Raw genomic sequence first — 57,516 nt, forward strand, 5'->3', positions numbered from 1 at the left:
GCCGGCTCTAGCACCGTGGGCGCTCAGGCGTCCTACAGGTAGCCGGCGAGGCCCTCGGACAGCACCGCGAAGGCGTGCTCCGCGTCTTCCAGCGCCGCCGGGAAGCGGGCGTCGGCGCTCTGGCCGCCGGTCAGCGCCTCGTGGTTGTCCATCGACAGCAGCCAGTGGATGCCCACGACCTGGGTGGCGGCCAGGCGCGCGGTCAGCGCGGGGACCCCCGCGGTCTCGCGCAGCGCCTCGGCGAGCGCGCTTTGCGCGGCCTCCTGGAAGCCGATCGCGCGGGTGCGCAGCGCGGGCGTCTGCCTGACCATCCGGGTGAGCGCCAGGATCTGCGGGATGTCGTTGAGCCCGGTGACCGGGTCGCGGTCGCGCAGCCCGGCCAGGAAGTGGCCGCGCAGGGCCGCCAGCGGACCGACGTCCGGGGGGCGGGCGCGGACGACCCGGGCCGGCTCGGCCTCGTGGTCGGCGAAGCGGTGGACGACCAGGTCCTCCTTGGCGGGGAAGTACGCGAAGACGGTCCGCTTCGAGACCTCGGCGGCCTCGGCCACCTCCGCGACCGACACCTGGTCGAAGCCGCGTTCCAGGAAGAGCGCGATGGCCGCGTCCGAGATGGCGGCGTGGGTCCGCGCCCTCTTGCGTTCACGCAGGCCTGCCATGGCGCCACCGTAACAGAATCCCGCACTCGGACTTTTCTCGCACTCAGTGTAGTTTTGCATCCAGTGCAGGATTGTGCAGGATCGCTACGGAGGAGTGGACGATGACCGACGTGATCGTGGCGGGCGCGGGACCCACCGGGCTGACGCTGGCGTGCGAGCTGGCCCTGGCCGGGGTGGAGACCGTGGTGGTCGAGCGCCTGCCGGCGCCGCTGCGGCAGACCAAGGGCGGGGCGCTCCAGCCGCGCACCCAGGAGCTGTTCGCGGCGCGCGGCCTGCTGGAGCCGCTGCGGGACCGGGCGATACCGGCCGAGCCGGGCGGCGGGCACTTCGCGATGCTGCCCGTGCCGCTCGACTGCACGGTGTGGGACACCGCCCACCCGCACACCCTCGCGGTCCCGCAGTGGGAGGTCGAGGAGGTGCTCGCCGAGCGGGCCGTCTCGCTGGGGGCCGAGGTGCGGCGCGGCGCCCCGGTGACGGCGGTGGAGCAGTCCCCCGCCGGTGTGGCCGCGACGGCCGGCGGCCGCCGGATCGCGGCCCGCTACCTGGCGGCCTGCGACGGCGGCCACAGCACGGTGCGCAAACTGCTCGGCGTGGCCTTCCCCGGCCGGGCCGGTACGTTCACCGCGGCGCTCGCCGACGTGCGGCTCTCGTCGGTGTCCGACCTGGTGCCGAAGGCCGTCGGGCACATCAGCACGCTCACCCGCGAGGCCCAGGGCCACTGGGCGATGCTGGCGCCGCTGGGCGGCGACCGCTACCGCTACACCGGCGGGGTGGCGGACGGCGACCAGCCCGACAGGGACCGGCCGGTGGACTTCGAGGAGGTCGCGCGGGCGCTGCGCGCCGTCTACGGCGAGCGGACCGTCCTGGCCGCCATGGACAACGCCTCACGCTTCGGCGACGCCACCCGCCAGGTCGAGGCCTACCGCGCCGGCAGCGTCTTCTTCGCCGGCGACGCCGCCCACATCCACCCGCCCTTCGGCGGCCAGGGCCTGAATCTGGGCGTCCAGGACGCCTTCGCCCTCGGCTGGAAGATGGCCGCGGTGCTCCAGGGCCGGGCCGGCGAATCCCTCCTCGACAGCTACCACGCCGAGCGCCACCCGGCGGGCGCGTGGACCCTGCGCATCACCCAGGCCCAGCGCGCCCTGGCCCACCCCCACCCCGGCCAGGACACCCTCGAACTGCGCGAGGTCCTCACCGACCTCCTGCGCCTCCCCGAGGCCAACAGATACGTGTCAGGACTGATGTCCGGCCTCTCCCAGCCCTGGCCGCTCCCCGACGCAGCGGCTTCCTGACGCCGGGGCTTCCTGACGCCGGGGCTTGCTGACGCGCGGGGACTTCCCGGTGGCTACGCCGTCAGGCCGGCGATCAGCTCGTCCGCGGCCGTGTAGGGGTCGGTCGCGCCGTCGGTGACGCGGGCCGCCAGGGCGGACAGGTGCTGGTCGCCGTGGAGGGTGCCGATACGGGCGCGGAGCGCGGTCAGGGCGATGGTCTCGATCTCGTGGGCGGCGCGGGTGCGGCGGCGGGCGGTGAGCACGTCGTGCTCCTCCATCCAGGCGCGGTGCTTGTCGAGGGCCTCGACCACCTCGTCGATGCCCTCGCCGCGGGCGGCGACGGTCTTGACGATCGGGGGGCGCCAGTCGCCGGCGCCGCGGGCCTCGCCCAGGCCGAGCATGTGGTTCAGCTCGCGGGCGGTGGCGTCGGCGCCGTCGCGGTCGGCCTTGTTGACGACGTAGACGTCGCCGATCTCCAGGATGCCGGCCTTGGCGGCCTGGATGCCGTCGCCCATGCCGGGGGCGAGCAGCACGACCGAGGTGTCGGCCTGGGCTGCGATCTCGACCTCGGACTGGCCGACGCCGACCGTCTCGACCAGGATCACGTCGCAGCCGGCCGCGTCGAGCACCCGGATGGCCTGCGGGGCGGCCCAGGCGAGGCCGCCGAGGTGGCCGCGGGTGGCCATCGAGCGGATGTAGACGCCCGGGTCGGAGGCGTGCTCCGACATGCGCACCCGGTCGCCGAGCAGGGCGCCGCCGGAGAAGGGCGAGGACGGGTCGACCGCCAGCACCCCGACCCTGCGGCCCGCCTTGCGGTAGGCGCCGACCAGGGCCGAGGTGGAGGTGGACTTGCCGACGCCGGGCGATCCGGTGAGGCCGACCACGTAGGCGCCGCCGGACAGCGGTGCGAGCGCGGCCATGACCTCGCGCAGCTGCGGGGACGCCCCCTCGACCAGTGAGATCAGCCGGGCCACGGCCCGGGGACGGCCCTCCCGGGCCTGCTCGACCAGTGAGTGGACGTCCACCATCGCCGAATGCCCTCCGTCTTTCGATCCGTGTCTTCTGATCCGTGTCTTCCGGTCAGCCCGTCACCGGCCGGCCGGCACGTGCAGGATCAGCGCGTCGCCCTGCCCGCCGCCCCCGCACAGGGCGGCGGCACCGGTGCCGCCGCCGCGGCGGCGCAGCTCCAGGGCCAGGTGCAGAACGATACGTGCTCCCGACATGCCGATGGGGTGGCCGAGCGCGATCGCGCCACCGTTCACGTTCACCCTTTCAGGTGTCACCCCGAGGTCCTTCATGGACTGCACGGCGACCGCCGCGAAGGCCTCGTTGATCTCGATGAGGTCGAGGTCGGCCACCGTGAGGCCGTCCTTGCCCAAGGCGTGGGCGATGGCGTTCGAGGGCTGGGACTGGAGCGAGTTGTCGGGGCCCGCCACATTGCCGTGGGCGCCGATCTCGGCGATCCACTCAAGGCCCAGCTCCTCGGCCTTGGCGCGGCTCATGACGACCACGGCGGCGGCGCCGTCGGAGATCTGCGAGGAGGTGCCCGCGGTGATGGTGCCGTCGGCGGCGAAGGCGGGGCGCAGCCGGCCCAGGGATTCCGCGGTGGTCTCCGGGCGGATGCCCTCGTCCTTGCTGAGGACCACCGGGTCGCCCTTGCGCTGCGGGATCTCGACCGGGGTGATCTCGGCGTCGAAAAGGCCGTTCTTCTGGGCGGCGGCGGCCCGCTGGTGGGACAGGGCAGCGAAGACGTCCTGCGGGGCGCGCTCGATGCCGAGCCGGGTGTTGTGCTTCTCGGTGGACTCGCCCATCGCGATGTTCTCGAAGGCGTCGGTGAGGCCGTCGTGGGCCATCGAGTCGAGCATCTCCATCGCGCCGTACTTGAAGCCGGCCCGGGAGCCGGGCAGCAGGTGCGGGGCGTTGGTCATGGACTCCTGGCCGCCGGCCACCACGATGTCGAACTCGCCGGCGCGGATCAGCTGGTCGGCCAGCGCGATGGCGTCGAGTCCCGACAGGCACACCTTGTTCACGGTGAGGGCGGGCACCGACATCGGGATGCCGGCCTTGACGGCGGCCTGGCGGGCGGGGATCTGGCCGGCGCCGGCCTGCAGCACCTGGCCCATGATCACGTACTGCACCTGGTCGCCGGAGACGCCGGCCCGCTCCAGCGCCGCCTTGATCGCGAAGCCGCCGAGGTCTGCGCCGGAGAAGCCGCGCAGGCCGCCGAGCAGTCTGCCCATCGGGGTGCGGGCACCCGCGACGATCACCGATCGAGTCTTGTTTCCCATGGAGCGGCCCCTTCGGCTGAAGAGAGGAGGTTAACGAGGGTTAGCGTCAATGTACTGGCGGGTAAGGCCTGCGTCATCCGGCGGAACGTGTGATGGCGCGCACGTTGCGTAATCATGGGACCGTACGGTGGACTGGTTCCATGCTGACTCGTATCGACCACATCGGGATCGCCTGCTTCGACCTCGACGCGACCGTCGAGTTCTACCGTGCCACGTATGGCTTCGAGGTGTTCCACAGCGAGGTGAACGACGAGCAGGGCGTGCGCGAGGCCATGCTCAAGATCAACGGCACCTCGGACGGCGGCTCCTCCTACCTCCAACTGCTGGAGCCGACCAGGGAGGACTCCGCGGTCGGCAAGTGGCTGGCGAAGAACGGCGAGGGCGTGCACCACATCGCCTTCGGCACCGCGGACGTGGACGCGGACTCCGAGGCCATCAGGGGCAAGGGCGTCAGGGTGCTCTACGACGAGCCGCGGCGCGGCTCCATGGAGTCCAGGATCACTTTCCTGCACCCCAAGGACTGCCACGGGGTGCTCACCGAACTGGTGACCGCGGCCGGTCAGCACGGCGGTGCCGCGGCGGACGGCGGACCGGCGGCCGGATCCGGTCTCGTCCAGGACCCTCAGGACCACTGACCCAACCCCCGTCCTGCCCGGTAGAGTGACCGGGCCGACCGGGGTGGGCTCTGGGTACGCTCCCGCTCCGCGCCGTTGATCTGACACCATTCTTCCTATGGCCCTGGATTCAAACAGGGGCACGGAGAATCTCACCCGGTTGGCGGGTGAGTACGCCAGGAGACCGATGGGACCGCGGAGTGCGGGGCAACGACAGCTACCGGGCTGACGACCAGCTCTCTCAGCTCGAAGCCGAGATGGACCGGCTTCGTACCGAGCGGGGCAAAGCGGTCGATCACGCCGACGACCTCGGATACCAGGTCGAGGTGCTGCGCGCCAAGCTGCACGAGGCGCGACGCATGCTGGCGTCCCGTCCTGCCTACGACAACATCGGGCACCAGGCCGACCAGCTGCTGCGCAATGCCCAGATCCAGGCCGACCAGCTGCGCGCGGACGCCGAGCGCGAGCTGCGCGAGGCCAGAGCGCAGACCCAGCGGCTGCTCCAGGAGCAGGCGGAGCACCAGTCGCGCTTCGAGGCCGAGTGGCACGCCGAGGCCATCGCCAGGCGCCGCCAGCTGGACGAGGAGCTGGCCGACCGCAGGGCCAACGTCGAGACGCACGTCAACGAGAACGTGGCATGGGCCGAGCAACTGCGGGCCCGCAGCGAGTCGCAGGCCCGCCGGCTGCTCGACGAGACCAGGGCGGAGTCCGAGGCGGCGCTGGCCGCCGCCCGCGCCGAGGCGACCCGGGTCGCCGAGCAGACCAGGGAGCGGCTCACCGCCGACGCCCAGGCGGCCCGCGGCGAGGCGGAGCAGCTGCTGCGCAGGGCGCGCACCGACGCCGAGCGGCTGCTGACCGCCGCGTCCGCGCAGGCCCAGGAGGCGACCAGCGAGGCCGAGCAGCTGCGCACCACGACCCGCAGCGAGTCCGACGACGCCAGGATCAGGGCCACCGAGCTGTCCCGGCTGGCCGAGGAGCGGCTGCGCGAGGCCGACGAGGCGCTGCGTACAGCCACCGCGGAAGCCGAGCGGCTGCGCGAGGAGGCCGGCGCGGGCGCCGCGAAGCGGCTGGCGGCCGCCGAGACGGAGAACGAGCAGCGCACCCGTACGGCCAGGGCCGAGATCGCCCGGATGGTCAACGAGGCGACGCGGGAGGCGGAGGCCGCCAAGACGGAGGCCGAGCAGACCGTCGCCGACGCCCGCGCCGAGGCCGAGCGGATCCGCAGCGAGGCCCAGGAGGCGGCCAGGGCCGCCGCCGCGGAGGACGCCGCCGCCCAGCTGGCGCAGGCCGCCCGCTCGGCCGAGGAGATCCTGACCAAGGCCTCCGAGGACGCCCGCTCCACCACCAAGGGCGCCGGCGAGGAGGCCGAGCGGATCCGCAGCGAGGCCCAGGCCGAGGCGGACCGGCTGCGCAGCGAGGCGGAGGCCTCGGCGCAGGAGCTGCGCGGCGCCGCCCAGGACGACACCGAGGAATACCGGGCCAGGACGGTCGAGCTGCAGGAGGAGGCCAGGCGGCTGCGCGGCGAGGCCGAGCAGCTGCGGGCCGACGCGGTCGCCGAGGGCGAGCGGATCCGCGGCGAGGCCCGCCGCGAGGCGGTGCAGCAGATCGAGGAGGCCGCGAGCAGGGCCGAGGAACTGCTGGCCAAGGCCAAGGCCGACGGCGACGAGCAGCGGCAGAGCGCGTCCGCCGAGGCCGAGCGGATGCGTACCGAATCCGTGGAGCGGGCCTCCGCACTGGGCGCGAAGGCCGAGGAGGCGCTGCGCGGCGCCCGCGCGGAGGCCGACGAGCTGCGGGCCGAGGCCGAGCGGCAGGGCGCTGCGGTCACCGAGGCCGCAGAGCGGGCCGCGGCCGAGCAGCGGGCCGAGGCCGGCACGATCGTGGCGCGGATGCGCGAGGAGACCGAGGCCGACCTCGCCCGGCTGCGCGAGGAGGCGGAGGCCCGGGTCGGCGCCGCCGAGCAGGGCCTGCGGGACGCGACCGCGGAGGCGGACCGGATCCGCGCGGAGGCGGCGGCCGAGGCCGAGCAGCTGCGCCAGGAGACCGCGGAGCGGGTCCGTACGCTCCAGGAGCAGGCCGAGGCGGAGGCCGTACGGCTGCGGGACGAGGCGGCGGCGGACGCGGCCCAGTCCCGCGCTGAGGGCGAGAACGTCGCGCTGCGCGTGCAGGCCGAGGCGGCGGCGGAGGCCGAGCAGCGCAGGACCGAGGCGCAGGAGACCGCCGACCGGGTGCGGGCCGAGGCGTCCGCGGCGGCGGAGCGGCTCGGGGTGGAGGCCGCGGAAGCGCTGGCCGCCGCCCAGGAGGAGGCGGCCAGGCGGCGCAGGGAGGCCGAGGAGCTGCTGGCGGCCGCACGCGGCGAGGCCGAGCAGGAGCGGGCCAGGGCCCGCGAGGAGAGCGAGGAGCTGCTCGCGGCGGCCCGCAAGCGGGTCGAGGACGCGGCGGCTGAGGCCGACCGGCTGGCGGCCGAGGCCGAGCAGCGGGCCGGCGAGCTGGTGTCGACGGCCGAGGCGACCGCGCAGCAGGTGCGGGAGGCGGTCGCGCATCTGCACCAGGAGGCGGAGCAGGAGATCGCCGGGCTGCGCTCTGCGGCCGAGCACGCGGCCGAAAGGGTGCGCTCCGAGGCGCAGGGCGAGGCGGACCGGCTGCGCGCGGACGCCAATTCCGAGCGGGAGCGGGCCGGCCAGGACGTGTCGCGCATGCGCTCCGAGGCCCAGTCGGAGTCGGAGGCGGCCAGGTCGCTCGCCGACCGTACGGTGACCGAGGCCATCGAGGAGGCGGACCGGCTGCGCGCCGAGGCCCGCGACGACGCCAACCGGATGCGCACGGACGCCGCGAACCAGGCAGACCAGCTGGTCGGCAGGGCCCGCGAGGAGGCCGACCGGCTCGGCACCTTGTCCAGGGAGGCGCTGGCGGGCGCGGAGCGGGAGGCCGAGGAGTCGCGCACCGGCTCGCAGCGGATCCTGGACGAGGCCAGGGAGGCGGCCAACAAGCGCCGCAGCGAGGCCGCCGAGCAGGCCGACGAGCTGGTCGGCAAGGCGCAGGCCGAGGCCAGGCGGGTCGCCGAGGCCGCCGAGGACCAGGCGGACACGATGGTCGCCGCGGCCCGCGCGGAGGCGGAGCGGCTGGTCAACGAGGCCACCGCGGAGGGCAACGGCATGGTCGAGCGGGCGCGTACGGACGCCGACACGCTGCTCGGCGAGGCCCGCAGGGACGCCACCACGATCAGGGAGCGCACCGACGAGCTGCGCCGCCGGGTGGAGTCCGAGGTGGAGGAGCTGCACGACCGCTCCCGCAAGGAGGCCGCCGAGGCGATGCGGGTGGTCGGCGAAAGGGTCGACAAGCTGGTCGCCGCGGCGACCGAACAACTGCGCGAGGCGGAGCAGAAGGCCGCCGAGATCAAGTCCACCGCCACCTCGGAGGCGAGTAAGGTCCGTATCGCCGCGGTGAAGAAGGTCGAGGGCCTGCTCAAGGAAGCCGAGCAGAACAAGTCCGAGGCCGAGCGGGAAGCGGAGCGGGTCAAGGGGGAGGCCCGTGCCGAGGCCGAGCGGATCGTGACCGAGGGCCGGCGGGAGCTGGACACCCTGGTCCGCAGGCGCGAGGACATCAACGCGGAGATCGGCCGGGTCCAGGACGTGCTGGAGGCGCTGGAGTCGTTCGAAGCACCCGGTGGCGCGGCGAAAAGCACGAAGAGTACGGTCTCCGCGGGAGCGGCCGCCGGTTCCGCCCGAACGGGTGGCAAGCGCAACGACGATGCGCCACTCGATTGAGCGGACATTCTCCATGCCGAATGCGCAATGGCTCGGTGACACGCCGCTGAGCCCCCTAGGATTCCCTCTATCACCTCACCGGTCTGAATCATCGACAGGAACCCCATGAGCGACACTTCCTCCCCCTTCGGCTTCGAGTTGGTGCGTCGCGGATACGACCGCGGACAGGTGGACGACCGCATCACCAAGCTCGTCGCCGACCGTGACAGTGCCCTGACGCGCATCACCGCGCTGGAGAAGCGCATCGAGGAACTGCACCTCGAAACCCAGAACGCCGCGGCTCAGGTGAACGACTCCGAGCCGTCCTACGCCGGTCTCGGCGCCCGGGTGGAGAAGATCCTCCGCCTGGCCGAGGAAGAGGCCAAGGACCTGCGTGAGGAGGCCCGTCGCGCCGCCGAGCAGCACCGCGAGCTGGCCGATTCCGCGGCCGCGCAGGTGCGCAACGACGCGGAGGCCTTCGCGGCCGACCGCAAGTCCAAGGCCGAGGACGAGGGCGCCCGGATCGTCGACAAGGCGAAGGGCGACGCCACCCAGCTGCGCAGCGACGCCCAGAAGGACGCCCTGGCCAAGCGCGAGGAAGCCGACGCGCTGTTCGAGGAGACCCGCGCCAAGGCCGCCCAGGCCGCCGCGGACTTCGAGACCAACCTGGCCAAGCGCCGCGAGCAGTCCGAGCGCGACCTGGCGTCGCGTCAGGCGAAGGCGGAGAAGCGCCTGGCGGAGATCGAGCACCGCGCCGAGCAGCTGCGCCTTGAGGCGGAGAAGCTGCGCACGGACGCCGAGCGCCGGGCCCGCCAGACGGTGGAGACCGCGCAGCGCCAGTCCGAGGACATCGTCGCGGACGCGAACGCGAAGGCCGACCGGATCCGCAGCGAGTCCGAGCGCGAGCTGGCGGCGCTGACCAACCGCCGCGACAGCATCAACGCGCAGCTGACCAACGTCCGCGAGATGCTGGCCACGCTGACCGGCGCGGCCGTCGCCGCCGCGGGCTCCCCGGACGACGAGCCGATCTCGCGCGGCGTCCCGGCCCAGCAGTCCCGCTGACCCCACAGGTCGGCGCGGGCTGGTTTGTTCCACCGGTATTCGCGGAACCCCCGTACTCTCGCGTGCGGGGGTTCCGCCGTGTCTTGCTAGCCTCGCCCCCATGATTGAGTTGCAGGGGCTCACCAAGCGGTACGGGGACAAGACCGCAGTCGACCATCTGACCTTCACCGTGCGCCCCGGCGTGGTGACCGGATTCCTCGGGCCGAACGGCGCGGGCAAGTCCACCACGATGCGGATGCTGCTCGGCCTGGACTCGCCGACCAGCGGCGACGTCCGTATCGACGGCAGGCACTACGCGCAGCTCAGCGAGCCGCTCAAGCACATCGGGGCGCTGCTCGACGCCAAGTCGATCCACGGCGGCCGCACCGCGTACAACCACCTGCTGTGCATCGCGCAGTCCAACCGCATCCCCACCCGGCGGGTGGGCGAGGTGCTGGAGACGGTGGGTCTGTCCGCGGTGGCGCGCAAGCGCTCCAAGGGGTTCTCGCTGGGCATGGGCCAGCGGCTGGGCATCGCCGCGGCGCTGCTGGGCGACCCGGAGATCCTGATGTTCGACGAGCCGGTCAACGGCCTCGACCCGGAGGGCATCCACTGGATCCGGAACCTCATGAAGGGACTGGCCGCGCAGGGCCGCACGGTCTTCGTGTCCAGCCACCTGATGAGCGAGATGGCGCTGACCGCGGAGCACCTGATCGTGATCGGCCGCGGGCGGCTGCTGGCGGACACCTCGATGGCGGACTTCATCGAGAAGAACTCCCGGTCGTACGTGCGGCTGCGCACCCCGCAGCCGGAACGGCTCAAGGATGTGCTGACCGCGGCCGGGCACATCGTGGTGACCACCGGCGACGGTGCCTTCGAGATCACCGGCACGGACGCCGCGGCGCTCGGTGAACTGGCCGCGCAGCACCGGCTGGTGCTGCACGAACTGAGCCCGCAGCGGGCGTCGTTGGAGGAAGCGTTCATGCAGCTGACCGCCGAGTCGGTCGAATACCACGCGCACGGCGCGGTGACGCCCGGCGCCTCGGTGCCGGTGCCGGTCGCGCCGGGGCGGCAGCAGTGGCAGCACGGGGCACCGGCGCCCACGGCGCCGCCGCCGCAGCAGCCGCCCGGCGCCCAGCCGCCCGGCCGGCCGCCGCAGGGCGGCGGGCAGCAGTGGGGCTCGCAGTGGCGCAACCCCGGCTCCGGAAAGGGGCGTTGACATGGCTGCGCCCTCCGCGATCCTGCAGTCCGAGTGGACCAAGATCAGGTCGGTCCGCTCCACCATCTGGACGCTGGCCCTGGCCTTCATCGTGACCGTCGCCCTCGGCGCGATCATCTGCCTGGTGATCGACAACACCTGGGGTGACCTGTCGTCGGACGACCAGGCCACCTTCGACCCGACCAACACCAGCTTCGTCGGGATGCAGCTCGGGCAGCTCGCGCTGATCGTCTTCGGTGTGCTGGTCATCGCCAGCGAGTACAGCACCGGCATGATCCGCACCTCGCTGGCCGCGGTGCCGCAGCGCGGCTCCTTCTACGCCAGCAAGGTCGCGGTGGCCGGCGCGCTGGCGCTGGTGGTCGGCATGGCGACCAGCTTCATCGTGTTCTTCGTCGGGCAGGCGCTGCTCGGCTCGCACAAGGCGCACATCGGCGACCCGGGAGTGCTGCGCGCGGTCGTCGGCGCAGGGCTGTACATGACGCTGCTGGTGCTGCTGTGCGTGGGCGCGGCGGCGATGCTGCGCAGCCCGATGCTGGGCCTGGGCATCCTGATGCCGTTCTTCTTCCTGGTCTCGCCGATCCTGTCGGCGATCCCGAAGGTGAAGACGGTCGCGCGCTACTTCCCCGACCGGGCGGGCCAGAAGATCATCCAGGTGGTGCCGGACACCGGCGGCGACTCGCCCTACGGGCCGTGGGGCGGCATCGGCATCATGGCGGTGTGGGTCGTGGTGGTCCTGCTCGGCGGCTACCTGGTGCTCAGGCAGCGCGACGCCTGAGGCCCGCCCGCCGCTCGGCGCTCAGTACCTCGGCGCGTTACGGGACCGCCGCACCTTGCTGGTGCGGCGGTCCTTCGCGTTCCAGCAGGCCCGGTGCCAGTGCCGCCGGTCGTCCAGGCCGTCGTACTCACGCCATGCCACCACATGGCCGACGCCCGGCGGGATCTCCTGGTCGCAGCCGGGGCAGCGGTAGTGCTTGGCCGACGCGGCGCCGGCGATCGGCCGCACCACCCACTCCTCGCCCTGCCACTCCTCGGTGCCGGCACCGCCGACCCCGGACTCCTGGCTGCTTTTTGCGGGGCGCTGGGCGCCGTGCGGGTGGTTACGTCGCGGCGACACGGAACACCTCGCGCTCTGCTGGCTTCGCGGACGGCATCCAGGGTACGCGCCGGGACACCGGGTACCCGAACGGGCGCTTCCGCCACACCTCTGCCGAAAATCATGAAAACGCCGCGGAAAGCCGTGCCCTTGGCACGTGCCAGGCGTTAGTCACTCCAAGGAGGGAGTGGGCGATGCGCGTTGGGACGTTCGTACTCGCGGCTCAGTTCCCCGGTCAGGGCCAGGCGGAGCCGCTGCACCGGGCGATATCGACCGCGGAGGCGGCGGAGGCCGCCGGGCTGGACGCGGTATGGCTGGCCGAGCACCACTTCGTGCCGTACGGGGTGTGCCCGTCGGCGGTCACACTGGCCGCGCTGCTGCTCGGGCGGACCCGGCGGATCGGCGTCGGCACCGCGGTCAGCGTGCTGCCGACCACGCACCCGGTGGCCCTCGGCGAGCAGGCGGCACTGCTGCACCTGGTCTCCGGCGGCCGCTTCACCCTCGGGGTGGGCCGCGGCGGGCCCTGGATGGACCTGGAGGTCTTCGGGGCCGGCAAGGACGCGTACGAGCACGGTTTCCCCGAGTCGCTGGATCTGCTGCTGCGCTGGCTGCGGGAGCCCTCGGTGGGCGCCCAGGGGCCGCGCTACGCCTTCCGCGACGTGCCGGTGGTGCCGCGGGCCGACGAGCTGGAGCCGGCCGGTGCGGGGCCCGCGGTCGTGGTGGCGTGCACCTCCCCCGGCACCGTGCGGCTGGCCGCGGAGCGCGGGCTGCCGATGCTGCTCGGCATGCACTGCGGCGACCAGGACAAGGCCGCGATGGTCGCCCTGTGGCGGCGCACCGCACTGGCCGCGGGCCACCGCGCCGACGCGGTCGCGGCCGCCGCGCACGTCTCGGCGGGGGTGGCCCAGGTCGCCGACACCCGCGCGGACGCGGTCGAGACGCTGCGCAAGGCGATGCCCGGCTGGCTGCAGCAGGGCCTGGCCGCACACCGTACGGTCGACGGCCGGGCGCGCACGAAGCGCGACCCGTACGCGTACACCGACCTGCTGTGCGACCTGCACCCGGTCGGCCCGCCGCGGCTGTGCGCCGACCGGCTCGCGGCGACCGCGGAGGCCACCGGTATCACCCGCTTCGCGCTGCTGGTCGAGGGCTCGGGCGACCTCGCGGCGACCCTGCACAATGTGGCACGTCTCGGCGGTGACGTGCTCCCGGAACTGGCCTGATCACATGTGCACGGCCCGTCGCGGAAGCACGCCCTGTTGTGCAGGCCGCCGGTGATCGACTACGGCTCCCGCGCGTGCGGCACGGGCCGGCCGGTCAGCAGTCCCGGAATTCCGGCGACTGGTTGAGCACCTGCGACCTGACCGAGGTGAACTTGTCGTAGCTCTCGCCGACCGCCGGGTCGAGCGGGAAGACCGCCACCCGGTGGCAGTTCTGGAAAGCCAGCCGCACCCCGAAGTGCCGCTGCATCGCCCCGCGTATGGCGTCGCTCGCCAGCGCGCGGAGCAGCTGGCCGCGTTCCTTCTCACTCGGCGGCGGCACCTGGTTGTCCGCGAAGTTCCCCCCATCGACCTTGAGTTGTGCCACCAATGAGCTGATCATCTCCCACGCGTAAGGGAGGGACGTCCTGACGCAGTCGACGAATTCCTGCTCGTCGACCTCGCCTCGCTCGGCCTGTTCGAGGAGGGCCGGAGAGACGTCGAGCGACATGGGTACTCCTCTCGGTGACCCCGTGGGCGCACGGGGTCGTACGGACGGGACCCGGCGGCCGCTGCGTCCCCCGCACCTCGGCCACCGGTTTTCAACCGTAGGGTTGGAAGGCCGCCCGCACCAGCAGGTGGCACGCACAACCGGCCATTCTTCGACGGCGGGCCGTAGCCGGCCGAACTCGTACCGTCCTCGGGCCCCGGGGCCGAATCGCGGAGGGCGGCGCCCGTCGAGTAGCGTGGCCCACCATGCGCCTCGTGATCGCCCGCTGCTCCGTCGACTACGCGGGCCGGCTGTCCGCCCACCTCCCGTCCGCCACCCGGCTGCTGCTGATCAAGGCCGACGGCAGCCTGTCGGTGCACGCCGACGACCGTGCCTACAAGCCGCTGAACTGGATGTCGCCCCCCTGCACCCTCAAGGAGGGCGAGGACGGCGTCTGGACGGTCGTCAACAAGGCCGGCGAGCAGCTGATCATCACCCTGGAGGAGGTCCTGCACGACTCCTCCCACGAACTCGGCGTCGACCCGGGCCTGATCAAGGACGGCGTCGAGGCGCACCTCCAGGAACTGCTCGCGGACCACATGGAGGTGCTCGGCGAGGGCTGGACCCTGATCCGCCGCGAATACCCCACCGCGATCGGCCCGGTGGACATCCTCTGCCGCGACGCCGCGGGCGCCACGGTCGCCGTCGAGCTGAAGCGCCGCGGCGACATCGACGGTGTGGAGCAGCTCACCCGCTACCTCGAACTCCTCAACCGCGACCCCCATCTGGCGCCGGTCAAGGGCATCTTCGCGGCCCAGGAGATCAAGCCCCAGGCCCGCGTCCTCGCCACCGACCGCGGCATCGGCTGCGTCGTGCTCGACTACGACGCGATGCGCGGCATCGAGGACGACAAGCTCCGGCTGTTCTGAGCCCGGCTCCACCTTCCACGTTCCCCTCTCAGGGGCCCTCTGCGCCGACGCGCGTCCAGCCGTGTTGACCCGGCGTCAGCCACTCTGGCGTGTCCTCGTGGCGTCTGCAAGATCCGGGAAGATTTTCGAAACTTTCGTTTCTCCGGGCTCGGGATATGGATCTTAGATCGCACTCCCGACGGCACTCGATGCCATCGCCCGATCGGGAACTGCCGCTGACCAGGCATCATGCTTCTTCGTGCGCGCCGCCGCCGAACGACGCTTTCGTAATTCTCGCCGAAAGTGTTGACAGTCCGTCGGACCGGTTCAACACTGTCGCCGTCGATAGCGTCCATCGCCTTCACCAGGAGGAAGCACGCACATGACCAATCCCCCCACCCAGCCGAAGAGCCGCAGCGGCGGGCGCTTCCAGATGCTCAGCCGCTTCCGGCTGCTCATCAGCAGCTTCATCACCCTCGCGCTGGTAGGCACGGCAGCCCTGATACTGCCGGGCACCGCGAGCGCCGACACGACCGTCACGTCGAACAGCACCGGCACCAACAACGGGTACTTCTACTCGTTCTGGAGCCAGAACAGCGGCCAGGCCTCCATGACCATGGGCTCCGGCGGCCAGTACAGCACCCAGTGGAACAACGTGACCAACTTCGTGGCCGGCAAGGGCTGGAACCCGGGCAACACCGCGCCCGTGACCTACTCGGGCTCCTGGAACTGCAACGGCAACTGCTACCTGTCGCTGTACGGCTGGACCACCAACCCGCTCATCGAGTACTACATCGTCGACAACTACGGGAACTACAACCCCAGTTCCGGCTCCTCCCGGCTGGGCTCGGTCTCCAGCGACGGCAGCACGTACGACCTGTACCGGACGCAGCGCGTCAACCAGCCGTCCATCCAGGGCACGGCGACGTTCTACCAGTACTGGGCCGTCCGCCAGGCCAAGCGCACCGGCGGCACCATCACCGTGTCCAACTTCTTCAACGCGTGGGCACAGGCGGGCCTGAACCTCGGCACCCCGAACTACCAGATCCTGGCCACCGAGGGCTACGGATCCTCCGGCAGCTCCAACATCACCGTCGGCAGCAGCAGCGGCGGGAGCAACGGCGGCACCACCAACGGCGGTACCACCAACGGCGGTACCACGGGCAGCACCACCAACGGCGGCACCACCGGTGGCGGCGGCGGGAGTTGCACCGCGAACGTGACCGCGGGCGACAGTTGGAGCGACCGGTACAACCTCAACGTCTCGGTCTCCGGCGCCAGCAACTGGACCGTGACCGTGAACCTGCCCTCCCCCGAGGTCGTCATGTCGACCTGGAACATCAGCGCCAACTATCCCAGCCAGTACCAGCTCGTCGCCCATTCCAACGGCAGCGGCAACAACTGGGGTCTGACGATACAGAAGAACGGGCGTACGACCTGGCCGTCCTTCTCCTGCCAGGCGAGCTGATCCCGGGTACGATCCCGCACCACCGGCGCGGCGGTCCCGACCGCCGCGCCGCTTCCCCGCCGACCACGGTGCCGACCGACTACGGCGCCGTGGTCGGCGCTCCGCTGTCGGTGGAGGTCGGCGAGGACGCCGACTGGTCGATGCCGGAGGGCAGCGCCGGCACGGACTGGGACTGGCCGCTGGTCGGGTCGGTGGTCGTCGGATCCGACGTCGGCGTCGTGGTCGTCGGATCCGGCGTCGGCGACGTAGGAGGCGGTGCAGTGGTCGAGCCACCGGTGCTGCCGCTGCTTGTTCCGCCGATCGTGCTGCCGGACGTACCGCCCGACGTGCCGCCACCGCCGGTGGAACCGCCGCCGCCACCGGACGACGAGCCGCCGCCGGTGGAGTGGTGCGGCGGGCCGGACGGCGGCGGCGTCGAGGACGTACCCCCCGACGTGCCCCCTGTCGTTCCGCCCGTCGTCGTGGACGGCGCCCTCGTCGACACGGTCGCGGAGGGCGATGTCGTCGCGGACGACGGTGTCGACGTCGGGGCGGTGGTCGCGGGGGCCGTCGTGCCGGAGTCGTCCGGGGCTTCCTCCTGGGCCGACTCCAGCGGCTTGACCTGGTTGTTCTGGTCGGACTTGTCGCCGCCGGCGGTCGCGCCCAGGGTGACGATCGTGCCGAGGACCGCGGCCAGCAGGACGCCGGTGCCCACCGCGACCATGTTGCGCCGGTTGCCGGCCACGGCGAGCCGCTTCGGGCCCGGCGAGGGCGCCGCGTGGGACGGGGCCCGGTGGTGGATGACGGCCGGCGGCGGCGTCACGACGGTGGGCTGCCCGGTGTCGGTGAGGGCGGCCGGGAGGAGTTCGAGCGGGGCCGCGGGCTCCACGTCGTCGACCAGCGCCAGCGTACGGCGGCCGACGACGGTGCCCTGCCGGTCGGCGAGGGCGCCGCGCAGCGCGATCGAGGCCTCGAGTTCGGCCCTGGCCCGGTCCATCGTGCCGTTGCAGAGGGCCAGCACACCCAACTCGTGGTGGAAGTAGGCCTCTTCCGCGACCTCGCCGGACAGCCGCGCGGCTTCCTGGCCGATCCGCAGCGCGCGCTCCCAGGCGCCCCAGTGCAGGGCGGCGGCGAAGACGGGGGCCACCGTGCGGGCCAGCAGGACCGCGGCGGTCGGGTTGCCGTTGTCGCGGCAGGCGGACATCGCGGCGATGATCGCCTCGGACTCGGCGGCGGCGCGGGCCGCGGTGACCGAGGGGTGGCCGGTCCACCAGGCGTAGTGCAGGGCGGCGGTGTGCGCCTGGACCTCGCTCAGCTCGCCCTCGGCGGTGAGGGCGGCGGCGAGCTGCTGGGTGACGCCGGCGGCGAGCCGGTAGTGGGCGGCGACCGGGACGGCCAGGCCCACCGCGGTCATCTCGCCGAGGGCCGCGTCTCCGTGGGTGTCGCCGACGAGTGCGGGCAGGTGCGAGGGGTGCGGGCATTCGCCGTCGAGGGCCACGGCGAAGGCGAGGGCTTCGCGGGCGGCCTCGCTGAGCCGGGAGGCGAGCAGGTCGGCCGGGGCGGCGCTCTCCGCGAGCGACGGCAGCGGCACGTCGGCGGTGGGCACCCGGGGGGCGGGCGGTGCGACCGGCGGTATCTCCAGCGGCGCCGCGGGGTCGGGCACCGCGGGGTCGTCGAAGCCGGTCAGGTCGGGTATCAGGTCGCCGGGCAGCGAGGGGGCGGCGGGCAGGGCCGGGGTGCCGTTCTCCCACACCGAGTCGTCCCAGTCGGGCTCGGGCGGGAAGCGCAGCACATCGCGCTGCCGCAGCAGGGCGCCGGCCTGGACGAAGCGCAGCGGCAGGCCCTCGGACTCGAACCACAGGTCGGCCGCCCAGGCGGTCTCGTCCTCTTCGAGTACCCGCCCGGCGGCCAGCGTGAGCAGGTCGACGCAGGCGACCCGGCTGAGGCCGGCGAGGAAGACCTCCTCGACCAGGGACTCGGCGGGGGGCGCGGCGACCTCGGGGGTCGCGGCCAGCAGGAAGGCGCATTCGGGGGCCGCGGCGAGCAGCTCCTCCAGGGCGGCGCCGCCGAATTCGAGGTCGTCCACCACGACGACGGCGCCGGTCTCGCGCAACAGTCCGGGCAGTTCGGCCCGGCTGGGCCGGTAGTCGTCGCCGGTGTAGACGGTGCTGTAGAGGGCGTGCAGGACGTCGCCGACGGTGCGGCGGTAGCCGGACAGCCACAGCACACCGTCGGGTGCGACGTCGGCGCAGGCGTTGGCGACGGATTCCAGCAGCGCGGTACGCCCGGCGCCGGACGGCCCCGTGACGCGTACCGACCGGCCGCGGGCCAGCAGCCGGATCAGCCGCTCGCGCTCCTCGTCGCGCTCCAGCAGCGGCAGTTCGGGGGCGGGCGGTCCCGGCGGCGGGGAGGGGCGGCGGGCCGCGAGGTGGGCGGTGCGCTCCTCGCGGGTGCGCGGCACCGGGGTCCTGCGTTCCTCGGGCGGGCACACGGCGACCTCGGTGCCGTCGACCGGGTTGACGGTCAGCACGTAGTCGGGGGTGACGATCCGCCGCACCCGGGCGCTGCCGCCGCTGGGGGTGGCGGTGCCCGCGGTCAGCTCCAGCGGTTCACGGGCCGGGCGTATCGCCTTGGGCAGCGGGGCCGCCGCGTCGAAGAGCGACGGCTCGACCGGGCGCAGGCCGTCGAAGGCGGTGGGGTCGGCCGGCGGGTCCGCGAACGGCGGCTCGTACGGCACCAGCGCGCCCCGGTCGGCGCCGCCGCCGGCCCCGCCGCTCCTCACGCCGAAGGCGTCGAAGGGCTCGTCCTGCCCTGGCCGCTCGCCGGGTTCGCCGTTGTGCTGGTCCATGTCCTACGCCCTCATGTGCGTCACGTCAGGGGCGCGGCCGGGCCGCCGCCCGTGCCGGGCCGGCCCGATTCCCCTGGTCCGGCGTACGGGGTAGCACGCCTGCGGGCAATCCGAGTCCAAACTCTAAGGGCTCGCGGCGTTTCTATGAAGCGCAGGGGTGCCGGGCAGCCCTTACGTCACCTTTCGGCCTCGATCGCGAGGATCCGGTGCAACCTGGTCGCCACGAGCAGCCGCTGCATCTGCGGCGGTACGTTGCGCAGCACCAGCCGGCGGTTGGCCCGGCCGGCCCTGCGGTGGGCGCCCATGATGACTCCGAGGCCGGTCGCGTCCCACGAGTCCAGCTCGGTCAGGTCGAGTACGAGATCGCCGCGGCCGGAGTCGACCGCGGTGTGCAGGGCCGAACGGGCGTCCGCCGCGCTGCGGACGTCGAGGCGGCCCCCGACGACCAGCTCGGCATGGTCGCCCCTGATATGCATAGTCGCTCCCGAAGCTCCCGAAGAATTGCGGCACCCGTCCGTATGTCTTCACACAACTGACGGTCCGTCGCAAAGAGAAGTTGCCGTCTGAGAGCGAACCGAGACCGAATTCACTCCTGTGAGTGACGTTGCTTAGTACGGGTAGAACCCCTGGCCGCTCTTACGGCCCAGGTCCCCCGCGTCCACCATGCGCCGCATGATCTCCGGCGGGGCGAATTTCTCGTCCTGCGATTCCGCGTAGATATTGCCGGTGGCGTGCAGCAGGATGTCCACGCCGGTGAGGTCGGTGGTGGCCAGCGGGCCCATCGCGTGGCCGAATCCCAGCTTGCAGGCGGTGTCGATGTCCTCGGCGGAGGCGACGCCCGACTCGTACAGCTTGACGGCCTCCACGACGAGGGCGGAGATCAGCCGGGTGGTGACGAAACCGGCCACGTCGCGGTTGACGACGACACAGGTCTTGCCGACGCTCTCGGCGAACTCCCGTGCGCGGGCCAGCGTGTCGTCGCTGGTCTTGTAGCCGCGGACCAGCTCGCACAGCTGCATCATCGGCACCGGCGAGAAGAAGTGCGTGCCGACGACCCTCTCCGGGTGCTCGGTGGCGGCGGCGATCTTGGTGATCGGGATCGCGGAGGTGTTGGACGCCAGCACCGTGCCGGGGGCGGTGATCCGGTCCAGAGTGCGGAAGATGTCCTGCTTGACCTCGATCTTCTCGAAGACCGCCTCGACCACCAGGTCGGCGTCCGCCACGGCCTCCAGGTCCGTGGTGGTGCTGATCCTGGCCAACGCCGCCGCCGCGTCCGCCGCTTCGATCTTGCCCTTGGCGACGAAGCGGTCGTAGGAGGCCTTGATGCCGTCCGTGCCGCGCGCCAGCGCCTCGTCGGTGACGTCCCGCAGGACCACCTCGTAGCCGGCCTGGGCCGCCACCTGCGCGATGCCCGAGCCCATCAGTCCGGCTCCTACGACGGCGAGCTTCTTCGCCACGGCACACACCTCTCCGTTGGGGTATCTGGCCGGACCCTAGCGCCGGTTCGGGGCCCGGCGCAGCATGATGTCGGGCGCGTCACCGTGTGTCCTTGGTCGCAACGGGCCGCCCGCGCAGGCCCTACGCTCGGCCCCATGGTCAATCTCACCCGCATCTACACCCGCACCGGCGACGACGGCACGACCGCGCTCGGCGACATGAGCCGCACGTCCAAGACCGACTCCCGGATCACCGCGTACGCCGACGCCAACGAGGCGAACGCGGTCATCGGCACCGCCCTGGCGCTCGGCGGACTGGCCGAGGATGTGACGGCCGTTCTGATCCGCGTGCAGAACGACCTCTTCGACGTCGGCGCCGATCTGGCCACGCCCGTGGTGCCCGACCCGAAGTATCCGCCGCTGCGGGTCGAGCAGTCCTACGTGGACCGCCTGGAGGCCGACTGCGACACCTTCCTGGCCGAGCTGGACAAGCTCCGCAGCTTCATCCTGCCCGGCGGCACGGCGGGCGCGGCGCTGCTGCACCAGGCCTGCACGGTCGTACGCCGCGCGGAGCGGTCCACGTGGGCGGCGCTCGCCGAGCACGGCGAGGTGATGAACGCGCTCACCGCGACGTATCTGAACCGGCTCTCGGACCTGCTGTTCATCCTGGCCAGGACCGCGAACAAGGAACGCGGGGACGTGCTGTGGGTGCCGGGCGAGAACCGCTGACGCGCGCGGACCGGCGGGACCCGCTCAGGCCACGTTGACCCGCTGGCCGGGCGGGGCCGCCTCCAGCCAGGCGAGGAAACCGGTCAGCGCGTCGTCGCTCATCGCCAGCTCAAGGCGCTGGCCGCGGTGCTCGCAGGTCAGCACGACCGCGTCGGACAGCAGCGCCAGCTCCTCAGAGCCGCGCGGCTCCCTGCGGCCCTCGACCTCGATCGAGGGGCGCTCCAGCACCCGGCGCGGCCGGAAGGCGTAGGAGAAGACCCGGAACCACTCGACGCGGTCGCCGTTGTAGCGGGCCACCCCGTAGACCCAGCCCTTGCCGGTGGGCTCGGCGTCCTCGGGCAGTGCCACCCGCAGGCTGCAGTCGAAGGTGCCGCCCGAGCGCTGGATCAGCCGGCGGCGCAGGCCGAGGACGAACAGCGCGAGCAGGATCGCGCCCACGACCGCGCCGACCGCCTCAACCGAGAGGATCACGTCCACCGCTCTCCTCTCCTGGGGCTCATCGCCGCCCGCGCCACGCGCCCTGTGTGTGCTGCCCTTGCTGTGCCGGAGCCGCGGACCGCCCCTGAGGGCAGCCCGCGGCACCGTTGTCCTGCTCCAGCGGAGGCGCCGTCATGGACGGCGCTCCGCCGGTGGTGGTTCAGTGCGCGCCCGCCGCGGCGGCGAGCCGGACCTCCGCGCGGCGCTCGGCCGCCGCGTCGGCCTCGGACTTCGAGCGCTCCAGCGCCCGCTCGGCCCGTGCGACGTCGATCTCCTCGGCCAGCTCGGCGATCTCGGCGAGAATCGAGAGCTTGTTGTCCGCGAAGGAGAGGAAGCCGCCGTGCACGGCGACGACCACGGTGCCGCCCTCGCTGGTGCGGACCGTCACCGGGCCCGACTGCAGCACACCGAGCACCGGCTCGTGCGACGGCATGATGCCGATGTCACCGGACATGGTGCGGGCGATGACCATGGCGGCCTCCCCGGACCAGATGCTGCGGTCCGCGGCCACCACCTCGACGTGAATTTCGGCCAAGACGGCTCCTCGGGTCGGCACCCACCGGGTGAGGGAGGTGCGTAAGACAAAGAATAGGGGCTGCGTGAGGGGGGCAGAGACCGCCTGCCCCCCTCACGCGACGGCCACGGGTCAGTTGACGCCGAGCTTGGCGGCGTTCGCCTTGAGGTCGTCCAGGCCACCGCACATGAAGAAGGCCTGCTCCGGGAAGTGGTCGTAGTCGCCGTCCGCGATGGCGTTGAAGGCCGCCACCGACTCGTCCAGCGACACGTCGGAACCGTCCACACCGGTGAACTGCTTCGCCGCGTGGGTGTTCTGCGACAGGAAGCGCTCGATGCGGCGGGCGCGGAAGACGGTGAGCTTGTCCTCTTCGCCCAGCTCGTCGATGCCGAGGATGGAGATGATGTCCTGGAGGTCCTTGTACTTCTGCAGGATGCCCTTGACGCGCATGGCGCAGTCGTAGTGGTCCTGCGCGATGTAGCGCGGGTCCAGGATGCGGGACGTGGAGTCCAGCGGGTCCACCGCGGGGTAGATGCCCTTCTCCGAGATCGGCCGCGAGAGCACGGTCGTCGCGTCGAGGTGGGCGAAGGTGGTGGCCGGCGCCGGGTCGGTCAGGTCGTCCGCGGGGACGTAGATCGCCTGCATCGAGGTGATCGAGTGACCGCGGGTCGAGGTGATCCGCTCCTGCAGCTGGCCCATCTCGTCGGCCAGGTTCGGCTGGTAGCCCACCGCGGAGGGCATACGGCCGAGCAGCGTGGAGACCTCGGAGCCCGCCTGGGTGAACCGGAAGATGTTGTCGATGAAGAACAGCACGTCCTGGTTCTGCACATCGCGGAAGTACTCCGCCATGGTCAGGCCGGCCAGCGCGACCCGCAGCCGGGTGCCCGGCGGCTCGTCCATCTGGCCGAAGACCAGCGCGGTCTGCGGGAGGACACCGGACTCGGCCATCTCCGCGATGAGGTCGTTGCCCTCACGGGTGCGCTCGCCGACGCCGGCGAAGACGGAAACGCCCTCGTGCAGCTTGGCCACACGCATGATCATTTCCTGGATGAGGACGGTCTTGCCGACGCCCGCGCCGCCGAACAGGCCGATCTTGCCGCCCTTGACGTACGGGGTCAGCAGGTCGACGACCTTCAGGCCGGTCTCGAACATCTCGGTCTTGGACTCGAGCTGGTCGAAGGCCGGGGCCTTGCGGTGGATCGGCCAGCGCTCGGTGACCTCGGACTCGGCCTCCGGCTCGTTCAGGATCGCGCCGAGGGTGTTGAAGACGCGGCCCTTGGTGACGTCGCCGACGGGCACGGTGATGCCGTCGCCGGTGTTGGTGACCGGGGACTGGCGGACCAGGCCGTCGGTGGGCTGCATCGAGATGGCGCGGACCAGGCCGTCGCCGAGGTGCTGCGCGACCTCCAGGGTCAGCGTCTTGGTGGCGCCGGCCTGGGTCGGGTCGGCGACGTCGACCTTGAGCGCGTTGTAGATCTCCGGCATGGCGTCGACGGGGAACTCCACGTCGACGACCGGGCCGATGACCCGCGCCACCCGGCCGGTGGCGGTGGTTTCAACAGTGGTGGTCATAGTGGTCAGTCACTCCCCGCGTTCGCGTCGGCCAGGGCGCTGGCACCGCCGACGATCTCGCTGATTTCCTGGGTGATGTCGGCCTGTCGGGCCGCGTTGGCAAGCCGCGTGAGCGACTTGATCAGATCTTCCGCGTTGTCGGTCGCCGACTTCATCGCCCGGCGGCGGGCCGCGTGCTCGGAGGCGGCGGCCTGCAGCATGGCGTTGTAGATGCGGCTCTCGACGTACCGCGGCAGCAGCGCGTCCAGCACGCCCTCCGCGGACGGCTCGAACTCGTACAGCGGCTTGGCCTGGGGCTGCTTGGAGTCCCCTTCGCCTTCCGCCGACTTGTCCGAGATCGCCAGCGGCAGCAGCCGCCGGTCGACCGGGCTCTGCGTCATCATCGACACGAACTCGGTGAAGACGATGTGCAGCTCGTCCACCCCGCCCTCGGCCGACTCCGCGAGCACCGACTCGATCAGCGGTGTGGCCACCGCCTTGGCGTCGGAATACTTCGGGCTGTCCGAGAAGCCGGTCCAGGACTGCGCGACCGTGCGCTCGCGGAAGCCGTAGTAGGCCAGGCCCTTGCGGCCGACGATGTAGCTGTCGACCTCCTTGCCCTCCGCGCGCAGCCGCTCGGTGAGCCGGTCGGCCGCCTTGATCGCGTTGGACGAGTAGCCGCCGGCCAGGCCGCGGTCGCTCGTGATGAGCAGGACCGCGGCGCGGGTCGGGTTCTCGGCCTCGGTGGTCAGCGGGTGCTTGGTGTTGGATCCGGTCGCCACCGCCGTGACCGCACGGGTCAGTTCGTCGGCGTACGGGGACGAGGCCGCCACCTGGCGCTGCGCCTTGACGATGCGCGAGGCGGCGATCATCTCCATCGCCTTGGTGATCTTCTTCGTGGCGGAGACGGTCTTGATCCGGCGCTTGTAAACCCGAATCTGTGCGCCCATGCGATCAGCCCTCGACCAGCAGCGCGCCCGAGGACGTCTCGAACTGCTTCTTGAAGGCCGCGACCGCGGAGGTGAGGGCGTCGATCGTGCCCTCCTCCAGCTTGCCGGTCTCGACGATGCCGGTGAGCAGCGCCTTGTTCTCGCGGTGCAGGTAGTCGAGCAGCTCGCGCTCGAAGCGGCGGACGTCCTCGACGGGTACGTCGTCCAGCTGGCCGGTGGTGCCGGCCCAGATGGAGACGACCTGGTCCTCGATCGCGAACGGCGCGTACTGGCCCTGCTTGAGCAGTTCGACCATGCGCTGGCCGCGCTCCAGCTGCGCCTTGGAGGCCGCGTCCAGGTCGGAGCCGAAGGCCGCGAAGGCCTCCAGCTCGCGGAACTGGGCGAGGTCCACGCGCAGCCGGCCGGCGACGCTCTTCATGGCCTTGATCTGCGCGGAGCCGCCGACCCGGGAGACCGAGATACCGACGTTCAGCGCGGGGCGCTGGCCGGCGTTGAAGAGGTCGGACTCCAAGAAGCACTGGCCGTCGGTGATGGAGATGACGTTGGTCGGGATGAACGCCGAGACGTCGTTGGCCTTGGTCTCCACGATCGGCAGGCCGGTCATGGAGCCGGCGCCGAGGTCGTCGGAGAGCTTGGCGCAGCGCTCCAGCAGGCGGGAGTGCAGGTAGAAGACGTCGCCGGGGTAGGCCTCGCGGCCCGGCGGGCGGCGCAGCAGCAGCGAGACGGCGCGGTAGGCGTCGGCCTGCTTGCTCAGGTCGTCGAAGACGATCAGGACGTGCTTGCCCTGGTACATCCAGTGCTGGCCGATGGCCGAGCCGGTGTAGGGGGCCAGGTACTTGAAGCCGGCCGGGTCGGACGCCGGGGCGGCGACGATGGTCGTGTACTCCAGCGCGCCGGCCTCCTCCAGCGCGGCGCGCACGCCGGCGATGGTGGAGCCCTTCTGGCCGATGGCGACGTAGATGCAGCGGACCTGCTTCTTCGGGTCGCCGCTGCGCCAGTTGTCGCGCTGGTTGATGATCGTGTCGATCGCCAGTGCGGACTTGCCGGTCTGGCGGTCGCCGATGATCAGCTGGCGCTGGCCGCGGCCGATCGGGGTCATCGCGTCGACGGCCTTCAGGCCGGTCTGCATCGGCTCGTGCACCGACTTGCGCTGCATGACCGTGGGGGCCTGCAGTTCCAGCGCGCGGCGGGCGTCGGTCTCGATCTCGCCGAGGCCGTCGATCGGGGTGCCGAGCGGGTCGACGACCCGGCCCAGGTAGCCCTCGCCGACCGCCACCGAGAGCACCTCACCGGTGCGGTGCACCGGCTGGCCCTCTTCGATGCCGTTGAACTCGCCCAGGACGATCGCGCCGATCTCGCGCTCTTCCAGGTTCAGCGCGAGACCGAGGGTGCCGTCCTCGAACCGCAGCAGTTCGTTCGCCATCGCCGAGGGCAGGCCCTCGACCTTCGCGATGCCGTCTCCGGCAACGCTGACCGTCCCGACCTCCTCGCGCGAGGCCGCGTCCGGCTGGTACGACTGGACAAACGTCTCCAGCGCGTCCCGGATCTCCTCCGGCCGGATCGTGAGCTCCGCCATCTGGGTTCCCTGCTCTCCTTGTTGGGCCCGAAGTCTTCTTTGGGGGCGTCGGCCCAACGCGGGCCGTCAGTGCTTGTCTTTGGTGCTGCTGTGTGCCGTCGGCGGAGCCGTCAGCCGGCCATCCTGCGGGACGCCTCGTCGAGGCGGTCCGCGATCGAGCCGTTGATGACCTCGTCACCGATCCGCACCCGGACCCCGCCGAGGACCGACGGGTCCACGTCCAGGTTCAGATGCACCGGCCGGCCGTAGATCCTGGCCAGGGCGTCCCCGAGCCGACGCTTCTGCGCCTCGCTCAGCGGAGTCGCCGAGACCACCTCTGCGACCGTCCGGCCGCGGCGGGCCGCGGCCAGCTTGGACAGGGATTCGATCCCGCCCTCAAGGCTACGTCCTCGCGGCGCGGTGACCAGCCGGGTGACCAGCCGTTCCGTGACCGGTTTGGCGCGGCCGCCGAGCAGCGTGTGCAGCAGCGCGGTCTTGCCTGCGCCGTCCCCGGCCCGGCCGCTCAGCGCGGCCCGCAGGTCGCTGCTGCCGGCGGCGATCCGGCCGAAGCGGAACAGCTCGTCCTCGACCTCGTCGAGCGTGCCGTCCTGCTGCGCGGCGGTGAGGTCGGCGGTGTCCGCCAGCTGCTCCAGCGCGTCCACCAGGTCGCGGGACCGCGACCAGCGGGCCCGTACCATCCCGCTGACCAGGTCGATGCTGTCCGCACCGAGCTGGCCGCCCAGCAGCCGCTGTGCGAGCGCGGCCTTGGCCTCACCGGACTGCGCCGGGTCGGTCAGGGCGCGGCGCAGCGCCGACTCGCCGTGCAGCAGCGCGGTCACCGCGGCCAGCTCGTCGGCCAGCACGGTCGCGTTCACCGACGCGTTGTCGGTCAGCGCGTCCAGCCGTTCCCTGGCGGCGGCCAGAGCGTCGCGGCTCGCGCCGTTCATCGGGCCGCCCCGGCGCCCGCCCCGTTGCCGGCGCCGGCGTCCGCGGAGCCGTCGAGGCTGTCGAGGAAGCGGTCGATGGTGCGGCTCTGCCGGGCGCTGTCCTCAAGGGACTCGCCGACCAGCTTGCCCGCGAGGTCGGTGGCGATCCTGCCGACCTCCTGGCGCAGCGTGACGGTGACCTGCCGGCGGTCCGCCTCGATCTGGGCGTGGCCCGCGGCGACGATGGCGTCCCGCTGGCGCTGGCCCTCCTCGCGCATCTCCGCGATGATCACGGCACCCTGCTCACGGGCCTGCTCGGTGATCCGGGCCGCCTCGTGGCGGGCCTCGGCGAGCTGTGCCTTGTACTCGTCAAGCGTGCGGTTGGCTTCGGTCTGCGCCTTCTCCGCGCGCTCCAGGCCACCCTCGATCGCGTCGTGGCGCTCCGCGAGGGTCTTCTGGATGTTCGGCAGGAGCTTCTTACCGAGGATGCCGAAGACGATGAAGAAGCAGAGCAGGCCGATAACCAGTTCCGCGGTGTCGGGGATGAGCGGGTTCTGCGCCCCCTCCTCCGCAAGGAAGGCCATCATGTCTGAACCTTTCGTCGAGTGGCTACTGGTCGGGGGTCCAGGTCACTTCTGGAAGATGAAGGGGACGACCAGGCCGAGGAGCGCGAGGACCTCGCAGAGCGCGAAGCCGAGGAACATGTTGGTGCGGATGATCGGCATGGCCTCGGGCTGGCGGGCCATGGCCTCGATCGAGTGGCCGAAGACCAGACCGATGCCCACGCCGGGGCCGATGGCGGCGAGGCCGTAGGCGACCGCGCCAAGGCGGCCGGCGGTGGTGGCGGCGGCGAGGTTGACGAACTCGGCAGACATTTCCCTGTCTTCCTTTGTGATGCGGTCCGTTGGGGGGCTTCCCAGCGGAAGTCTGGTGGTGGGGTGGTGCGTGGGTTCAGGTCGTCGCCGCCGGCCCGGGGGCCGGCGGTCAGTGACCCTCTTCGAGCGCGCCGCTGATGTAGATCGAGGCGAGCAGCGTGAAGATGTACGCCTGCAGGAACTGGATCAGCAGCTCGAAGGCGGTCATGAAGATGGCCAGCGCGAACGATCCGCCGGACACCGCCGCGAAGAGGGAGGGCGTCAGCAGATACCAGGTCGCGACGCTGAACATCACGATGAGCATGTGGCCGGCGAACATGTTCGCCCAGAGCCGCACCGCGAGGGTGAAGGGCCGGGTGATCACGTTCTGGATGAACTCCAGCAGCACGATCAGCGGCACCAGCGGCTTGGGGAGGCCGTCGATCCACACCAGGTTCTTGACGCCGCCGCGGAAGCCGTGCGTCTTGAACGTCAGGTACATGTACGTGATGAACACCAGCGCGGCCAGGCCGACCGGGAACGCGAACCGCGACATCGGCGGGAACTGCGCGACCGGGATGATCGACATGATGTTCATGAACCACACGAAGAAGAAGATCGACGCGAGGAAGGGGACGTACTTGTCGCCCTTCTTGCCGATCACCTCGCGGGCGATGCTGCGGGCCACGAACGTGTAGCCGATCTCACCGATCAGCTGCATCTTGCCGGGGACCAGCTTGGGCTTGTTGAACGCCGCCCAGAAGAAGCCCACCACCAGCACCATGCAGATGATCGCCAGCAGCATCGGCTTGGTGAAGTCGAAGCTGCCGATGCTGAAGATCGGCTTGAAGTCGAACGAGTTGAGGCCCGGAGCGGGGAATGCGCAGTCGTGCTGGATGTGGCATCCAGCCTCAGCGAGCAGCGTGTGGGCACTCACCCGTGACTCCTTCGTCGTGACGCATAAGAAACGGCAACCTTGTGTGTCAGCGCGGCTGGTGAGGCCGCTGGTCGGCACGGCGGACGAGACGTGGCGAAGTCACCACGGTCCGCTGGGAGCCCGCATCGAAGACCGGGCACCCGGACTCCGTGCCGCGTCCGCGGCCCTGGATCCGAATACACCGATGGGCGCGGGGGCAGCACCTTCCTCAAGCGTGAGGGGCCTCCACGTCCAGATGCGTTTCCGGACGATAGCAGATGGAATTGCAGCCTCTTTACCCGCCCCTTGGCATCCCGCATCATTCGGCCGGGGGTACGGAGGGGACCGGGTCGACGTACAGCATCCGCGAGGTGAGGCTCTGCTTGACCTGGCCGCCGACCCACGACAGCGCGGTCGCCAGCAGGGTCAGGCCGAAGGCGCGGCCGCTGAAGAGTGTGGTGTCCTTGAAGACGACGACGAAGACGCCGATCATGAGGATCTGCACGGCGTAGACCAGCATCCCGGCGGCCATGGCGATCTGCGGCCGGTCCTCGGTCATGGTCATCAGGACCCAGGAGCCGAAGGCGAAGAACACCGCGACCACCGCGACCGCCACCAGTCCGCCGACGAGGCCTTTTTCGCCTGCGAGTACGGCGCTGAGGACGGTGGCGACAACTCCTACGGGTGCGGCGACAAGCGCGGCCCCCTTGAGGATGCGGGCGTCGTTCTGCTGCATGGTCGGCTCCTCCGGCGGGAGTTGGGGCAAGCGGATGTCGTCGGAGACGAGCGTAGTCAGGGACGGAGGGTGTGCCTCACGCCGGTAGACCGCTCTTCCGGTCTATCGGCGCCTTCCCTGCTTTCGTGAACGGTATCACAAAGTATTTGATGCGGTCTTTACCATGGACGTGTGCTGCCTGTCACAGGACTATGCTCACGACACGCCGTCCGTTTTTCCTCGGATGTCCCGGGAGTTCGCGGCTCAGTTGCGGGTGTCGACCGGGCTGCGGCGGTCCGATCGCCGCTCCGACCTGCGATCGGGCAGTTGCGAACGGTCACCGATCGCCGTCGAGCCGTTCAGCGCCGGGCGGTCGGGCGAGCGCATCTCCCGCTCCGCCGCGGCCGCTCCCGCGGCCAGCCGCCGGCGGCGGCGCCGGTAGCGCGGCGGGACCACGGACTCCGCCCAGTCGGGGGCGGCCGGCTTGAAGCGCGGCAGCAGCAGGACGACCAGGCCGACCGCGCTGAGCGCGACGATCACCAGCACGATCCACAGGCTGGAGGAGTTGACCGAGAAGGCCACCGCGGCGAAGGCGAACAGCGCGCACCAGAAGTACATGATCAGCACCGCGCGGCTGTGCGAGTGCCCGATCTCCAGCAGCCGGTGGTGCAGGTGGCCGCGGTCGGCGGCGAAGGGCGACTGGCCCTTCCAGGTCCTGCGGACGACCGCGAGGACCAGGTCGGCGGCCGGGATGGCGATCATCGTCAGCGGCAGCAGCAGCGGCATGTAGACGGGCACCATGAAGTGCACGGTCTGCCGGGTCGATCCGGTGAAGGAGGTGATCGCGTCGGGGTCGACCTGCCCGGTGATGGAGATCGCGCAGGAGGAGAGCACCAGGCCGATCAGCATCGAGCCCGAGTCGCCCATGAAGATCCGCGCCGGGTGGATGTTGTGCGGCAGGAAGCCCAGGCACATCCCGATCAGGATCGCGCTGAAGAGCGTCGCGGGCGCGGCCGCCTCGACGCCGTAGCCGTACCACATGCGGTAGGCGTACATGAAGAAGGCGACCGACGCGATGCACACCATGCCGGCCGCGAGGCCGTCCAGGCCGTCCACGAAGTTCACCGCGTTGATGGTGATCACCACCAGGGCGACGGTGAGCAGCGTCGACTGGACCGGGGTCAGCGCGACCGGGCCGATGCCGGGCACCGGCAGCCACAGGATGGTGAGGCCCTGCAGCACCATCACGCCGGCCGCGATCATCTGCACGCCGAGCTTGATCAGGGCGTCCACGCCCCACTTGTCGTCGAGCACGCCGAGCAGCCAGATCAGCCCGGCCCCCGACAGCAGCGCGCGCGGCTCGTTGGACAGCGCGAAGACGTCGCCGATGTTCGACAGGTGCGCGGCGACCAGCAGGCCCGCGCACAGGCCGCCGAACATGGCGATGCCGCCGAGCCGCGGGGTGGGCTCGCGGTGCACGTCACGGGCCCTGATGGGCGGCATGGCGCCGGCGGCGATGGCGAACTTCCGCACCGGCCCGGTCAGCAGGTACGTGACCGCTGCGGCGACGAAAAGGGTCAGCAGATACTCGCGCACGAGCCGCCTCCGACAGTTTCGGGGGCGTAGCGGTGCTGCGCACACGTCCGGGGGTGGTACCTCACAGCGTCACACCCTAGTGGTGGGCGGGCCGGGTCGGCGAACACCTGGTGAGACTCACAGGCAGCCGGTGCCGGTTGCACCCGCCCCGCGCGCGCTTTCAGGACGGCCGGACGGTGGCGCCGACACCGGTCAGCGCGGTCACCATCGGGTCGAGCGCGGTGTGGATCTCCTCACCGATGCTGCGGAAGTACGAGATGGGGGCGCCGTACGGGTCGCCGACCTCGTCGGCGTCCGGGCTGGGGGCCAGCAGCCAGCCGCGCAGCGCGGCGGCGGCGCGGACCAGCGCCCTGGCCCGCTCGGTGACGCTGCCCTCGGGCAGGGTCGTGGTGTCTATGGCCCGCACCAGCCGGGTGAACTCCTTGAGCGTGAAGGTCCGCAGGCCCGCCGCGTGGCCCATCGAGATGACCTGGGCGCGGTGGTCGCGGGTCGCGGTGAGCACCAGGTCGGCGTCGATGACGTGGTCGTCCAGCAGTTCCCTGCCGGTGAAGCCGGAGGGGTCGGCGCCGTATTCGGCGAGCACCGCGGCGGCGTGCGCCTCCATCGGGGCGCCCTCGTGGCCCCAGGTGCCCGCCGACTCCACCAGCATGCCCGCCGCGCCGCCGCCGAGCCGCCGGGCCAGGCCGTGCCTGGTCAGCCGCTCGGCCATCGGCGAGCGGCAGACGTTGCCGGTGCAGACGTGGAGGATACGGAAGACGTCACCGGTGTCCCCCGGGACGACGCGCTGGACGTACTGCGTGTGCCCCCGTATGCCGCGCCCGTCGGGCGTGGTCAATTGCGCTCCTCCAAGTCGGGTACGACCTTGCGCAGCTCCTCGGCGCTGATGGCACCGGCCCGCAGCAGCACCGGCACCTTGCCGGTGACGTCGACGATGGAGGACGGGACGGCGGCCGGGGTGGGCCCGCCGTCCAGGTAGACCGCCACGGAGTCGCCGAGCATGCCCTGGGCGGCGTCGCAGTCCTGCGGCGAGGGCATGCCGGTGAGGTTGGCGCTGGAGACGGCCATCGGCCCTGTGGCGGTGAGCAGTTCGATCGCGACCGGGTGCAGCGGCATGCGTACGGCGACGGTGCCGCGGGTGTCGCCGAGGTCCCAGGACAGCGACGGCTGGTGCTTGGTGACCAGGGTCAGCGCGCCCGGCCAGAAGGCGTCGACCAGCTCCCAGGCCTGCTCGGAGAAGTCGGTGACGATGCCGTGCAGGGTGTTGGGCGAGCCGACGAGGACCGGCGAGGGCATGTTGCGCCCGCGGCCCTTGGCCTCCAGCAGGTCGCCTACGGCATCGGCGTCGAAGGCGTCGGCGCCGATGCCGTAGACCGTGTCGGTCGGCAGTACGACGAGTTCGCCGCGCTTGATCGCCGACGTGGCCTCGCGCAGGCCGGTCGCCCGGTCGGTCGCATCCGAGCAGTCGTATCGCCGTGCCATGAGATGACCTCCGAAAGGTGCTGTGCTGCTGCCGGGTCCTGCGCCCGGTCGGCCCGCCTGGTCACGGCAGGGCCTTGCGGGCCGAGGTGAAGCGCGGGCGGTTGTTGAGATCGGGGTGGTCGGCCGCGTCCGCCCAGCCCGCGTCCTCCTTGAAGATCCACGGCACCTGGCCGCCCTGCGAGTCGGCGTGCTCGATGACGACGACCCCGCCGGGCCGCAGCAGCCGGTGCGCGGTGCGCTCGATGCCGCGGATGGTGTCGAGGCCGTCCTCGCCGGAGAAGAGTGCCAATTCCGGGTCGTGGTCGCGTGCCTCGGGTGCCACATGCTCCCACTCGGTGAGCGGGATGTAGGGCGGGTTGGAGATGACCAGGTCGACCTGGCCGTTCAGTTCGGGGAAGGCGGTCAGCGCGTTGCCCTGGCACAGGTCGACCTTGCTGCCCTCGACGTTGGCGCGGGCGTAGTCGAGCGCGTCCTCCGACAGCTCCACGGCGTGCACGCGGGAGCGCGGCACCTCCTGGGCCAGCGCGAGGGCGATGGCGCCCGAGCCGGTGCACAGGTCGACGATCAGCGGTTCCGCGACGTCCATGGCCCTGACCGCGTCTATCGCCCAGCCGACGACCGACTCGGTCTCCGGGCGGGGCACGAACACCCCGGGCCCGACCCGCAGTTCGAGGTAGCGGAAGAAGGCCCGGCCGGTGATGTGCTGGAGCGGTTCGCGGGCCTCGCGGCGGGCGATGGCCTCCCAGTAGCGGGCGTCGAACTCGCTGTCGGCGACGCTGTGCAGCTCACCGCGTTTGACGCCGTGGATGTACGCGGCCAGCTCCTCGGCGTCGAAGCGCGGCGACGGCACCCCGGCGTCGGCGAGCCGCTGGGCGGCCTGCGCCACCTCGGCGAGCAGCAGGTTCACCGTCCGCCCCCTCAGCCCGCGTCGCCGGCCGCGGCCAGCTTGGCGGCGGAGTCAGCGTCCACGCAGGCCTGGATCATCGGGTCGAGCTCGCCGTCCAGGACCTGGTCGAGGTTGTAGGCCTTGAAGCCGACGCGGTGGTCGGAGATGCGGTTCTCCGGGAAGTTGTAGGTGCGGATGCGCTCGGAGCGGTCGACGGTGCGCACCTGGCTGCGGCGGGCGTCGGACGCCTCGCGCTCGGCCTCCTCCTGCGCCGCGGCCAGCAGCCGGGAGCGCAGGATGCGCATCGCCGACTCCTTGTTCTGCAGCTGGCTCTTCTCGTTCTGGCAGGAGACGACCAGGCCGGAGGGCAGGTGGGTGATGCGGACCGCGGAGTCGGTGGTGTTGACGGACTGGCCGCCGGGGCCCGACGAGCGGTAGACGTCGATCCGCAGGTCGTTCGGGCCGATCTCGACCTCGACGTCCTCGGCCTCGGGGGTGACCAGCACGCCGGCCGCGGAGGTGTGGATACGCCCCTGGGACTCGGTCGCGGGCACCCGCTGCACCCGGTGGACGCCGCCCTCGTACTTGAGCCTGGCCCAGACGCCCTGGCCTGCGTTCGTGGTCTGTCCGCCGCGGGACGGAGGGGCCTTCACGGCGACCTGGACGTCCTTGTAGCCGCCGAGGTCGGACTCGTTGGCGTCCAGGATCTCGGTCTTCCAGCCGACGCGCTCGGCGTAGCGCAGGTACATCCGCAGCAGGTCGCCGGCGAAGAGCGCCGACTCCTCGCCGCCCTCCCCCGCCTTGACCTCAAGGATCACGTCCTTGTCGTCGCTGGGGTCGCGCGGCACCAGCAGCAGCCGCAGCCGCTCGGTGAGCTCGTCGCGCTCCTTGTCAAGCTCCTTGACCTCGGCGGCGAAGTCCGGGTCGTCGGCGCCGAGTTCGCGCGCGGTCTCGATGTCGTCGCCGGTCTGCCGCCACGCCCGGTAGGTGCTGACGATGGGGGTCAGCTCCGCGTACCGCTTGTTGAGCCTGCGGGCGTTCGCCTGGTCGGCGTGCACCGCGGGGTCGGCAAGCTGCTTCTCGAGGTCGGCATGCTCGCCGATCAGTTCCTCGACCGCCTCGAACATCATCAATCCCTAGCTGGAAGGAGTCTGGAAGGAGTAGGTGGGACGACAAAGCGCCGGTCCGGTCGCCCTGGGGTGGGCGACCGGGAACCGGCGCTTTCGGGTCGCTACTTCTTCGCGGACCCGGCGGCCTTGCCGAAGCGGGCCTCGAAGCGGGCCACACGGCCACCGGTGTCGAGGATCTTCTGCTTGCCCGTGTAGAACGGGTGGCACTCGGAGCACACTTCGGCGCGGATCTGGCCGCTCGTCTCGGTGCTGCGGGTGGTGAACGAGGCGCCACAGGTGCAGGTGACCTGGGTCTCGACGTACTCGGGGTGGATCTCGCGCTTCAAGGGTGCTCCTAGGTTCGGGAGGGCGCCGGGTCGCTCCGCGGGTTTGCGTCACGTGAACCGGGGCCGGCGGACCAGTCTGCCAGCACTGGCCGCATCTCCCAAAACCAGGTCGGGACCGGGATAATTCCCCCGCGGTACGATATGGGGTTCCCACAGGTCAGCGGCCTGTCAGGGCTTCCTTCCCGCGGGGGCCGACGGGCCGACGACCTTGCCCGCGTCGACCCTGTCGGCCGCGGAGCCCTGGACGGCGGCGGCGGGGACGGCCTTGTCGGCGCGCAGCGCGGACCACACCATCGCGGCCTTGGCGTCGATGGGCTGCACCCGGTTGCGGTTCGCGGGGTCGTAGCGCACCGGCAGGGTGACCATGTGGATGCGGCCGGACTTGAGGTTCCTGACGCTCTGGGCCAGGCCCATCAGCCTGCCCACCGAGCCGAGCCCGGTGTCGGTGGTGACGGCGCTGGTCGCGGTGTCGGCGACGGAGAAGAGCTTGGTGGGGCTGGTCAGCACCCCCAGGCCGCTGAGCCGGTCCATGAGCGCCTTCAGGAACGCCTGCTGGAGCTGTATGCGTCCCAGGTCGCTGCCGTCCGCGACGCCGTGCCTGGTGCGGACCAGGCCGAGCGCCTGGTCCCCGTCCAGGGTGTGGTCGCCGGCCGCCAGCGTCAGGTGGCTCTTGGGGTCGGCGATGGCCGCCGTGGTGGTCAGCGGGACCCCGCCGAGCGCGTTGACCAGGTCCTTGAAGCCGGTGAAGTCGACCTCGACGTAGTGGTCCATCCGCAGCCCGGAGAGCTTCTCCACCGTCTTGACCGCGCAGGCGGGCCCTCCGACCTCGTAGGCGCTGTTGAACATCGCCTGCCGGGCCGCGGGCGCGGTGCCGCCGCCGGGCTTGGCGCAGGCGGGGCGGTCGATCAGGGTGTCCCGGGGGATGCTGACCACGCTGGCGCGCTTGTGGCCCTTGGCCAGGTGCACGATCATCGCGGTGTCCGAGCGGGCGGTGCCGCTGTCGTGGCCGTAGCCGCGGTTCGCCCCCGAGCGGGAGTCCGAGCCGAGCACCAGGATGTCCATCGAGCCGTTGCCGAGCTTGACCGGGCGGTCGCGGCCGAGCGCCGAGTCGATGTCGACGCTGTGGATGTTGCCGTTGAGCCGGAAGTAGACGTAGCCGGCGCCGCCCGCCCCCGCCAGCACCACTCCCGCCGCCACCCACGCGGTGATCCGCAGGCCCCGGCGCCGGCGCCGGGGCCCCTTGAGGGCGGTGGCGCCGGGCGGCGGCTGGGTGTCGCCTGTGCCGGACATTCCTCCATCGTGCGCCGCCCCTGCCCGGGTCGGCATCCGGGGGAAAACCGGCTCGTCCGCGTACCCCCAGGTCAGGGGGCACGCGGACGACTTTTACGTCACGCTGGGCGACGGGTGGTGACCCGGGCCCTCGTGGCGTCAGCCCAGCTCGTTGTAGATGTTCCACCCGGCGCAGACCTCGACCCGGCCCGCCAGGGGCGTGGTGGCCGATCCAGTGCCCTTGTAGAGCCACAGCACGCCCGACCGGTCGCGGGCCACCAGGTCCGCGCGGCCGTCGCCGGTGATGTCACCGACGGTGGCGATGATGTTGTAGACGCTCCAGCCGCCGCCGACGCGCGTACGGGTCAGGAAGGGCGTACGGCCCGATCCTGTGCCCTTGTAGAGCCACAGCGCACCGGAGCCGTCCCTGGCCACCAGGTCCGGGTGGCCGTCGCCGGTCAGGTCGCCCTTGCCGTAGACGACACCGGCGTAGACGCCCCAGCCGCCGCCGGTTCCCAGCCTGGCGCCGAAGGTGCCGGCGCCGGTGCCCGGGTAGAGCCAGGAATTGCCGCTGTCGTCGGTGGCGAACAGATCGGTCAGGCCGTCGCCGTTCAGGTCGCCGGGCGCCGCGATGGACCGCATGGAATTCCATCCGGAGCCGACCCTGGTGGTGCCGCCGCCGGGCTTGCCGTTCGAGAAGAACAGCTGGCCGTCGGTGGTGCGGGACAGCATGTCCTGGAAGCCGTCCCTGTTGAGGTCCGCCTGCCTGACGACGGTGGTGCCGGCGAAGGTGCCGCCGGTGACCCGGTTGGCGACCTTGCCGCCCAGCGACGCGTACCAGTAGGCGGCGCCCGCCGGGGTGACGGCGAAGATGTCCGCCTTGTCGTCCTGGGTCCTGTTGGTGTCGTCCACCCGGGGCTCGATCGCGCCCGCGAAGGCGCTGACCCGGCTGAAGACGCTGTAGGCGCCCTTGGCGACGCAGTTCGTGACGCCCCAGGACACCACGCCGACGATCCGCCCGCCGACCACCAGCGGGCCGCCGGAGTCGCCGTTGCAGGCCGATGTCGTCCCCGCGTCGGAGCCGGACGCCGGGGCGCCCGCGCAGACCATGTGGGCGGAGACGTAGTCGCTGCCGTAGGCGGCGGAGCACGCGGGTGCCGACACGATCGGCATCGACGCCTTCTTCAGCGTCTGCGACAGGTCCTGGCTGCCCGAGGACGTCCGCCCCCAGCCGTAGAGCGTCGCCGCGGTGCCCGCGGCGTACGACGCGGTGTCGTTCGACGTGGTGATGGGCAGCGGCTTGGCGGCCACGGGGGTGAGCAGGGTCAGTACGGCCACGTCGTTGTCGTAGGTGACCGTGCTGTACGACGGGTGGCTCCACTGGCGCGCGACCGCGGTGGCGGTGCCGCCGTGGAGGTTCGCCGGGCCCTCGGGATCGTCGGGATCGTCGGTGGGCAGCTGGTCGGTGCCGGTCACGACGGCGCCGTAGGTGAACCAGTCGAAGCCGTGCACGCAGTGCGCGGCGGTGAGGATCTTCGTCGGGGACACCACGGTGCCGCCGCAGAAGAAGCCCTCGTCGTCCGAGGTGCCCTCGGTGCCCTTGTCGTCGTAATACCAGAGCTGGGCCATCCACGGCGCGGTGGAGACCGTCGTCGTCGTACCGCCGATGATCTGCGGGTCGACCGTGCCGCCCACCAGGCCCGACGTGGACGTCGGGGCGGCGAGCGAAGCGCGGGTACGGCTGTGGTCGGCCGTGACCGCGCCTGCTATTCGGGCGCTCAGCGCGGCCGGCGCCGGCGCCGAGGGGTGCGCGGCGGCCGGGAGCACCGGGGGCTGCACGGCGCCGGCGTGGGCCGGCGACATCAGCAGCACACCGGCGGCGCCGACACCGAGCGCGGCCACGCCGGCGGCGACCGGACCGCGCCGCCGCCGCCGGTGGCCGGCACCCTTGCGGGCAGGGAACATCCACGACTCCTGTCGTCGAGTACATGAGCCGCCGCCCGCGGCGAGGACACGGCGGGCGGCGAGCGGAACACGCACAGGAGCGGCGGCAACGCACGTCCGGGGGCCGCGGTCGCGGGCAGGCGCAAGCCGCCCTGCGACGGGCCGGTCCCCGGAGATGGCTTCCCCCCCACCTGCGGCCGACCGATCATATGACCGCCGGCCGAGCGGCTACCAGCGTGGGGGGTTTTGCCGAACACAACTTTGGGCAAAGGAAATTTCCCGCGCATACGAACGGCCCCGCCCACCGGGGAATCCGGTGGGCGGGGCCGTTTACCTGACCGCGGGTCGCGGGTCAGTCGTTGTTCTGGCCCGGCGTGGTCTTCGCGATCTGCATCAGGAATTCCGCGTTGGACTTGGTCTGCTTCATCTTGTCAAGCAGCAGCTCGATCGCCTGCTGCTGGTCGAGCGCGTGCAGCACCCGGCGCAGCTTCCAGACGATGCCCAGCTCCTCGCCGCCGAGCAGGATCTCCTCCTTGCGGGTGCCGGACGCGTCCACGTCCACCGCGGGGAAGATGCGCTTGTCGGCGAGCTTGCGGTCGAGCTTGAGCTCCATGTTGCCGGTGCCCTTGAACTCCTCGAAGATCACCTCGTCCATCCGCGAGCCGGTCTCGACCAGCGCGGTGGCCAGGATGGTCAGCGAACCACCGTCCTCGATGTTGCGCGCCGCGCCGAAGAACCGCTTCGGCGGGTAGAGCGCGGTGGAGTCCACACCACCGGACAGGATGCGGCCGGAAGCGGGCGCCGCCAGGTTGTAGGCGCGGCCGAGCCGGGTGATCGAGTCCAGCAGCACGACCACGTCGTGGCCCAGCTCCACCAGGCGCTTGGCGCGCTCGATGGCCAGCTCGGCGACCGTGGTGTGGTCCTCGGCGGGGCGGTCGAAGGTCGAGGAGATGACCTCGCCCTTCACCGACCGCTGCATGTCGGTGACCTCTTCAGGACGCTCGTCCACCAGCACCACCATCAGGTGGCACTCGGGGTTGTTGGTGGTGATCGCGTTGGCCACGGCCTGCATGATCATGGTCTTACCGGTCTTCGGCGGGGCCACGATCAGGCCGCGCTGGCCCTTGCCGATCGGCGAGACCAGGTCGATGATCCGGGTCGTCAGCACGCCGGGGTCGGTCTCCAGCTGGAGCCGGTCCTGCGGGTAGAGCGGGGTGAGCTTGTTGAACTCCGGACGGCCGCGCCCGGAGTCGGCGGCCATACCGTTCGCCGAGTCCAGCCTGACCAGCGCGTTGAACTTCTCGCGCCGCTCGCCGTCCTTGGGCTGCCGCACCGCACCGGTGACGTGGTCGCCCTTGCGCAGCCCGTTCTTGCGGACCTGCGCCAGCGACACGTACACGTCGTTCGGGCCCGGCAGGTAGCCGGACGTGCGGATGAAGGCGTAATTGTCGAGGATGTCGAGGATGCCCGCCACCGGGATCAGCACATCGTCGTCGGCGACCTGCGGCTCGCCCCCGCCGCCGCCGAACTCCTCGCGGCGGTTGCTGCCGCGGCCCCGCCGGTCGCGGTAGCGGCCCCTGCGCCGGCCCCGGCCGTCACCGAACTCGTCGTCGTCCTGCGGGGCGCCGCCGCCCTGGCCGCCGCCCTGCTGCTGTTGCTGCTGGCCCTGGCCGCCGCCGCCCTGCTGCTGGCGGTCGCCGCGGTCCCGGCCCTGCCGGTTGCCGCCGTCACCGCCGCCGTCCTCGCGGTTGCGCTGGCGGTCCCGCTGGCGCTCCCTGCGGTCGCCGCGCTGGCCGCGCTGGCGGTCCTGGCGGTCGTCGCCCTGCTGCTTGCCGTCGCCCTTGCCCTCGGCCTGGCCCTCGGCGGTGTCCGCGGCGGCCTCGGCCGCCCGCTCGGCCCGCTCGGTCTTCGCCGCCTTGGCCTGCTCACCGGCCGGCTGGCCGGGAATCTCGATCTGCTTCTGCTCCTGGCGCTGCTCGGGAGCCGCGGTCGCGGTCGCCGTCGCGGCCGCCGGGGCGGCCTCGCCGTCGGACTTCTCGATGCGGGCCTTCGAGGTGGTGCGCCGCTTGGGCTTGTCCGCGGCGCCGTCGGCGGCCGCGGGGGCGGCCGGCGCGGACGCGCCGCCGCCTGCCTGGCGCTCCTTGATGGTCTCGATCAGCTGGCTCTTGCGCATCCGCGCGGTGCCCTTGATACCGAGGCCTGAGGCGAGCTGCTGCAGTTCGGCCAGCACCATGCCGTCCAGGCCGGTCCCGGTCCGGCGGCGCCGCGACGCACTGGCCGTGGCAGCACCGTTAGCAGGCGCGGCGGCGTCGGACGAGGCGACAGTGTCATCTGCGCGCACGCCCATCAGATCGGTGGTGTCGCTCACGAAGGGTCCTTCCCTGGAGCGGACGTCGGCCTGTCTGGCTCGGCGACCGGTCGTGCTGTCCGGATCTGGGCGTTTCCGCTGCTCAGAACCGGGGCGGTGGTCCGCCTGATGGCGGCAGAAATACATACGTGCCTTCGGCACGGAGGGAACTCGTACCGAAACTCCGGAGCGTGCTCAACACCGCTCGGGCAGAATCCGACTCCTCGGACCTTGCCTTATGCGATGTGGGAGGCTCCCGGAAGAAAAGCGGTCCCACGGAAGGGACACAGTGCATCGCGCCCATCGGGCATCGAATGCAGGCTTGAGGTTAACACTACCGGATCCAACAAACATTCCCCCTCTCACGACCGGCAACCGTGTCACTGTCCCCCGGCCAGCGGCAGTACACACGCCCCGGACGCGTCCAGTGCCAGGCGGTTCGCCGCCCAGCCCTCGCCCGCGATCCGGGAGACCTTGTCCGCGGCGCCGTCGTCGGTGAACGCCAGGACCGTGGGTCCCGCGCCCGACACGACGGCGGCCACGCCTTCGCCCCGCAACCGGTGGACCAGCGCCAGGGTTTCGGGCATCGCCGGCCCCCGGTAGTCCTGGTGCAACCGGTCCTCGGTGGCCGGCAGCAGCAGCTCGGGACGCCTGGTCAGGGCCTCCACCAGCAGCGCCGCCCGCCCCGCGTTGGCCGCCGCGTCCACATGCGGGACCGTACGCGGCAGCAGCCCGCGCGCGGTCTCGGTGAGCACCGGCGTGGCGGGCACGAAAACCACCGGGACCAGCGAGTCGGCGGGGTCGAGCCGGATGGCCCTGGCCGCGCCGCCCTCGGTCCAGGCCACGGTCAGGCCGCCGAGCAGGCACGCCGCGACATTGTCGGGGTGCCCCTCGATCTCGGTGGCCAGTTCGAGCAGTGCGGTGTCGTCCAGGACGGACGGGCCGCCTATGGTCACCGCGCGGGCGGCGATGATGCCCGCGCAGATCGCGGCCGACGACGAGCCGAGGCCGCGGCCGTGCGGAATGCGGTTCGCGCACACCACCTCAAGGCCGCGCGGCTGGCCGCCGAGCAGGTCGAAGGCGGTCCGCAGCGAGCGCACGACGAGGTGTTTCTCGTCCCGCGCCAGCGTGTCGGCGCCCTCACCGGCGATGTCCACGTGCAGCCCGGCGTCCGAGACCCGCACCACGACGTCGTCGTAGAGGCCCAGGGCCAGGCCGAAGGCGTCGAACCCCGGCCCGAGGTTGGCGCTGGTCGCGGGGACGCGCACTCGTACTGCGGCAGCGCGGAACGCGGGACCGGCCATCTTTCGACGAATCTCCTTGTGCGGTTCGCCCTGCGGGCGCGGCACCATTGCCGGGCGGCTGGGCGGGGAGTGGCGATGCGGGGTGGCATCCGCCGGATTCGGGGCACACTGCGGTGCCGCCTGCTTCCAGCTTATCGAAGGAAGGTTCTCCTGCGACATAGGGCGCACGCACAGCGCGTGATGCGTGTCGCCCACCGCGACGTGCGCCCCTCGCCTGCGGCGGGCTTCCCCCGGCTGCCTCCGCGTAAGGCGGCGCCTTACAGGGGCTCGGGGCTGCGTCCAATCTGCGGCCGGCGCCGCGTGGGCGCGCTCAGCCCCCACTCGCCGTCGTGTGCGGACGGACCGCCACCACCCCAGGGGCGCGGGGAACTGCGCGCGCAACCCACCACGACCGTCGTGTGCGGACGGACCGCCCCCACCCCAGGGGCGCGTGGGGGTACCCCCAGGCGAAGCTCTGGGGGAGAACGGAGCGACCAGCCCCCACCGGGCGCGCGGGTCGCCACCGGCCCGAAGGGGCTGTTGCTGTCGGAGACGGACCACCGGCCGGTGGACGGCTGAGCGCGCAGTTCCCCGCGCCCCTATCAGGCACCCCCTTGCCGAAAGGCACCACCCAGCCACCGCGCCAGCGGAAGGGCACCCCCTTGCCGAAGGGGTGCCCGAGAAGCGCCGCGCCCGGCGGAAGGGCGGCGCCTTCCGTGGAAGGCCAGGTCAGGCCAGGCCCAGGCTCCGGGCGGCGGTGTCGGCGTCGACCGGCACCGTCAAAGGCTGCGGGGCACCCGCGACGGCCCAGTCCGGGTCCTTCAGGCCGTTGCCGGTGACCGTGCAGACGATGCGCTGGCCCGGGTCGATGCGGCCCTCTTCGAGGGCCTTGAGCAGGCCGGCGACCGACGCCGCGGAGGCGGGCTCCACGAAGACGCCCTCCTTGGCCGCCAGCAGGCGGTAGGCGGACAGGATCTGACGGTCCGTCACCGCCTCGATGACGCCGCCGGACTCGTCCCGCGCCTCCTCGGCGAACTGCCAGGACGCGGGATTGCCGATCCTGATCGCGGTGGCGATGGTCTGCGGGCTGCGCACCGGGGCGCCGTTGACGATCGGCGCGGAACCCGACGCCTGGAAGCCCCACATCCGCGGCTTGCGGGTGGCCATCCCGTCCGCCGCGTATTCGCGGTAGCCGCGCCAGTAGGCGGTGATGTTCCCCGCGTTGCCGACAGGCAGCAGGTGCAGGTCGGGCGCGTCGCCGAGCGCGTCGACGATCTCGAAGGCCGCGGTCTTCTGCCCCTCGATCCGGACCGGGTTCACGGAGTTGACCAGGGCCACCGGGTACTTCTCGCTGAGCCCGCGCGCAAGGTCGAGGCAGTCGTCGAAATTGCCGTCGACCTGGAGGATACGGCTGCCGTGGACCAGCGCCTGGCCCATCTTGCCGAGCGCGATCTTGCCCTGCGGCACGAGCACCGCGCAGACCATGCCGGCGCGTACCGCGTAGGCCGCCGCGCTGGCGGAGGTGTTGCCGGTGGAGGCGCAGATGACGGCCTGGGCGCCGTCCTCCTTGGCCTTGGAGATGGCCATGGTCATCCCGCGGTCCTTGAAGGACCCGGTCGGGTTCGCGCCCTCGACCTTGAGGTACACGTCGCAGCCGGTGCGCTCCGACAGCAGTTGGGCCGGTACGAGCGGGGTGCCACCCTCCAGCAGCGTGACCACCGGGGTGTCCTGGCCGACCGGGAGCCGGTCGCGGTACTCCTCGATGATGCCGCGCCACTGGTGGGTGCCCGACATTCGGGGCTGGTCGATTGTTCCGTTCATTGCGGGTCTACTCCCCTTCCACACGCATGATGCTGGCGACGCCGCGTACGGTGTCGAGTTTCCGCAGGCTGGCGACGGTCGCCGAGAGGGCGGCGTCCGGCGCGCGGTGGGTGACGACGACGAGGGAGGCCTCGCCGCCCTCCCGCCGCCCGCCGGCCTGCTCGATCGCGGCGTCGTCGCCGCTGCCTTGATTTCTGCCCTGCTGACGCACCGTGTCGATGGACACGTCGTGCTCGGCGAACACCGTGGCGACCTGTGCGAGGACGCCCGGTTTGTCCGCCACGTCGAGGCTGATGTGGTAGCGGGTGACCACATCCCCCATCGGGCTCACCGGCAGTTGCGTGTAAGCGGACTCGCCGGCACCGGTGGTCGCCGCCAGTTTGTTGCGGCAGGCGGCCACCAGGTCGCCGAGGACGGCGGAGGCGGTGGGTGAACCGCCCGCGCCGGGACCGTAGAACATCAGCTGCCCCGCCGCCTCCGCCTCGACGAAGACGGCGTTGTAGGCCCCGCGTACGGAGGCCAGCGGGTGGCTGAGCGGAATCATCGCGGGGTGCACCCTGGCGGTGACCGAGCGGCCGTCGCGGGCGCGCTCGCAGATCGCCAGCAGTTTGACCGTGCAGCCCATCTTCTTCGCGGAGGCGATGTCGGCCGCGGTGACCTCGGTGAGGCCCTCGCGGTGGACGTCGTCGATGGTCACGCGGGTGTGGAAGGCGATACCGGCCAGGATCGCGGCCTTGGCGGCGGCGTCGAAGCCCTCCACGTCGGCGGTGGGGTCGGCCTCGGCGTATCCCAGCGCGGTGGCCTCGTCGAGCGCCTCGCTGTAGCCGGCGCCGGTGGAGTCCATCTTGTCGAGGATGAAGTTGGTGGTGCCGTTGACGATGCCGAGCACCCGGTTGACCTTGTCGCCGGCCAGCGACTCGCGCAACGGCCTGATCAGCGGGATCGCACCGGCGACCGCGGCCTCGTAGTAGAGGTCGACGCCGTGCTCGGCGGCCTTGGCGTGCAGGCTCGCGCCGTCGGCGGCGAGCAGCGCCTTGTTGGCCGACACCACCGAGGCGCCGTGCTCGAAGGCGGTGGTGATCAGCGTACGCACCGGCTCGATGCCGCCGATGACCTCGACCACGACGTCGATGTCGCCGCGCTTGACCAGCGCGGTGGCGTCTGTGGTGAGCAGCTCGGCGGGCACCCCCTCGCGCACCCGGTTGGGGCGGCGTACCGCGATGCCGGCCAGCTCGATGGGCGCCCCGATCCGGGCGGCCAGGTCGGCCGTCTGCGTCGTGATGATGCGCGTGACCTCGGAGCCGACCACACCGCAGCCAAGCAGCGCCACTTTCAGCGGACGCGTACGCATCATCCGACCTCGTCTCTCGTACAGCTCTCGTGTCGCGTGGGTACGGCCCGGACTCCCCGGTCTCCCGGCTCCCCGGTCCGTACGGCGTGGAGGGAACCAGTCTCACCCACCGGATGGGAGAAGCCACGCCGTGTCCGGATTTCGAGACCGTCCGGGCGGACCGTGAGATTTGCCGTCCGCCCGGCGATCTTGCGGTGTTTCGTCGCGCCCGGCGCGCGACTGCCGTAGATCCTCTTTACCGACCTGTACGGCCGGCGCCGGTGCCGGCCTGCGTCAGCCGACGTCGAGCCGCAGCAGGTCCTCCTCCGTCTCGCGCCGGACGATCACCCGCGGCTTCCCGTCCGCGACCACCACGACCGGCGGGCGCGGGACGTGGTTGTAGTTGCTGGCCATCGAGCGGCAGTACGCGCCGGTGGCCGGCACCGCGAGCAGGTCGCCGGGCGCCAGGTCCGACGGCAGGAACGCGTCCTTCACCACGATGTCACCGCTCTCGCAGTGCTTGCCCACGACCCGGCTGAGCATCGGCTCCGCGTCGCTGCGGCGGGAGGCCAGCGCCACGGTGTACTCGGCGTCGTAGAGCGCGGTACGGATGTTGTCCGACATCCCGCCGTCGACGCTGACGTACGTGCGCAGGCCCTCCAGCGGCTTGACGGTGCCGACCTCGTAGAGCGTGAAGGCGGTCGGGCCGACGATGGCCCGGCCCGGCTCGACCGACAGCCGCGGCGGGTCGAGGCGGGCCGCCTCGCACTCGCGGGTGACGATCTCGCCGAGCGACTTGGCGATCTGGTGCGGCTCCGCGGGGTCGTCGTCCGCGGTGTAGGCGATGCCCAGGCCGCCGCCGAGGTCGATCTCGGGCAGCTGCACCCCGTGCTCGTCGCGGATCGCGGCCAGCAGCGACACCACCCGGCGGGCGGCCACCTCGAAGCCCGCCATGTCGAAGATCTGCGAGCCGATGTGGCTGTGGATGCCGACCAGCTCCAGGCTCTCCAGCTTCAGCACCCGGCGCACCGCCTCCGCGGCCTGCCCGCCGGCCAGCGCCAGGCCGAACTTCTGGTCCTCGTGCGCGGTCGCGATGAATTCGTGGGTGTGCGCCTCGACGCCGACCGTCACCCGGATCTGCACCGGCTGCCGCCGCCCGTGCCGCTCGGCCGCCGCCGCGACCCTGACGATCTCCTGGAAGGAGTCCAGCACGATCCGGCCGACACCGGCCGCGACCGCCCGGTCGATCTCGGCGTTGCTCTTGTTGTTGCCGTGCATCGCGATCCGCTCGGCGGGCATGCCGGCGTCCAGCGCGACGGCCAGCTCGACGCCCGAGCAGACGTCGAGGTTGAGCCCCTCCTCGTGCAGCCAGCGCACGACGGCCCGGGACAGGAAGGCCTTGCCGGCGTAGAAGACGTCCGCGTCGGGCCCGAAGGCCGCCCGCCAGGCCCGGCAGCGGGCCCGGAAGTCGGCCTCGTCCAGCACGTACGCCGGTGTTCCGAACTCGGCGGCCAGGTCCCGTACGTCGATCCCGCCGACCTCGACGGCGCCGTCGGCGTTGCGGGTGACGGTACGGGCCCAGATGTGCGCGTCCAGCCGGTTGAGGTCGGCGGGCGGGGCGGCGTAGTGCCCTTCCGGCAGTACGTCGGCGTGGCGGGGCCCTGCGGGATGTGCGGATCGGCTCACGGCGGTGTCTCTCGTTCTCGTCTTCTCGTCAGAGATGGTCGGGGGCGCTGATGCCGAGCAGGTGCAGGCCGTCGGCGAGCACGATGCCGGTCGCGTCGGCGAGGCGGACCCGGGCAGCGTGGACGGCCGAGGGTTTCTCGTCCCCCTTGGGCAGCGCGGGACACTCGTCCTGGAACCGGAGATAGGCGTCGGCCAGCCGCTCCAGATGCCGTGCGAGCCGATCGGGCGCGCGGCGGCGGGCGGCGGTCTCGACGACCCGGGGGAAGTCGGCGATCAGCCCGAGCAGTTCCGTCTCGGCGGGGTGCCGATACGGGTCCCGGGCCGCTGCCTCGACGCGTACGCCCAGGTCATGGGCATTGCGCAGCAGCGCGCGGGTGCGGGAGTGGACGTAGCGGACCCGGAAGAGCGGGTTCGCCTCACGCTGGGCCAGCAGGGCGGGGCCAGGGCGGGGCGGGTCCTCGGCCGGGGGGCGGAGCAGGGACCAGCGGGCGGCGTCGCGGCCGAGGCGGGCGGTGGCGTCCCCGCCTTCCGCGACGCCTTCTGCCACCGTGAGGCTCTCCCGGCGGTCGCCGTGCCCGGCGCCGGCGGCGCGGAGCAGCCCGTTGACGACCTCGGCAACCATCGTGGCCCGCACCGCGCCGGGCGGCTCCGCCACGACGGTGACGGCCTCGTCCGCGAGCCCTTCACCCCGCCCGTAGTCGGCCCCCTGCTCGCGCACCTGGCGTACGACGTCGGCGTAGGCCCGCGCGCTGAGCGTGATGTTCAGGAACCCGGCACCGGCGACCTCGACCTGGGCGATCCCCGGCTCCCTGGCGAGCCGCACCGCGAGAATCCCGGCGACCTCGTAGGCGCTGCGCCCCGCCTGCCCGGCGAGCTGCAGCGCCACGTTCGTCGCGTAGTCCCCGCACCCCGGCCGCGGCGGCCGCTGCACCACGATCTTCTCCGGCACCGCGACCCGCAGCTCGTCCGCCGCGACGGCACGCCTGACCGTGCTCAGCACGGTCCACGACAGCTCGGCGGGGGTCACGGGAAAAGCGTAGGCGAGAACCGCTACCCCACGGCGACAGGGTTTACGCCGCTTACGCCCCTCCGGAAGCGGCGGCGGCCTGCGTCCCCGCGTCGGCGTCCGGCTGCTCGTCCGGCCCCCGACGTATCAACCGCCGCACGGTCTCCACCAGCTCGGCCGGCTCGAAGGGCTTCCCCACATACGCGTCCACCCCGCGCGGTCCCCCGGTCCCGTCCGGCAGCGCCCCCGCGCTGACCATCACGATCCCCACGTCCCGCGTCCACGGATCCGCGTCCGCCCGCAACCGCGCCGCCGTCCGCACCCCGTCCAGCCGCGGCATCACCACATCCAGCGTCACCACATCGGGCCGCACGCTGTGCACGATCTCCAGGCACTCGGCACCATCAGCCGCGGTCACGACCTCGAAGCCCTCCAGCTCCAGGTTGACCCTGATCAACTGCCGGATCACCTTGTTGTCATCCACAACAAGCACCCGGCCGGTCGCACCCGCCACACCCAGAAGCCTAGGCGCCCCCCTTCTGATGCGTCCGCGTTTTGCCCATTTCTCCCCCACCAAAGACGCCCCCTGCCCCCACAGCCCCACCCAAACCCTGTCCGGCCCACCCCTCCCGTGCTGGTAGTGTTCTTCCCGTCGCCCCCGTAGCTCAGGGGATAGAGCAACGGCCTCCGGAGCCGTGTGCGCAGGTTCGAATCCTGCCGGGGGCACTTCCGTTTCACCACGTGAGTGCCTGGCGAACCCCGCAACCAGCAGCAATGCTGGACGCGGGGTTTTCTGCATTCCCGCGCCATGTGCAGCCGAGGGCCGTCAAATGCAGCTCCATGCCAGTGATCACGTTGTAGTGACGTGTTGATCTTTGGTCTCGTCTGCGCACGTCACAGGGCCGGTTCAGGGGTTTCGTGAAGTCGACGTCATGTGTAACCGCCGCGCCGGATGCAGGCCCATCGCAAGGGCGGTGGCCGCCGCGGTCGATTCAGAGGCCCGCCGGATGGCTGGAGAGCCAGTCGGCATGCCGATCCCGCATCTCCTCCCGCTCCTCGGGCGAAGCAAGCAATACGTCGGCGCCACCGTCGTAGGGGTGATGGATGCGCCGCATACCGGTGTCGGTGATCATGATTCCCCCCACCTTGTCGTCGGCGACGTCGCGCAGCAACTCATCAATGCAGCCGCGCTGCCAGGGGCGACGTACGACGAACAGGTGGGCGTAGGTGCGGAACTCCGGGTCCGGGTCGTCCTCCGCCAGCAGACTCCGCCAGTAGTCGGCGTTCGACGGGGACGGAGGTACCTCGGATTCGGCCGTCCACACAGGCGTGATCACGTACACGTCCGTACCGGCGAACAACTCGTCGAGCACAGTGTTGTAGCGCTCCAGGACGACGACGTACTCGGCCTCATCCTCTGCGTACCGCTTCGACTCCGGCAGGCTGTGGAAACGCACCCAGACGTCCCGGTAAGGACCCCGGAGCCTGTATGCGACCGGAGGGCAGTCCGGCCATCGCTCCTGCCACATCTCGGTCAAGGCCGACAGCCCGACTTCAGACATTCACGCAAGTCCTCTCAGCGATGACGCCATACCGGCGACCATGATGCTCACTGGGCACCCGCGAAAGAACCGATTTTCTTCACGGCATAGAGAAGTGCCCCGGATCGCTCCGGGGCACAAGTCGTCCGCCAGTCGACTGGCGGACACCTCAGGTGTCCGTCTGGTTCTCGCCGAGCCCTTGCATGATGCGGTCGTTCATCTCGGCTTCCTGACCATCTATGCACTTGGCATAGATCCGCAGTAGGACGTCCACCGAATGCCCCGCGCGGGCAGCGACCTCCGGGGCAGGGACGCCGGAGTTGAGCCACTGAGAGACACCGGCGTGCCGTAGGTCGTAAGGCCGGGCCGCCATAACCGAGGCAACCTGGCCGGGCAGGAGAGCCACCTTCCGGGCCTGCTTCCACACCCGCGAGTAGGACGAGGCTGCGACGACGTTGCCGTACTCGCTTTGGAAGAGCCGGCCGTCGTCCGCAGTGCCGAACTCCTCGATGTGGTCCAGGAGCAGCCGCACGAGCGGAGGCGGGATCGGCACTGTCCGGACCTCGCCCTGCGCCCGTTGCTTCAGGCCCCGGCGGTCATGCGCCTCACCTGAATCCGTCCACGCCTTGCCTGCCGCGGGCCGCGTCTCGGCCAGTTCGATACGGCCCCAGCCTTTCTCGGGCAGCGTGCAGTCCGAACGGCGCAGGCCCGACGCCTCCCCCGGCCGCATGGCCGCGTAGTAGAGGCAGCCGAAGAACGCCCGCAGACGCCGACCACTGGCCCGGTCGTAAGCGCCGACGTACGTCACCGCTATGAGCAATTCCCGTGCCTGCCGAGGATTCACAACGACTCGCCGGTCCACCTCCTGTACGGCCCGCTTGCCCCGCTTCCGGCGAACCCGGGTCAGCGGATTGGACGGCAGCGCTTCCAGTTCGACGGCGTACTCCAACGCGTTGAAGACCACCGCCCTGCGACGGCGATAGGTCTGCGTGGCCGCCGGCTTGCCGTCCAACTTTCGGCCGAGGGCGTCAATCAGCTCATGAACCCTGCTTATCTCGTGGAGTTCGGCCACCGGCAGCGAGGCCTTCTCGATCCACTTCACAGCCGCCGCGATCTCCTCCGGCCGCTCCCGTTCCCGACGTGGCGGAGGCAGTACGTACGAGCGCAACGCCCGCCGCAGCACCTCCGGTGAGGGCCGCCCGCGGCCTGGTTTGGTAAGCACCGGGACGACACCGGCAAGGGCATCGGTCATGCTGTCGCGGTGCTTGGCCGACGCGTCCACCCACCGGTGGTCGAGATACTTCACCGCCAGGTCGAGGAAGGACAGCGCGGCCTTGCCCCCACGGAGGGAGTCGGGGAGCCCCGACACCGTGTCGAACGGTTCGCCCTTCTCCACCGCTCGCAGGAGCTTCGCCCGGAACCGGTCCGCCAGCGCGGTGGACTTGTACGACTCGCTGAATGTCTGCCCGTCCACCACCCACCGCACCACGTACGTGAGCTTCTTCGTCGTCTTGTTGACACTGATCTTCCAGACGGAGACCTTGTACGACTTCACGTCGCCCCCTCCGCCCGATCGTCGAGCCAGGCGTTGAGCACGGCCCGCCGGACCCGCAGCTCCCCGTTCGGCAGCCGGATGCACGCCGGGGCGAGGCCCAGCTCACGCCAGCGGTAGAAGGTGCGCCGGGAGATGCCGCCCAGCTCTTCCAGGACCTCTCGCACGGTGAGCAGTCCGGTCATCCGCTCACGCGCCATGACGCTCACCGTCCTCCCGCACCGAGGCGGCAAGGAGCGCCGCCCCCGGCGAGTAGCCGCGCCCGGCATAACGCCAGTGCCCGGCGGTGACCGTCACCCGACCGTCGAGGCCCAGCGCAGAACGCTGCTCTTCCGCGCGGTGCTCGGTACGTGCGTCCCGCAACGCCGTGAGGGTGGTCGAGTAGCGGCGCGACTTGGTCGAGAAGTGCCCGCCGTAGCCGAGCATGTGAGCCCAGCGCCGCAGCCCGAGCGGTTCGAAGTCGGTCAGGCCCCCGAGCCACCAGCACGTACCGATCATCCGCAGCACGTGGCGCCGGACCGGCAGGACCACCAGCTCCCGGGCGTGCCGAATACGGCCGTCCACGGCCCCGGCCACCTCCGCACCCTTCGTGGCGTATTTCGCGATGTAGCCCGCCACAGCGGCCGAGGTGAGGTCACCGGTACCGAACTCCGCGATAGGCCGTACGTCCACCTGAGTCCCGAAGCGCAACGTCCGCCGACCGACGACCCCCGTTCCCGGAGCGTCCAGCCGGACCAGGCCGACCGACTCCCTTACGGCGTCGGCGAGCAGGTCGGTCGTGGCCCATTCGGGCGGAGCCGAATGCGGACCCTCCGGACCGTCCAGGCGGACCACCGCATGAAAGTGAACGAGTCCGCGCCGCTGGTACTCAGCCACCTTCGCGTACGACAGCCGAGCCGTATCGGCGAACTCCGTACGGGAGGTGCCGACCCGCCGAGCCAGCTCCCGCCGCAGCTCCAACGCGAACCGGTGCCAGAGTCGACCGGCCGACGCCTGCCACAGCACGGCGCCCGCGTAGTCGTAGCAGCGCGGGCACAGCGGCTCGCCGAGCCGGGAGTCGTCCACGTGGTGGCGTTCGCCGCAGACCACCGGCACGCCATGCGGGCAGCACTCCCCCACGCGGCGCGGACGGCAGACACGTACCCGACCGTCCCGCTCACGTCGGGTGTGGACCGGCCCGAACCCGGGAGCGGTGAGCGTGGTGAAGAGCCGCGGGTGTCCGCCGACGCTTGCCGGAGTCTCCTTGCCGCCGACGAGCCCGGCCCGGATGAGCTGATACGTGTCCGCCCGGTAAACCCGAGCGCAGGTAGGGCAGACGCTCGCCCGACGATTGCCGCAGGCGACGAGCAACCGGCCGCCGTACGCCTGCGAACCGTACGACCACAACACCTCACCGCTCACCGCGTCGACGTAGGCGGACGCCCCGACGAGGTGAACCGGGTTTGTGCAGCCGTTCAAGCGGACGATGTTGCGCCGCCACGCGGAGAAGTCCGCTTCGGCCGCCCTTGCCAGAAGCGCGGCCACGTCCTTCGGAGTCGAGGTCATGGCCGACCGCCTCCGAACGCCTGCCACATCACGGCGGTGATGGCCTCCGGCCGGCTCTTGGCGCTGAACCTCAGCGTCGGATCGGTCAGCCAGAGCGCGGCGGCGTGCCCCGGGCACAGCCAACGCTCGAAGCCGTCCAGGCCGACAAGGACGACCTGTTCACGACCGACGCAGGTGGGACGCTCCGGCTCGCGTAACTCACATTCGGGAAACCGCGAATTGCGCGGTCGGTTGACGGTGGGCACAGTGTGAGTGCTCCTTTCACTGCTCACGTGGCGGATGGGGTGGGCTCCTGGCGGGGTCGGGTTTGGCGACTTCGCGCCCCGCCGGGAGCCGTTCGCGCGGAGAAGCGCGGGGCTGGATCTGGGCATGGCTGTCCCCTTCGTCGTGCGGGGAGGGTTGGTCAGAAGCTCACTTGGCCGAGGAAGGTGCTCAGGCCGATGAGCGCGGTGCGAATGACCGGGGCCGCGCCGGTCGCGGCGAGCAGGAAGCCGAAGGCTCCGCTGAGCAGGACGTCCGGCCAGCGTAGGTAGCGGATACGGAGCAGGAACCAGATCAGAAGGCCGAGAAGGACGACGGCCGACATGGACACCAGCACGGTTCCGCCCCTCAGGCGTTGTCGTCGCGGTCGAGGCGTTCGATCACGACCGTCGTGGCCGTCGCTGTCTTGGCGGTACGCAAGGTGCCCACGACATCGTGCAGTTCGGGAAGATCCGGGGTCAGGTGGGCGTACTGCGCCGCGGTCGTTTCGGCATCCACCTCCGAGACCAGGTGCGAGCGAGCACGTTCCCAGCCGTCGCCGGAGGCGAGTACGGCAGTGCCGGCCTGGTCGGGACGGATCGCCTGCGCGGCCTTGAGGGCATCGGGATTGAGGTCCCCGAGAGCCATCTCCGCTGTACCCGGGTCGGCGACCCGATGGCAGACGCGTCCGCCGAGTTGCGCACGCAGCGCCGTGACGCCCGGACCGAGGTCGGAGCCCACTCGTTGTCCGGCGACGACCAGGAACACCCCGAGGGCGGCGCCGAGTTGGGCCAGCCGGATCAGCGCGGTACCCGCAGCGTGTGCTTCGTCCTTCTCCCCGCGGTTGGCGATGAGGAACAGCTCCGCCAACTCGTCCACGATCACGACGACGGGGACCGGCCGTAGGTCGTCAGGCAGACCCCAGACGTTCCGTACGCGGGCGGTACGGCAGATCGCCATACGGTCGGTGGTGAGGTCGACGAGCGCGGCCAGCAGCCGCACTGCTTGCGTGCGGTTGGTGGCGAGCGCCGACAGCCGAGGCTCGTAGAGGGACAGTTCCATGCCGCCCTTGCAGTCGATCCCGACCAGGGCGACCGGCTGCGGTGCGAGGCCCGCGACGAGTGCGTTGATCAACGTGGACTTGCCGGATCTCGTGGCACCGACGATGAGCCAGTGCGGAATCTGCCGGAGGTCGATGACCCAGTCGGCGCCAGTTTCCAGCACACCTACGGCCACGTTCAGCAGGGCACTTCTCCCCCGCTGTGTGGGTATTCGCGGCGCGGCCAACGGGTCCGCGGCCGAGGCAGCCACCCGTACGTAGCCCGGCTTCCAGGACGTCACGCGTACCGCGTGCACTTGCCAGGTCTCGGCCATGGCAGGTGCAGCCTTCGCGAAGTCCTGCGGCACCTGGCCGGGCAGCAACCGTACGACGAACCAGAAGCCGCCAGCCGTGGGGCGGATCGGACCCCGGCGGGGAACACGCGGCTGCGGCGGAGGTGCGCCGTTGCCGACGAGCCCGGACACGACCGTCAGCGCGGCCTTGCGACTCACGGCCAACCCGCAGCCAGCCATCAACGGCCGCCACGTACGACTGACGCGTACGACCGCGACGGGAAAGCCGACGAGCAGCCACCACGCGTTGGGGAACCGGTGGCGCAGGACCGGGCCGGAGATGATCAACGCTGCGACCATCGCGAGAACCGCCATCAGGACGAGCGTCGACCAGGTGTGTCCTGGCGAGGACTCGGCTAAGCAGTTCACTGACCAGCCCCCTTGCTCGCGGCGGCGGAGGCGGGCGGGGCGGAGAGCGGCCGGATCTCGGCGGCTCGGAAGGCGATACCGCGCCGACCCTCGTTCTCCCACGGGACGGCCACGAGGTCACGCACCTGCACCGGCATCCCGAGCTGTATGCCACTCGGCTCACCGGCCACGCTGACGTTCACCACGTCGGCCGATCCCATGGACATGAGGCACAGGCCGACCTGGAACACGGTCCGTCCGGTGTCGCGGTCGACGCGAAGCTGTCCAGTCTCGCGGTTGGCGACGCGCGGGGACGGAGGGACCGCGCAGATGATCGCCGTGTACTTGGCGGTGTCGATCGGAAGGGTTGCCACTGTTCTGAACTCCTCTGGGGTGGTGGGCGGGAGGCAGTCTCCCGCAGTGATTTACAACCCGTAGTACGGGTGCAGGTCCCAGAGTGCGACCCGTAGTACGGGTTGTCAAGTGGGCTGGGATGGGGGACGCTATCCCTGTTCGCGTATGGGGATAGCGAACGCTGGTCGCGATCCCCGTCCTCACGATGGAGAACCCAGATGCCACCGGAGAACACCCAGCCCAAGTACCGCCAGATCGCGGACTACCTGCGACGCGGCATCTTGGACGGCACCTTCCCGGCTGGCCAGCCGCTCCCGTCAGAGGAGGCGCTCGCGAAGCAGTTCGGAGTGACGCGCCCCACGGTTCGTCAAGGTCTCACGGAGCTACGGGCGTCCGGCCTGGTTGAGGTCATCATGGGACGCGGCACCTTCGTGCGATCACCGCACAGCCGACCCACCATGACGCGCCCCCGAGGCGTCCGCAGGAAGAGGAGCGGCGGCTACGCCGAAGCCGACGAGATCAAGTGGACGGAGGCAGAGGAGCCGATCGCGGTCCGCACGGACGCCCCGCTCGCCCTCGCCGATCTCCTCCGCATCCCGCCAGGCGAACCGCTCTACACGTACGACGCCCTACAGACTGCGGGACCAAGCTTCCGCCAGCTCCACCGCACGTACATCCCGTTCTCCATCCTGACCGGGACCAAGTACGAGGAAGAAGCACCGCCGCCGGCCCCGCAGCTCTACGCCGCCCTAGCGGAGCTGGGCCACGAACTCCACTTCACGGAGTACCTGCGCCCGCGGATGCCCCTCCCCGACCAGGCCCAGGCCCTCCGCCTTCCCGAGGGCGTCCCCATCCTGCTCATCCTCCGCGTCACCCTGAACGAGCACGACAAGCCCCTCGCCCTGGAGGAGTTCCAACTCCCCGGCGACGACCTAGAGCTGAGCTACGCCCTCTAGCAGGGACCGACGGCTCAAACTTTCTCTACGTCTTCAAGCCGGCTCGCTGACGCTCGCCGCGCGCTCCCCGGCTCACCGCCGGGGACACCGCTCCTGTCCTCGCCCCGCTTCGTCCCCGGCTCCGCCGCTCGCGCGCCGACAGCAAATCAAATGACCAGGCCCCTACGAGGCCTGCTATGGCTGGGGCGGTCAGCTCCACGGCTTTAGGCAGCCGCCATGGGGCGAGCCTCGAAGATCGGGCCCACTTCGGGCTATCGCGGGCAGGTCCCACCTGCCCGAGTCGCAGCAAGCTTACGGGCCCCGATCTCCCGCCCCGTGGCAGCTCCCGCCCAAAGTCGCTCCACCGACCTCAGTATGACACTAAAGAGGCAGATCACTAGCTCCGGCAATCAGGATCTTCTGTGCCAAAAATCGCATCAATATATTTTCCGCACGAAGCGATTCAGCCTCAGGAGAGAATGGCATGAGAAGGCCATCCTGCTGTCCCCCGCCGTCTTCTTTCGAGTGGACCACACGGCATCTAATTTCGTAAACCCTCTCACAAATAGCATTAATCAGGTCGACCTTTTTACCACCTATATCCAGAGAAGTCAATCCTCCGATCACTTGCCGCCTGTTACTGAAGTGCTCACGTACTTCGAGATTCGCATCGAAGAACCCAGAAATAGCATCCTCAGAGACGCAGTATCTGAGGGTAGACTTCAACTGGCCCCGCTCGTCACCATATCCCCTACCTGACTGCTGGGAGATGCGGAGAATGCGGGAAAGATCGCGATCATCATCCGTGCGAAAGGTTGGATCACGTAGTTCATTGCGCAGCTTATCCAGTAGGTCCCTCTGACTGTAGCGAGGGAAATAATATTCGAGGACCTGGTAATAGGCTAGAAACTCTAGCAGCGGCATACCTTGCGCAGACCTAGCATACCAATATAGGCTAAGCGGCTCCGTCGCATACTGAAGCCTCGGCAAAACGGGCGGCGTGTCAACACGAACAGCCCTCCTAGAAACCCGCATACCACCGAGTGGACGTATGCGCCGCATTGTTAGAGGGATACCATACTTTAGATCAATCTCGAACAGTATCGCACTACCTGCAATTTCAAGGAATTTGAGAGCCTCGTCGTGAGTCTGATTATTTCGTCCCTTGATTCTAAGGGTAGCTGCACTATATTTGGAGAGAAGGCTAAAATTCTTCGACGGTGAACCCAGTTCCGCCGACCAGTTCTCCCCTCGGTCGCCTCGCACCTCTACTACGCCCTGACTCCTGGACCACCTAGGGGAAGGGTCGTCAGAGGACCATCCAGGAATCCGATCGAGCATGCGCAGTCGCGGATAATTCCCTGCTAGAGCGACTTCAATACACGGCTCCCCTGCCAATGCTTCATAGGCCTCATACTCCCCGAGGCCGCGAAACTTCGCGAACTCGAACCCGAGATACCCAGGCGCATCGCTTTCGGAAATTGTGATATAGCGCGAGCGCCTGCCGCATTTAATTTCCACATCAAGGCACGCCGAGTCATCATACGAATTGGACCATTTATATTCAGCGCCCTGCGCTCTAACCTCCTCTTCTAGCGTGAGCAGAGGAGAGTCTGGATCCAAAGAATTTACAGGTTTCTTTTCGAGCGACACAATTCTCCCGACAGCTGTTAGAAGGTGAAATTTATGATCGCACGGCAACAAGCGCTGCGTCTTCAGGTTTGTGCACGTGCCAGAAAGGCGGAAGCCTCGGCGGGCCTACGCGCCGTCTAGATGACTGAGTCCAAGGGTTCGCCTGCGGACATGGCGCGAGGGCGCCCATGGTCAGTGTGTGAAGACAAACCTGGACACCCTCGCGACAGCACTCTATGCCCGGATCGACGACGAGTTGAAGGGTTCGCCGTGGCTGGCCCCGTGGCGTCCGAAGGTCGGGATCAGGCCCACCCTTAGTGACGCGGAACTGCTTACGCTCGCGGTGATGTCGGCGCTGCTCGGCTACACCTCCGAGCGGCGCTGGCTGCGTCGCGTCGACCGCGACTTCCGCGGCCTGTTCCCCTATGTGCCCC

54 protein-coding genes, 1 tRNA gene and 1 pseudogene (2 of these 56 running past the window's edge) are annotated in these 57,516 nt (G+C 70.9%); 14 read left to right on the plus strand and 42 right to left on the minus strand.

All coding sequences use genetic code 11. The annotated features are described in order from the left end of the window. On the plus strand, positions 1-11 hold the end of the coding sequence (gene murJ / locus OG900_12405; protein ID WUH90820.1) for a murein biosynthesis integral membrane protein MurJ. It extends 1,600 nt beyond the left edge of the window; the window shows 11 of its 1,611 coding nt (coding positions 1,601-1,611); its start codon lies beyond the left edge, outside the window; it ends in the stop codon at positions 9-11. A 21-nt stretch (positions 12-32) separates the two neighbouring features. Here the strand turns inward: murJ and OG900_12410 are convergent, their stop codons facing one another. Beyond that, positions 33-656 (minus strand): TetR family transcriptional regulator, encoded by a 624-nt coding sequence (locus tag OG900_12410; protein WUH90821.1) that lies wholly within the window; start codon positions 654-656, stop codon positions 33-35. A 101-nt stretch (positions 657-757) separates the two neighbouring features. Here OG900_12410 and OG900_12415 point away from each other — a divergent pair. Next, positions 758-1,912: pseudogene (locus tag OG900_12415) on the plus strand (FAD-dependent monooxygenase). An 89-nt stretch (positions 1,913-2,001) separates the two neighbouring features. On the opposite strand, the gene meaB reads toward OG900_12415, so the two are convergent. Both meaB and OG900_12425 read right to left on the minus strand, forming a co-directional pair. Continuing rightward, complete coding sequence (gene meaB / locus OG900_12420; GenBank protein ID WUH90822.1) at positions 2,002-2,955, minus strand: methylmalonyl Co-A mutase-associated GTPase MeaB; 954 nt, start codon at positions 2,953-2,955, stop codon at positions 2,002-2,004. 60 nt (positions 2,956-3,015) lie between these two features. After that, a complete protein-coding gene (locus tag OG900_12425; GenBank protein WUH95727.1) occupies positions 3,016-4,194 on the minus strand; it encodes an acetyl-CoA C-acetyltransferase in 1,179 nt (392 codons plus the stop codon). A gap of 161 nt (positions 4,195-4,355) precedes the next feature. Between OG900_12425 and mce the strand changes: the two genes are divergently transcribed. The 5 genes from mce to OG900_12450 all read left to right on the plus strand — a co-directional run bounded on the left by mce (position 4,356) and on the right by OG900_12450 (position 11,607). Further along, positions 4,356-4,850, plus strand: coding sequence for a methylmalonyl-CoA epimerase (gene mce / locus OG900_12430; protein ID WUH90823.1), 495 nt, complete (start codon positions 4,356-4,358; stop codon positions 4,848-4,850). 236 nt (positions 4,851-5,086) lie between these two features. After that, complete coding sequence (locus OG900_12435; GenBank protein ID WUH95728.1) at positions 5,087-8,593, plus strand: hypothetical protein; 3,507 nt, start codon at positions 5,087-5,089, stop codon at positions 8,591-8,593. A gap of 105 nt (positions 8,594-8,698) precedes the next feature. Next, positions 8,699-9,634 (plus strand): cellulose-binding protein, encoded by a 936-nt coding sequence (locus tag OG900_12440; GenBank protein WUH90824.1) that lies wholly within the window; start codon positions 8,699-8,701, stop codon positions 9,632-9,634. 100 nt (positions 9,635-9,734) lie between these two features. Next, positions 9,735-10,832, plus strand: a complete 1,098-nt coding sequence (locus OG900_12445; GenBank protein ID WUH90825.1) for an ATP-binding cassette domain-containing protein — start codon at positions 9,735-9,737, stop codon at positions 10,830-10,832. A 1-nt stretch (position 10,833) separates the two neighbouring features. Beyond that, positions 10,834-11,607, plus strand: coding sequence for an ABC transporter permease (locus OG900_12450; protein WUH90826.1), 774 nt, complete (start codon positions 10,834-10,836; stop codon positions 11,605-11,607). Between the two features lie 21 nt (positions 11,608-11,628). Here the strand turns inward: OG900_12450 and OG900_12455 are convergent, their stop codons facing one another. Further along, positions 11,629-11,946, minus strand: coding sequence for an ATP/GTP-binding protein (locus OG900_12455; GenBank protein WUH90827.1), 318 nt, complete (start codon positions 11,944-11,946; stop codon positions 11,629-11,631). 173 nt (positions 11,947-12,119) lie between these two features. Here OG900_12455 and OG900_12460 point away from each other — a divergent pair, with 173 nt between their 5' ends. Next, positions 12,120-13,148 (plus strand): LLM class flavin-dependent oxidoreductase, encoded by a 1,029-nt coding sequence (locus tag OG900_12460; protein ID WUH90828.1) that lies wholly within the window; start codon positions 12,120-12,122, stop codon positions 13,146-13,148. 94 nt (positions 13,149-13,242) lie between these two features. Here OG900_12460 and OG900_12465 read toward each other — a convergent pair whose 3' ends face one another. After that, on the minus strand, positions 13,243-13,635 hold the full coding sequence (locus OG900_12465; protein WUH90829.1) for an SCO5389 family protein: 393 nt from the start codon (positions 13,633-13,635) through the stop codon (positions 13,243-13,245). Between the two features lie 245 nt (positions 13,636-13,880). On the opposite strand from OG900_12465, the gene nucS reads away from it, so the two are divergent. Both nucS and OG900_12475 read left to right on the plus strand, forming a co-directional pair. Beyond that, positions 13,881-14,543, plus strand: a complete 663-nt coding sequence (nucS, locus tag OG900_12470; GenBank protein ID WUH90830.1) for an endonuclease NucS — start codon at positions 13,881-13,883, stop codon at positions 14,541-14,543. Between the two features lie 412 nt (positions 14,544-14,955). Beyond that, complete coding sequence (locus OG900_12475; protein ID WUH95729.1) at positions 14,956-15,990, plus strand: glycoside hydrolase family 11 protein; 1,035 nt, start codon at positions 14,956-14,958, stop codon at positions 15,988-15,990. A gap of 79 nt (positions 15,991-16,069) precedes the next feature. Here the strand turns inward: OG900_12475 and OG900_12480 are convergent, their stop codons facing one another. The 3 genes from OG900_12480 to OG900_12490 all read right to left on the minus strand — a co-directional run bounded on the left by OG900_12480 (position 16,070) and on the right by OG900_12490 (position 20,274). After that, on the minus strand, positions 16,070-18,817 hold the full coding sequence (locus OG900_12480; GenBank protein ID WUH90831.1) for an ATP-binding protein: 2,748 nt from the start codon (positions 18,815-18,817) through the stop codon (positions 16,070-16,072). A gap of 176 nt (positions 18,818-18,993) precedes the next feature. Further along, on the minus strand, positions 18,994-19,293 hold the full coding sequence (locus OG900_12485; protein ID WUH90832.1) for an STAS domain-containing protein: 300 nt from the start codon (positions 19,291-19,293) through the stop codon (positions 18,994-18,996). A gap of 132 nt (positions 19,294-19,425) precedes the next feature. Further along, entirely contained in the window at positions 19,426-20,274 is an 849-nt protein-coding gene (locus OG900_12490) for a 3-hydroxyacyl-CoA dehydrogenase family protein (GenBank protein WUH90833.1), read from the minus strand. A 135-nt stretch (positions 20,275-20,409) separates the two neighbouring features. On the opposite strand from OG900_12490, the gene OG900_12495 reads away from it, so the two are divergent. Beyond that, a complete protein-coding gene (locus tag OG900_12495) occupies positions 20,410-20,982 on the plus strand; it encodes a cob(I)yrinic acid a,c-diamide adenosyltransferase (protein ID WUH90834.1) in 573 nt (190 codons plus the stop codon). Between the two features lie 24 nt (positions 20,983-21,006). On the opposite strand, the gene OG900_12500 is transcribed toward OG900_12495, so the two are convergent. From OG900_12500 to OG900_12620, 25 genes are all read right to left on the minus strand, one after another. Next, positions 21,007-21,453 carry a DUF2550 domain-containing protein gene (locus OG900_12500; protein WUH90835.1) on the minus strand — a complete coding sequence of 149 codons (447 nt, stop codon included), beginning with the start codon at positions 21,451-21,453 and terminating at the stop codon, positions 21,007-21,009. 166 nt (positions 21,454-21,619) lie between these two features. Beyond that, entirely contained in the window at positions 21,620-21,994 is a 375-nt protein-coding gene (locus tag OG900_12505; protein ID WUH90836.1) for a F0F1 ATP synthase subunit epsilon, read from the minus strand. Positions 21,995-22,105: 111 nt separating this feature from the next. After that, on the minus strand, positions 22,106-23,545 hold the full coding sequence (gene atpD, locus OG900_12510; protein ID WUH90837.1) for a F0F1 ATP synthase subunit beta: 1,440 nt from the start codon (positions 23,543-23,545) through the stop codon (positions 22,106-22,108). 5 nt (positions 23,546-23,550) lie between these two features. Then, positions 23,551-24,474 (minus strand): F0F1 ATP synthase subunit gamma, encoded by a 924-nt coding sequence (locus OG900_12515; protein ID WUH90838.1) that lies wholly within the window; start codon positions 24,472-24,474, stop codon positions 23,551-23,553. A gap of 4 nt (positions 24,475-24,478) precedes the next feature. Further along, entirely contained in the window at positions 24,479-26,050 is a 1,572-nt protein-coding gene (atpA, locus tag OG900_12520; protein ID WUH90839.1) for a F0F1 ATP synthase subunit alpha, read from the minus strand. A 110-nt stretch (positions 26,051-26,160) separates the two neighbouring features. Beyond that, positions 26,161-26,976 (minus strand): F0F1 ATP synthase subunit delta, encoded by an 816-nt coding sequence (locus tag OG900_12525; GenBank protein WUH90840.1) that lies wholly within the window; start codon positions 26,974-26,976, stop codon positions 26,161-26,163. Next, complete coding sequence (locus tag OG900_12530) at positions 26,973-27,542, minus strand: F0F1 ATP synthase subunit B (GenBank protein WUH90841.1); 570 nt, start codon at positions 27,540-27,542, stop codon at positions 26,973-26,975. The genes OG900_12525 and OG900_12530 overlap by 4 nt, the downstream gene beginning before the upstream one ends. 42 nt (positions 27,543-27,584) lie before the next feature. Beyond that, complete coding sequence (atpE, locus tag OG900_12535) at positions 27,585-27,830, minus strand: ATP synthase F0 subunit C (protein WUH90842.1); 246 nt, start codon at positions 27,828-27,830, stop codon at positions 27,585-27,587. Positions 27,831-27,939: 109 nt separating this feature from the next. After that, entirely contained in the window at positions 27,940-28,746 is an 807-nt protein-coding gene (gene atpB / locus OG900_12540) for a F0F1 ATP synthase subunit A (protein WUH90843.1), read from the minus strand. Between the two features lie 298 nt (positions 28,747-29,044). Continuing rightward, the gene (locus OG900_12545) at positions 29,045-29,461 is read right to left on the minus strand and encodes a hypothetical protein (GenBank protein ID WUH90844.1); all 417 of its coding nucleotides are present in this window, start codon (positions 29,459-29,461) and stop codon (positions 29,045-29,047) included. Between the two features lie 243 nt (positions 29,462-29,704). Continuing rightward, positions 29,705-31,036, minus strand: coding sequence for an undecaprenyl/decaprenyl-phosphate alpha-N-acetylglucosaminyl 1-phosphate transferase (locus OG900_12550; GenBank protein WUH90845.1), 1,332 nt, complete (start codon positions 31,034-31,036; stop codon positions 29,705-29,707). Between the two features lie 160 nt (positions 31,037-31,196). Beyond that, positions 31,197-31,847 carry a protein-tyrosine-phosphatase gene (locus OG900_12555; protein WUH95730.1) on the minus strand — a complete coding sequence of 217 codons (651 nt, stop codon included), beginning with the start codon at positions 31,845-31,847 and terminating at the stop codon, positions 31,197-31,199. Positions 31,848-31,867: 20 nt separating this feature from the next. Further along, complete coding sequence (locus OG900_12560; GenBank protein ID WUH90846.1) at positions 31,868-32,515, minus strand: L-threonylcarbamoyladenylate synthase; 648 nt, start codon at positions 32,513-32,515, stop codon at positions 31,868-31,870. A 61-nt stretch (positions 32,516-32,576) separates the two neighbouring features. Beyond that, a complete protein-coding gene (prmC, locus tag OG900_12565) occupies positions 32,577-33,422 on the minus strand; it encodes a peptide chain release factor N(5)-glutamine methyltransferase (protein WUH90847.1) in 846 nt (281 codons plus the stop codon). Between the two features lie 11 nt (positions 33,423-33,433). Next, a complete protein-coding gene (prfA, locus tag OG900_12570; GenBank protein ID WUH95731.1) occupies positions 33,434-34,528 on the minus strand; it encodes a peptide chain release factor 1 in 1,095 nt (364 codons plus the stop codon). A gap of 104 nt (positions 34,529-34,632) precedes the next feature. Continuing rightward, positions 34,633-34,857 carry a 50S ribosomal protein L31 gene (rpmE, locus tag OG900_12575; GenBank protein WUH90848.1) on the minus strand — a complete coding sequence of 75 codons (225 nt, stop codon included), beginning with the start codon at positions 34,855-34,857 and terminating at the stop codon, positions 34,633-34,635. Positions 34,858-35,025: 168 nt separating this feature from the next. Further along, a complete protein-coding gene (locus tag OG900_12580; GenBank protein ID WUH90849.1) occupies positions 35,026-36,147 on the minus strand; it encodes an LCP family protein in 1,122 nt (373 codons plus the stop codon). Between the two features lie 138 nt (positions 36,148-36,285). Then, positions 36,286-38,091, minus strand: a complete 1,806-nt coding sequence (locus OG900_12585) for a trypsin-like serine protease (GenBank protein WUH90850.1) — start codon at positions 38,089-38,091, stop codon at positions 36,286-36,288. Between the two features lie 331 nt (positions 38,092-38,422). After that, the gene (gene rho, locus OG900_12590) at positions 38,423-40,438 is read right to left on the minus strand and encodes a transcription termination factor Rho (protein WUH90851.1); all 2,016 of its coding nucleotides are present in this window, start codon (positions 40,436-40,438) and stop codon (positions 38,423-38,425) included. 359 nt (positions 40,439-40,797) lie between these two features. Next, entirely contained in the window at positions 40,798-41,721 is a 924-nt protein-coding gene (gene thrB / locus OG900_12595; GenBank protein WUH90852.1) for a homoserine kinase, read from the minus strand. A 708-nt stretch (positions 41,722-42,429) separates the two neighbouring features. Beyond that, a complete protein-coding gene (gene thrC / locus OG900_12600) occupies positions 42,430-43,521 on the minus strand; it encodes a threonine synthase (protein ID WUH90853.1) in 1,092 nt (363 codons plus the stop codon). Between the two features lie 7 nt (positions 43,522-43,528). Then, positions 43,529-44,875 carry a homoserine dehydrogenase gene (locus OG900_12605; protein WUH90854.1) on the minus strand — a complete coding sequence of 449 codons (1,347 nt, stop codon included), beginning with the start codon at positions 44,873-44,875 and terminating at the stop codon, positions 43,529-43,531. Positions 44,876-45,145: 270 nt separating this feature from the next. Beyond that, positions 45,146-46,537 (minus strand): diaminopimelate decarboxylase, encoded by a 1,392-nt coding sequence (gene lysA / locus OG900_12610; GenBank protein WUH90855.1) that lies wholly within the window; start codon positions 46,535-46,537, stop codon positions 45,146-45,148. A 28-nt stretch (positions 46,538-46,565) separates the two neighbouring features. Next, positions 46,566-47,564, minus strand: a complete 999-nt coding sequence (locus tag OG900_12615; GenBank protein WUH90856.1) for a DALR anticodon-binding domain-containing protein — start codon at positions 47,562-47,564, stop codon at positions 46,566-46,568. Positions 47,565-47,616: 52 nt separating this feature from the next. Beyond that, positions 47,617-48,057 (minus strand): response regulator, encoded by a 441-nt coding sequence (locus OG900_12620; GenBank protein WUH90857.1) that lies wholly within the window; start codon positions 48,055-48,057, stop codon positions 47,617-47,619. A gap of 140 nt (positions 48,058-48,197) precedes the next feature. Here OG900_12620 and OG900_12625 point away from each other — a divergent pair. Beyond that, positions 48,198-48,269, plus strand: a tRNA-Arg gene (locus OG900_12625). 266 nt (positions 48,270-48,535) lie between these two features. On the opposite strand, the gene OG900_12630 is transcribed toward OG900_12625, so the two are convergent. The 8 genes from OG900_12630 to OG900_12665 form a co-directional block, all read right to left on the minus strand. Further along, positions 48,536-49,000 (minus strand): hypothetical protein, encoded by a 465-nt coding sequence (locus OG900_12630; protein ID WUH90858.1) that lies wholly within the window; start codon positions 48,998-49,000, stop codon positions 48,536-48,538. A 253-nt stretch (positions 49,001-49,253) separates the two neighbouring features. Continuing rightward, on the minus strand, positions 49,254-50,639 hold the full coding sequence (locus tag OG900_12635; GenBank protein WUH90859.1) for a tyrosine-type recombinase/integrase: 1,386 nt from the start codon (positions 50,637-50,639) through the stop codon (positions 49,254-49,256). Continuing rightward, a complete protein-coding gene (locus tag OG900_12640; GenBank protein WUH90860.1) occupies positions 50,636-50,836 on the minus strand; it encodes a helix-turn-helix domain-containing protein in 201 nt (66 codons plus the stop codon). The genes OG900_12635 and OG900_12640 overlap by 4 nt, the downstream gene beginning before the upstream one ends. Continuing rightward, the gene (locus OG900_12645; protein ID WUH90861.1) at positions 50,826-52,181 is read right to left on the minus strand and encodes a replication initiation protein; all 1,356 of its coding nucleotides are present in this window, start codon (positions 52,179-52,181) and stop codon (positions 50,826-50,828) included. The genes OG900_12640 and OG900_12645 overlap by 11 nt, the downstream gene beginning before the upstream one ends. Further along, complete coding sequence (locus OG900_12650; GenBank protein WUH90862.1) at positions 52,178-52,426, minus strand: hypothetical protein; 249 nt, start codon at positions 52,424-52,426, stop codon at positions 52,178-52,180. Before OG900_12650 ends, OG900_12645 begins: the two co-directional genes overlap by 4 nt. Before the next feature lie 158 nt (positions 52,427-52,584). Next, the gene (locus OG900_12655; GenBank protein WUH90863.1) at positions 52,585-52,779 is read right to left on the minus strand and encodes a hypothetical protein; all 195 of its coding nucleotides are present in this window, start codon (positions 52,777-52,779) and stop codon (positions 52,585-52,587) included. A gap of 11 nt (positions 52,780-52,790) precedes the next feature. After that, on the minus strand, positions 52,791-54,128 hold the full coding sequence (locus OG900_12660; protein ID WUH95732.1) for an FtsK/SpoIIIE domain-containing protein: 1,338 nt from the start codon (positions 54,126-54,128) through the stop codon (positions 52,791-52,793). A gap of 50 nt (positions 54,129-54,178) precedes the next feature. Beyond that, positions 54,179-54,535 (minus strand): hypothetical protein, encoded by a 357-nt coding sequence (locus OG900_12665; protein WUH90864.1) that lies wholly within the window; start codon positions 54,533-54,535, stop codon positions 54,179-54,181. Positions 54,536-54,733: 198 nt separating this feature from the next. Between OG900_12665 and OG900_12670 the strand changes: the two genes are divergently transcribed. Continuing rightward, on the plus strand, positions 54,734-55,471 hold the full coding sequence (locus OG900_12670) for a GntR family transcriptional regulator (protein ID WUH90865.1): 738 nt from the start codon (positions 54,734-54,736) through the stop codon (positions 55,469-55,471). A gap of 360 nt (positions 55,472-55,831) precedes the next feature. Here the strand turns inward: OG900_12670 and OG900_12675 are convergent, their stop codons facing one another. Beyond that, a complete protein-coding gene (locus OG900_12675) occupies positions 55,832-57,103 on the minus strand; it encodes a hypothetical protein (protein WUH90866.1) in 1,272 nt (423 codons plus the stop codon). Between the two features lie 178 nt (positions 57,104-57,281). Between OG900_12675 and OG900_12680 the strand changes: the two genes are divergently transcribed. Beyond that, positions 57,282-57,516: the 5' portion of an IS982 family transposase gene (locus tag OG900_12680; GenBank protein ID WUH90867.1), read on the plus strand. Its footprint extends 632 nt past the window's final position; the window shows 235 of its 867 coding nt (coding positions 1-235); its start codon is at positions 57,282-57,284; the stop codon falls past the right edge of the window.

This window comes from Streptomyces sp. NBC_00433, assembly GCA_036015235.1.
GTDB lineage: Bacteria > Actinomycetota > Actinomycetes > Streptomycetales > Streptomycetaceae > Actinacidiphila.

Coding starts and splice junctions, on each gene's coding strand:
- OG900_12515 (WUH90838.1), bottom strand. CDS start 24,474: ATGGGCGCACAGATTCGGGTTTACAAGCGCCGGATCAAGACCGTCTCC.
- OG900_12410 (WUH90821.1), bottom strand. CDS start 656: ATGGCAGGCCTGCGTGAACGCAAGAGGGCGCGGACCCACGCCGCCATC.
- OG900_12580 (WUH90849.1), bottom strand. CDS start 36,147: ATGTCCGGCACAGGCGACACCCAGCCGCCGCCCGGCGCCACCGCCCTC.
- OG900_12480 (WUH90831.1), bottom strand. CDS start 18,817: ATGGACCAGCACAACGGCGAACCCGGCGAGCGGCCAGGGCAGGACGAG.
- nucS (WUH90830.1), top strand. CDS start 13,881: ATGCGCCTCGTGATCGCCCGCTGCTCCGTCGACTACGCGGGCCGGCTG.
- OG900_12450 (WUH90826.1), top strand. CDS start 10,834: ATGGCTGCGCCCTCCGCGATCCTGCAGTCCGAGTGGACCAAGATCAGG.
- OG900_12485 (WUH90832.1), bottom strand. CDS start 19,293: ATGCATATCAGGGGCGACCATGCCGAGCTGGTCGTCGGGGGCCGCCTC.
- thrB (WUH90852.1), bottom strand. CDS start 41,721: ATGGCCGGTCCCGCGTTCCGCGCTGCCGCAGTACGAGTGCGCGTCCCC.
- OG900_12525 (WUH90840.1), bottom strand. CDS start 26,976: ATGAACGGCGCGAGCCGCGACGCTCTGGCCGCCGCCAGGGAACGGCTG.
- OG900_12460 (WUH90828.1), top strand. CDS start 12,120: ATGCGCGTTGGGACGTTCGTACTCGCGGCTCAGTTCCCCGGTCAGGGC.
- prfA (WUH95731.1), bottom strand. CDS start 34,528: ATGTTCGAGGCGGTCGAGGAACTGATCGGCGAGCATGCCGACCTCGAG.
- OG900_12495 (WUH90834.1), top strand. CDS start 20,410: ATGGTCAATCTCACCCGCATCTACACCCGCACCGGCGACGACGGCACG.
- OG900_12545 (WUH90844.1), bottom strand. CDS start 29,461: ATGCAGCAGAACGACGCCCGCATCCTCAAGGGGGCCGCGCTTGTCGCC.
- OG900_12645 (WUH90861.1), bottom strand. CDS start 52,181: ATGACCTCGACTCCGAAGGACGTGGCCGCGCTTCTGGCAAGGGCGGCC.
- OG900_12530 (WUH90841.1), bottom strand. CDS start 27,542: ATGATGGCCTTCCTTGCGGAGGAGGGGGCGCAGAACCCGCTCATCCCC.
- OG900_12560 (WUH90846.1), bottom strand. CDS start 32,515: ATGGCACGGCGATACGACTGCTCGGATGCGACCGACCGGGCGACCGGC.
- OG900_12585 (WUH90850.1), bottom strand. CDS start 38,091: ATGTTCCCTGCCCGCAAGGGTGCCGGCCACCGGCGGCGGCGGCGCGGT.
- thrC (WUH90853.1), bottom strand. CDS start 43,521: ATGAACGGAACAATCGACCAGCCCCGAATGTCGGGCACCCACCAGTGG.
- OG900_12605 (WUH90854.1), bottom strand. CDS start 44,875: ATGATGCGTACGCGTCCGCTGAAAGTGGCGCTGCTTGGCTGCGGTGTG.
- atpE (WUH90842.1), bottom strand. CDS start 27,830: ATGTCTGCCGAGTTCGTCAACCTCGCCGCCGCCACCACCGCCGGCCGC.
- OG900_12475 (WUH95729.1), top strand. CDS start 14,956: ATGCTCAGCCGCTTCCGGCTGCTCATCAGCAGCTTCATCACCCTCGCG.
- OG900_12440 (WUH90824.1), top strand. CDS start 8,699: ATGAGCGACACTTCCTCCCCCTTCGGCTTCGAGTTGGTGCGTCGCGGA.
- OG900_12670 (WUH90865.1), top strand. CDS start 54,734: ATGCCACCGGAGAACACCCAGCCCAAGTACCGCCAGATCGCGGACTAC.
- OG900_12660 (WUH95732.1), bottom strand. CDS start 54,128: ATGGCGGTTCTCGCGATGGTCGCAGCGTTGATCATCTCCGGCCCGGTC.
- meaB (WUH90822.1), bottom strand. CDS start 2,955: ATGGTGGACGTCCACTCACTGGTCGAGCAGGCCCGGGAGGGCCGTCCC.
- atpD (WUH90837.1), bottom strand. CDS start 23,545: ATGACCACCACTGTTGAAACCACCGCCACCGGCCGGGTGGCGCGGGTC.
- OG900_12435 (WUH95728.1), top strand. CDS start 5,087: ATGGACCGGCTTCGTACCGAGCGGGGCAAAGCGGTCGATCACGCCGAC.
- atpA (WUH90839.1), bottom strand. CDS start 26,050: ATGGCGGAGCTCACGATCCGGCCGGAGGAGATCCGGGACGCGCTGGAG.
- OG900_12465 (WUH90829.1), bottom strand. CDS start 13,635: ATGTCGCTCGACGTCTCTCCGGCCCTCCTCGAACAGGCCGAGCGAGGC.
- OG900_12640 (WUH90860.1), bottom strand. CDS start 50,836: ATGGCGCGTGAGCGGATGACCGGACTGCTCACCGTGCGAGAGGTCCTG.
- OG900_12445 (WUH90825.1), top strand. CDS start 9,735: ATGATTGAGTTGCAGGGGCTCACCAAGCGGTACGGGGACAAGACCGCA.
- mce (WUH90823.1), top strand. CDS start 4,356: ATGCTGACTCGTATCGACCACATCGGGATCGCCTGCTTCGACCTCGAC.